Annotated in this window: 57 protein-coding genes (2 of these 57 cut by a window edge); 33 read left to right on the top strand and 24 right to left on the bottom strand. The window is 72.7% G+C overall.

Annotated features, from left to right (window positions below):
- Window positions 1-417: the 5' portion of an RNA polymerase sigma factor SigE gene (sigE, locus tag BN39_RS11660; protein ID WP_019202584.1), read on the bottom strand. 237 nt of this gene lie to the left of the window's left edge; 417 of the gene's 654 nt are visible here — the first part of the coding sequence; it begins with the start codon at window positions 415-417; its stop codon lies beyond the left edge, outside the window.
- A gap of 236 nt (window positions 418-653) precedes the next feature.
- On the opposite strand from sigE, the gene BN39_RS11655 reads away from it, so the two are divergent.
- Window positions 654-1,304, top strand: coding sequence for an O-methyltransferase (locus BN39_RS11655; RefSeq protein WP_237741647.1), 651 nt, complete (start codon window positions 654-656; stop codon window positions 1,302-1,304).
- Between the two features lie 12 nt (window positions 1,305-1,316).
- On the opposite strand, the gene BN39_RS11650 is transcribed toward BN39_RS11655, so the two are convergent.
- Genes BN39_RS11650 through rfbD form a run of 4 tightly spaced genes read right to left on the bottom strand, consistent with a single transcriptional unit; the run spans window position 1,317 to window position 5,069 of the window.
- On the bottom strand, window positions 1,317-2,111 hold the full coding sequence (locus BN39_RS11650) for an SGNH/GDSL hydrolase family protein (protein WP_019202582.1): 795 nt from the start codon (window positions 2,109-2,111) through the stop codon (window positions 1,317-1,319).
- A gap of 10 nt (window positions 2,112-2,121) precedes the next feature.
- Window positions 2,122-3,231: a sugar phosphate nucleotidyltransferase gene (locus tag BN39_RS11645; RefSeq protein WP_019202581.1), complete on the bottom strand. Its 1,110-nt coding sequence runs from the start codon at window positions 3,229-3,231 to the stop codon at window positions 2,122-2,124.
- Window positions 3,228-4,163, bottom strand: a complete 936-nt coding sequence (locus BN39_RS11640; RefSeq protein WP_019202580.1) for a glycosyltransferase family 2 protein — start codon at window positions 4,161-4,163, stop codon at window positions 3,228-3,230. Before BN39_RS11640 ends, BN39_RS11645 begins: the two co-directional genes overlap by 4 nt.
- 9 nt (window positions 4,164-4,172) lie before the next feature.
- Window positions 4,173-5,069: a dTDP-4-dehydrorhamnose reductase gene (gene rfbD / locus BN39_RS11635; protein WP_237741646.1), complete on the bottom strand. Its 897-nt coding sequence runs from the start codon at window positions 5,067-5,069 to the stop codon at window positions 4,173-4,175.
- Window positions 5,070-5,240: 171 nt separating this feature from the next.
- Between rfbD and BN39_RS11630 the strand changes: the two genes are divergently transcribed.
- Window positions 5,241-6,953 (top strand): LCP family protein, encoded by a 1,713-nt coding sequence (locus BN39_RS11630; RefSeq protein ID WP_051159008.1) that lies wholly within the window; start codon window positions 5,241-5,243, stop codon window positions 6,951-6,953.
- A complete protein-coding gene (locus BN39_RS11625; RefSeq protein ID WP_019202577.1) occupies window positions 6,941-7,648 on the top strand; it encodes a TIGR03089 family protein in 708 nt (235 codons plus the stop codon). The genes BN39_RS11630 and BN39_RS11625 overlap by 13 nt, the downstream gene beginning before the upstream one ends.
- Window positions 7,649-7,677: 29 nt before the next feature.
- Here BN39_RS11625 and BN39_RS23490 read toward each other — a convergent pair whose 3' ends face one another.
- On the bottom strand, window positions 7,678-8,058 hold the full coding sequence (locus tag BN39_RS23490) for a hypothetical protein (protein ID WP_019202576.1): 381 nt from the start codon (window positions 8,056-8,058) through the stop codon (window positions 7,678-7,680).
- Here BN39_RS23490 and BN39_RS23485 point away from each other — a divergent pair.
- Window positions 8,039-8,335 carry a hypothetical protein gene (locus tag BN39_RS23485; RefSeq protein WP_019202575.1) on the top strand — a complete coding sequence of 99 codons (297 nt, stop codon included), beginning with the start codon at window positions 8,039-8,041 and terminating at the stop codon, window positions 8,333-8,335. The genes BN39_RS23490 and BN39_RS23485 overlap by 20 nt on opposite strands.
- 45 nt (window positions 8,336-8,380) lie before the next feature.
- Here BN39_RS23485 and BN39_RS11610 read toward each other — a convergent pair whose 3' ends face one another.
- From BN39_RS11610 to BN39_RS11590, 5 genes are all read right to left on the bottom strand, one after another.
- Window positions 8,381-9,541, bottom strand: coding sequence for an acyl-CoA dehydrogenase (locus BN39_RS11610; protein WP_019202574.1), 1,161 nt, complete (start codon window positions 9,539-9,541; stop codon window positions 8,381-8,383).
- Between the two features lie 205 nt (window positions 9,542-9,746).
- Window positions 9,747-9,938: a hypothetical protein gene (locus BN39_RS23680; protein ID WP_192814847.1), complete on the bottom strand. Its 192-nt coding sequence runs from the start codon at window positions 9,936-9,938 to the stop codon at window positions 9,747-9,749.
- A 562-nt stretch (window positions 9,939-10,500) separates the two neighbouring features.
- Entirely contained in the window at window positions 10,501-11,154 is a 654-nt protein-coding gene (locus BN39_RS11600; protein ID WP_019202572.1) for a dihydrofolate reductase family protein, read from the bottom strand.
- A gap of 21 nt (window positions 11,155-11,175) precedes the next feature.
- Window positions 11,176-11,688 (bottom strand): 5-(carboxyamino)imidazole ribonucleotide mutase, encoded by a 513-nt coding sequence (gene purE / locus BN39_RS11595; protein WP_019202571.1) that lies wholly within the window; start codon window positions 11,686-11,688, stop codon window positions 11,176-11,178.
- Window positions 11,675-12,865 (bottom strand): 5-(carboxyamino)imidazole ribonucleotide synthase, encoded by a 1,191-nt coding sequence (locus BN39_RS11590; RefSeq protein WP_019202570.1) that lies wholly within the window; start codon window positions 12,863-12,865, stop codon window positions 11,675-11,677. Before BN39_RS11590 ends, purE begins: the two co-directional genes overlap by 14 nt.
- Before the next feature lie 172 nt (window positions 12,866-13,037).
- Between BN39_RS11590 and BN39_RS11585 the strand changes: the two genes are divergently transcribed.
- The 3 genes from BN39_RS11585 to BN39_RS11575 all read left to right on the top strand — a co-directional run bounded on the left by BN39_RS11585 (window position 13,038) and on the right by BN39_RS11575 (window position 15,491).
- Window positions 13,038-13,586: a GtrA family protein gene (locus BN39_RS11585; protein WP_040767612.1), complete on the top strand. Its 549-nt coding sequence runs from the start codon at window positions 13,038-13,040 to the stop codon at window positions 13,584-13,586.
- A gap of 45 nt (window positions 13,587-13,631) precedes the next feature.
- Entirely contained in the window at window positions 13,632-14,936 is a 1,305-nt protein-coding gene (locus BN39_RS11580) for a sensor histidine kinase KdpD (RefSeq protein WP_019202568.1), read from the top strand.
- A 162-nt stretch (window positions 14,937-15,098) separates the two neighbouring features.
- Complete coding sequence (locus BN39_RS11575) at window positions 15,099-15,491, top strand: nuclear transport factor 2 family protein (RefSeq protein WP_019202567.1); 393 nt, start codon at window positions 15,099-15,101, stop codon at window positions 15,489-15,491.
- 87 nt (window positions 15,492-15,578) lie between these two features.
- Here BN39_RS11575 and BN39_RS11570 read toward each other — a convergent pair whose 3' ends face one another.
- The 3 genes from BN39_RS11570 to BN39_RS11560 are packed head-to-tail and all read right to left on the bottom strand — an operon-like array spanning window position 15,579 to window position 17,620.
- Window positions 15,579-16,271, bottom strand: coding sequence for a response regulator transcription factor (locus BN39_RS11570; RefSeq protein WP_040767607.1), 693 nt, complete (start codon window positions 16,269-16,271; stop codon window positions 15,579-15,581).
- Between the two features lie 11 nt (window positions 16,272-16,282).
- Window positions 16,283-16,807 (bottom strand): PH domain-containing protein, encoded by a 525-nt coding sequence (locus BN39_RS11565; protein WP_019202565.1) that lies wholly within the window; start codon window positions 16,805-16,807, stop codon window positions 16,283-16,285.
- Between the two features lie 9 nt (window positions 16,808-16,816).
- Window positions 16,817-17,620: a biotin--[acetyl-CoA-carboxylase] ligase gene (locus BN39_RS11560; RefSeq protein ID WP_051159006.1), complete on the bottom strand. Its 804-nt coding sequence runs from the start codon at window positions 17,618-17,620 to the stop codon at window positions 16,817-16,819.
- A 94-nt stretch (window positions 17,621-17,714) separates the two neighbouring features.
- On the opposite strand from BN39_RS11560, the gene BN39_RS11555 reads away from it, so the two are divergent.
- The 15 genes from BN39_RS11555 (at window position 17,715) to BN39_RS22250 (ending at window position 33,263) form a co-directional block, all read left to right on the top strand.
- Window positions 17,715-19,370, top strand: coding sequence for an acyl-CoA carboxylase subunit beta (locus BN39_RS11555; protein ID WP_019202563.1), 1,656 nt, complete (start codon window positions 17,715-17,717; stop codon window positions 19,368-19,370).
- A complete protein-coding gene (locus BN39_RS11550; protein WP_019202562.1) occupies window positions 19,367-19,633 on the top strand; it encodes an acyl-CoA carboxylase subunit epsilon in 267 nt (88 codons plus the stop codon). The genes BN39_RS11555 and BN39_RS11550 overlap by 4 nt, the downstream gene beginning before the upstream one ends.
- A gap of 2 nt (window positions 19,634-19,635) precedes the next feature.
- Window positions 19,636-20,298 (top strand): nucleoside triphosphate pyrophosphatase, encoded by a 663-nt coding sequence (locus BN39_RS11545; protein WP_040766202.1) that lies wholly within the window; start codon window positions 19,636-19,638, stop codon window positions 20,296-20,298.
- Window positions 20,299-20,587: 289 nt separating this feature from the next.
- Window positions 20,588-21,850, top strand: a complete 1,263-nt coding sequence (locus tag BN39_RS11540) for a hypothetical protein (protein WP_019202560.1) — start codon at window positions 20,588-20,590, stop codon at window positions 21,848-21,850.
- Window positions 21,851-21,867: 17 nt separating this feature from the next.
- Window positions 21,868-23,157 carry an acyltransferase gene (locus BN39_RS11535; protein WP_019202559.1) on the top strand — a complete coding sequence of 430 codons (1,290 nt, stop codon included), beginning with the start codon at window positions 21,868-21,870 and terminating at the stop codon, window positions 23,155-23,157.
- Window positions 23,154-23,843, top strand: a complete 690-nt coding sequence (locus BN39_RS22255; protein WP_019202558.1) for a VC0807 family protein — start codon at window positions 23,154-23,156, stop codon at window positions 23,841-23,843. Before BN39_RS11535 ends, BN39_RS22255 begins: the two co-directional genes overlap by 4 nt.
- Window positions 23,840-25,237, top strand: coding sequence for a glycosyltransferase (locus BN39_RS11525; RefSeq protein WP_019202557.1), 1,398 nt, complete (start codon window positions 23,840-23,842; stop codon window positions 25,235-25,237). Before BN39_RS22255 ends, BN39_RS11525 begins: the two co-directional genes overlap by 4 nt.
- 1 nt (window position 25,238) lies before the next feature.
- Window positions 25,239-26,501 (top strand): acyltransferase, encoded by a 1,263-nt coding sequence (locus BN39_RS11520; protein WP_019202556.1) that lies wholly within the window; start codon window positions 25,239-25,241, stop codon window positions 26,499-26,501.
- On the top strand, window positions 26,498-27,820 hold the full coding sequence (locus BN39_RS11515; protein WP_019202555.1) for a hypothetical protein: 1,323 nt from the start codon (window positions 26,498-26,500) through the stop codon (window positions 27,818-27,820). Before BN39_RS11520 ends, BN39_RS11515 begins: the two co-directional genes overlap by 4 nt.
- 54 nt (window positions 27,821-27,874) lie before the next feature.
- Window positions 27,875-28,780: a sulfurtransferase gene (locus BN39_RS11510; protein ID WP_019202554.1), complete on the top strand. Its 906-nt coding sequence runs from the start codon at window positions 27,875-27,877 to the stop codon at window positions 28,778-28,780.
- On the top strand, window positions 28,777-29,193 hold the full coding sequence (locus tag BN39_RS11505) for a SufE family protein (RefSeq protein WP_019202553.1): 417 nt from the start codon (window positions 28,777-28,779) through the stop codon (window positions 29,191-29,193). Before BN39_RS11510 ends, BN39_RS11505 begins: the two co-directional genes overlap by 4 nt.
- A 13-nt stretch (window positions 29,194-29,206) precedes the next feature.
- Window positions 29,207-30,649, top strand: coding sequence for a condensation domain-containing protein (locus BN39_RS11500; RefSeq protein ID WP_019202552.1), 1,443 nt, complete (start codon window positions 29,207-29,209; stop codon window positions 30,647-30,649).
- Window positions 30,650-30,781: 132 nt separating this feature from the next.
- Complete coding sequence (locus BN39_RS11495; RefSeq protein ID WP_019202551.1) at window positions 30,782-32,590, top strand: acetyl/propionyl/methylcrotonyl-CoA carboxylase subunit alpha; 1,809 nt, start codon at window positions 30,782-30,784, stop codon at window positions 32,588-32,590.
- Complete coding sequence (locus tag BN39_RS11490; RefSeq protein ID WP_019202550.1) at window positions 32,591-32,818, top strand: hypothetical protein; 228 nt, start codon at window positions 32,591-32,593, stop codon at window positions 32,816-32,818. It begins immediately after the preceding gene.
- A gap of 43 nt (window positions 32,819-32,861) precedes the next feature.
- Window positions 32,862-33,263 (top strand): hypothetical protein, encoded by a 402-nt coding sequence (locus BN39_RS22250; protein ID WP_019202549.1) that lies wholly within the window; start codon window positions 32,862-32,864, stop codon window positions 33,261-33,263.
- Between the two features lie 4 nt (window positions 33,264-33,267).
- On the opposite strand, the gene BN39_RS11480 is transcribed toward BN39_RS22250, so the two are convergent.
- Entirely contained in the window at window positions 33,268-33,858 is a 591-nt protein-coding gene (locus BN39_RS11480; RefSeq protein ID WP_019202548.1) for a helix-turn-helix transcriptional regulator, read from the bottom strand.
- Between the two features lie 126 nt (window positions 33,859-33,984).
- On the opposite strand from BN39_RS11480, the gene BN39_RS11475 reads away from it, so the two are divergent.
- The 3 genes from BN39_RS11475 to BN39_RS11465 all read left to right on the top strand — a co-directional run bounded on the left by BN39_RS11475 (window position 33,985) and on the right by BN39_RS11465 (window position 36,950).
- Window positions 33,985-34,542, top strand: a complete 558-nt coding sequence (locus BN39_RS11475) for an NADPH-dependent FMN reductase (protein WP_019202547.1) — start codon at window positions 33,985-33,987, stop codon at window positions 34,540-34,542.
- A 124-nt stretch (window positions 34,543-34,666) separates the two neighbouring features.
- Window positions 34,667-35,317, top strand: coding sequence for a TetR/AcrR family transcriptional regulator (locus tag BN39_RS11470; RefSeq protein WP_019202546.1), 651 nt, complete (start codon window positions 34,667-34,669; stop codon window positions 35,315-35,317).
- Window positions 35,301-36,950 (top strand): acyl-CoA dehydrogenase family protein, encoded by a 1,650-nt coding sequence (locus BN39_RS11465; protein WP_019202545.1) that lies wholly within the window; start codon window positions 35,301-35,303, stop codon window positions 36,948-36,950. The genes BN39_RS11470 and BN39_RS11465 overlap by 17 nt, the downstream gene beginning before the upstream one ends.
- A 22-nt stretch (window positions 36,951-36,972) precedes the next feature.
- Here BN39_RS11465 and BN39_RS11460 read toward each other — a convergent pair whose 3' ends face one another.
- Complete coding sequence (locus BN39_RS11460) at window positions 36,973-37,338, bottom strand: VOC family protein (RefSeq protein WP_019202544.1); 366 nt, start codon at window positions 37,336-37,338, stop codon at window positions 36,973-36,975.
- A gap of 190 nt (window positions 37,339-37,528) precedes the next feature.
- Here BN39_RS11460 and BN39_RS11455 point away from each other — a divergent pair, with 190 nt between their 5' ends.
- Together BN39_RS11455 and BN39_RS11450 are read left to right on the top strand one after the other, a co-directional pair.
- Entirely contained in the window at window positions 37,529-38,416 is an 888-nt protein-coding gene (locus BN39_RS11455) for a DUF222 domain-containing protein (protein WP_040766200.1), read from the top strand.
- Window positions 38,364-39,362, top strand: coding sequence for an HNH endonuclease signature motif containing protein (locus BN39_RS11450; RefSeq protein WP_019202543.1), 999 nt, complete (start codon window positions 38,364-38,366; stop codon window positions 39,360-39,362). The genes BN39_RS11455 and BN39_RS11450 overlap by 53 nt, the downstream gene beginning before the upstream one ends.
- A gap of 20 nt (window positions 39,363-39,382) precedes the next feature.
- Here the strand turns inward: BN39_RS11450 and BN39_RS11445 are convergent, their stop codons facing one another.
- Window positions 39,383-40,000, bottom strand: coding sequence for an LGFP repeat-containing protein (locus BN39_RS11445; RefSeq protein WP_019202542.1), 618 nt, complete (start codon window positions 39,998-40,000; stop codon window positions 39,383-39,385).
- Between the two features lie 142 nt (window positions 40,001-40,142).
- Window positions 40,143-41,567 carry a carboxylesterase/lipase family protein gene (locus BN39_RS11440; protein WP_081586004.1) on the bottom strand — a complete coding sequence of 475 codons (1,425 nt, stop codon included), beginning with the start codon at window positions 41,565-41,567 and terminating at the stop codon, window positions 40,143-40,145.
- Window positions 41,568-41,753: 186 nt separating this feature from the next.
- Between BN39_RS11440 and BN39_RS11435 the strand changes: the two genes are divergently transcribed.
- The 4 genes from BN39_RS11435 to BN39_RS11420 are packed head-to-tail and all read left to right on the top strand — an operon-like array spanning window position 41,754 to window position 47,929.
- Window positions 41,754-46,274 (top strand): ATP-dependent helicase, encoded by a 4,521-nt coding sequence (locus tag BN39_RS11435; RefSeq protein WP_019202540.1) that lies wholly within the window; start codon window positions 41,754-41,756, stop codon window positions 46,272-46,274.
- Between the two features lie 22 nt (window positions 46,275-46,296).
- The gene (locus BN39_RS11430) at window positions 46,297-46,707 is read left to right on the top strand and encodes a hotdog fold thioesterase (protein WP_019202539.1); all 411 of its coding nucleotides are present in this window, start codon (window positions 46,297-46,299) and stop codon (window positions 46,705-46,707) included.
- Window positions 46,708-46,758: 51 nt separating this feature from the next.
- The gene (locus tag BN39_RS11425; protein WP_019202538.1) at window positions 46,759-46,974 is read left to right on the top strand and encodes a dodecin; all 216 of its coding nucleotides are present in this window, start codon (window positions 46,759-46,761) and stop codon (window positions 46,972-46,974) included.
- Entirely contained in the window at window positions 46,961-47,929 is a 969-nt protein-coding gene (locus BN39_RS11420) for a GlxA family transcriptional regulator (protein WP_040766198.1), read from the top strand. The genes BN39_RS11425 and BN39_RS11420 overlap by 14 nt, the downstream gene beginning before the upstream one ends.
- Before the next feature lies 1 nt (window position 47,930).
- On the opposite strand, the gene BN39_RS23480 is transcribed toward BN39_RS11420, so the two are convergent.
- Window positions 47,931-48,545, bottom strand: a complete 615-nt coding sequence (locus BN39_RS23480) for a hypothetical protein (protein ID WP_019202536.1) — start codon at window positions 48,543-48,545, stop codon at window positions 47,931-47,933.
- Window positions 48,546-48,624: 79 nt separating this feature from the next.
- Entirely contained in the window at window positions 48,625-49,068 is a 444-nt protein-coding gene (locus BN39_RS11410; protein WP_019202535.1) for an SRPBCC domain-containing protein, read from the bottom strand.
- Window positions 49,069-49,247: 179 nt separating this feature from the next.
- On the opposite strand from BN39_RS11410, the gene BN39_RS11405 reads away from it, so the two are divergent.
- Together BN39_RS11405 and BN39_RS11400 are read left to right on the top strand one after the other, a co-directional pair.
- Window positions 49,248-50,798, top strand: a complete 1,551-nt coding sequence (locus BN39_RS11405; protein ID WP_019202534.1) for a DHA2 family efflux MFS transporter permease subunit — start codon at window positions 49,248-49,250, stop codon at window positions 50,796-50,798.
- 53 nt (window positions 50,799-50,851) lie between these two features.
- A complete protein-coding gene (locus BN39_RS11400; RefSeq protein WP_081586003.1) occupies window positions 50,852-51,391 on the top strand; it encodes an META domain-containing protein in 540 nt (179 codons plus the stop codon).
- Here BN39_RS11400 and BN39_RS11395 read toward each other — a convergent pair.
- The 4 genes from BN39_RS11395 to BN39_RS11380 form a co-directional block, all read right to left on the bottom strand.
- Window positions 51,388-52,029, bottom strand: a complete 642-nt coding sequence (locus BN39_RS11395) for a response regulator transcription factor (protein ID WP_019202532.1) — start codon at window positions 52,027-52,029, stop codon at window positions 51,388-51,390. The two genes, BN39_RS11400 and BN39_RS11395, sit on opposite strands and share 4 nt — an antisense overlap.
- Complete coding sequence (locus BN39_RS22245; RefSeq protein WP_019202531.1) at window positions 52,026-53,165, bottom strand: sensor histidine kinase; 1,140 nt, start codon at window positions 53,163-53,165, stop codon at window positions 52,026-52,028. The genes BN39_RS11395 and BN39_RS22245 overlap by 4 nt, the downstream gene beginning before the upstream one ends.
- Window positions 53,156-54,160, bottom strand: coding sequence for a DUF418 domain-containing protein (locus BN39_RS11385; protein ID WP_019202530.1), 1,005 nt, complete (start codon window positions 54,158-54,160; stop codon window positions 53,156-53,158). Before BN39_RS11385 ends, BN39_RS22245 begins: the two co-directional genes overlap by 10 nt.
- A gap of 94 nt (window positions 54,161-54,254) precedes the next feature.
- Window positions 54,255-55,685, bottom strand: partial view of a glycerol-3-phosphate dehydrogenase/oxidase gene (locus BN39_RS11380; protein ID WP_051158887.1) — the 3' portion only. It continues 357 nt past the right edge of the window; the window shows 1,431 of its 1,788 coding nt (coding positions 358-1,788); the start codon falls outside the window, past its right edge — the gene reads right to left on this strand; its stop codon occupies window positions 54,255-54,257.

Here is a 55,685-nt window from a genome sequence, read left to right as displayed (position 1 = left end):
CTGGCCGGGGTCGGGGTCGCCCGACGGGACGCGCTCGTAGTCCTCCGGCAGGGCCTCCATGCGGATGCGGCTGCGGCGCCGGACCATGTCGAGGAACAGGTTGGTGGTGATGCGGTGCAGCCACCCCTCGAAGGTGCCGGGCTCGTAGCTCTGCAGGCTGCGGAAGACGCGGATGAAGGTGTCCTGCGTGAGGTCCTCCGCGTCCTGCGCGTTGCCGGACAGGCGGTAGGCGAGGCGGTACACGCGGTCGGCGTGCTCGCGGACGAGTTCGTCCCACGACGGCATGTCCGCCCGGTCACCGGTCGCATCGAATGCGGCGGTACCTGCGGGTTCGGCAGCGCGCTCATCGTCGAACGTCGCGTACGCAGCCTCGAGCTGCGCGTCCTGCCGGGGTCCGGCCTTGCGGGCCAGGGCCATGCGCTCCTCCTCGTGCCCGCGCCGGTCGGGCGGGCGGTCATCCTGGAGAACTCCCGGGGCGGCCGTTTTGTTCCCGATCGGGCCGCTTCGGACGGGTGTTCTTCACTAACCGACACCATTCCCGGTCGCGGTGTGGGGTCGCTGATTCCTCCCTGTGTGTTGCCTGTGCATCGGTCGGACGCGCTGACTTCCGGTCGCGACGGGGTATCGGCGAGGTGAACGGCTACGATTTCACCGTGTCTGAATCCGCCGCATCTGCCCTCGTGACGTACGCCGAGAACGCCATCGTCGAGGACGATGCGATGTCCGCCGCCCGGGAACGGGCCGCCGACCTGGGGGTCGACGCGATCGCCCCGTCCGTCGGCGCGCTGCTGTCCGTGCTGGCGGCGACGGGCGGCGCGAAGTCGGTCGTCGAGGTGGGCACGGGCGCCGGGATCAGCGGACTGTGGCTGCTGTCGGGCATGCGCCCGGACTCGGTGCTCACGACGATCGATTCGGAGCAGGAGTTCCAGGCCGCGGCCCGGATCGGGTTCCAGCACGCCGGCGTCGCCCCGAACCGCACGCGGCTGATCAACGGCCACGCCCTCGACGTGCTGCCCCGCCTCGCCGACGCGGCGTACGACCTGATCTTCGTCGACGGTGACCCCGTCGACCATCCGCGGTACGTGGCCGACGCGGTGCGCCTGCTCCGCCCGGGCGGGGTGCTGGTGGTGAACCTGGGCGACGCGGGGTACCGGGTCCCGGACGCGGACGCGCAGGACGAGGAGGCCGTCGCGGCCCGCGAGGCCACGCAGCTGGTCGCGCAGGACGAGGCCCTGCTCCCGGTGATCCTGCCGCTCGGCGGCGGCCTGGTCGCCGCCGCGAAGGCCTTCGTCCCGGAGGACTGAGGCGGGCCGCGGCTACGGCGACGTGGTCTCCGCCGGCTCGGCCCCGACGGGGCGCAGGAGCGTGGGGTACTTCGGCGGCAGGCCGTCGCCGGTGGAGATGCCGCGGAGCCGGCGGCCGATCCACGGGTAGGCGAACTCGCGGCGCCAGCGGCGCTTGATCTCGCGGTCCTCCGCCTCGCTGATCACGGGCTCGGGGCCGAGGTCGGGCACTTCGAGCTGGTGCGGCACGCCGAGCACGTCGAGCACCTCGATCGCCATCCGCAGGTGGCCCGGCTGGGACATGTGGATCCGGTCGAACTCCCACATCCGCAGGTCGCGGTACTCCTTGAGCCGCCAGTAGTCGAGGAGTACCAGCCCGCGGGCGTCGGCGATCTCCCGGACCAGTTCGTTGTAGATCGCGAAGCGGCCGCGGAGGGCGCCGAAGATGCCGCTGCCGTGGGTGTCGGCGGCGGTCCACACCACGACGGTGGCGCCGGATGCGGCGAGCCGCTCCAGCATGGCGTCGTAGGCGGCGACCACCTCGTCCACGTCGACCTGCGGGCGGATCAGGTCGTTGGCGCCGGCGTACACGGTGATCAGGTCGGGTTCCAGCGCGAGGCACTGATCCAGCTGCTCGTCGACGATCTGCCGCATCTTCTTGCCGCGGATCGCGAGGTTGGCGTAGCCGAAGTCGCCGGAGCGGGCCGCGAGCACCTCGGCGACGCGGTCGGACCAGCCGCGGTACTCGTGCGTGCCGGTGGGATCGGGGTCGCCGACGCCCTCGGTGAACGAATCCCCGATGGCCACGTACCGCAGGAACTCACTCACCGATGTCCTCCTAGACGTCCGTCGAGAACCGCACGCCGCCGTCCGGCAGCTGCACACCAGGCCATACTCGCGCGCCGTGCAGGAGTTCGCAGCGCGCGCCGACGGAGGCCCCGTCGCCGATCACGGCGTCGCGGACGCGGGCGCGGGGCCCGATGTGCGCGCCGAAGCCCACGATGGACCGTTCGACGATGGCGCCGGCCTCGACCCGCACCCCGTCGAAGACGACGGCACCGTCGAGCCGGGCTCCCGCGCCGATCTCGGCGCCGCGGCCCACGACGGTGCCGCCGATCACCAGCGCGCCGGGCGCGACGGACGCGCCGGGGTGGATGAGGGATTCGCCGCGGGCGCCGTCGAGGGCGGCCGACGGGGCGATGCCGCGCACCAGGTCGGAGCTGCCGGCCACGAAGTCCTCGGGGGTGCCCATATCGCGCCAGTAGCCGTAGTCGACGTGGCCGTAGAGGTTGCGGCCGCCGTTGAGCAGTGCCGGGAACACCTCGCGCTCCACCGATACGGGGCGGCCGGCGGGGATCTCCTCGATCACGGAGCGGGTGAACACGTAGCAGCCGGCGTTGATCTGGTCGGTCGGCGGATCCTGTGTCTTCTCCAGGAAGGCGGTGACCCGGCCGTCGGCGTCGGTGGGCACGCAGCCGAAGGCGCGCGGATCGGGGACGCGCACGAGGTGCATGGTGACGTCGGCGTTCTTCTCGCGGTGGGTCCGGACGACGGCGCGGATGTCGCTGCCGCCCAGCACGTCCCCGTTGAACACCAGCACGTTCTGGGCCTTGAGCGCGGGCAGCACGTTGCGGATGCCGCCGCCGGTGCCCAGCGGTTCCTCCTCGACCACGTAGCACAGGTCGAGGCCCAGTTCGGAGCCGTCGCCGAAGTACTCCTCGAAGACCTCGGCCTTGAACGAGGTGCCCAGCACCACGCGCCGGATGCCGGCGTCGCGGATGCGGGAGAGCAGGTGGGTGAGGAACGGCTTGCCGGCGGTGGGCAGCATCGGCTTGGGCGCCGACAGGGTCAGCGGGCGCAGGCGGGTGCCCTTGCCGCCGACCAGGATCACGGCCTCGACGTCGTCGAGGTCCTGCTGTTCTCCGGCGGAAATCGCATCGGTACTCACGCTCGTCCTCCCTCTCCTCCCTGGGCGCGCCGTGCGCGCAGTGCCGCCAGCACGGCGATCCGTGACCGGGCGGCCAGCCCCACCTTCATCGCCGCGCGCAGGGGCGCGGCCACCGGACCGGCGTGCCGGTCGGCGAAGAAACGGTAGGCGGACTCGTGGTGCGCGGGGAGCATCAGCTCGGGCACCCGGCCCGCGGCGTGCCCCTTGGCGTGCACGATCTCCGCCGAGGGGACGTACACGTTGCGCCATCCGGCCCGCGCGAGGCGGTCGCCGAAGTCGACGTCCTCCATGTACATGAAGTAGCGGTCGTCGAAGCCGTCGATCGCGTCGAAGGCGGCGGGGCGGACCAGCAGGCAGGAACCGGAGAGCCAGCCGGCGTCGCGTTCGGTGACGTCGGCCTCGGACTGCTTGTAGGCGGCGGTCCACGGGTTGGTCTTCCACACGGAACCGAGCAGCGCGTGCCCGACGCCGTACCGCATGCTGGGCACGTTGCGGGCCGACGGGTAGACGGTGCCGTCGGGGTCGTGGATCAGCGGGCCGAAGGCCCCGCCCCGCGGGTGCCGGCCGGCCGCGTCGACGAGTTCGTCGATGGAGCCGGGCGAGAACACCACGTCGGGGTTGCTGATGAGCAGGAAGTCGGGGTCGGGTTCGCCGGAGGCGCGGAGGGCGGCGACGGCGTAGTTGATGGCGCCGCCGTAGCCGAGGTTGGCGCCGGTGCGGAGCAGGCGGGCCTCGTCGTGCGCCTCGTCGGCGGCCTCGGGCGCCCCGTCGACGGAGCCGTTGTCGGCCATGACCACGTGTGGACGCGGGCCGGAGTAGGCGGCGTCGATGCTGGTCAGGAAGTTCTCGAGATGCTCGCCCGGCGAGTACGTGACGGTGACTACGGCGATCGTCTCGCGGCGCGCGGCGGTCGGGGTGTCGGTTCCGGGCACGCGGTCAGGTTACCGGTCGGTGTCCGACGGGGCGCCCAGTGCCCGGTCCAGCGCGTCCCGCCAGTCGGGCAGGGCCGCGAGGCCGAGGGCGGTCCACGACGCCGGGGAGAGGACGGAGTAGGCCGGACGGGGCGCGGGGCGCGGGAATTCGGCGGTGCTGCAGGGCGTCACCCGGGCGGGGTCGGCGCCGGCCCGGGCGTAGACGCCGCGGGCCACGTCGAACCAGGTGGCCGCTCCCCCGCCGGCGGCGTGCAGGACGGCGCCGGGGCGGCCGGGTTCGGCGCCGAGCAGCGCGGCGAGGTCGAGGAGGCCGGCAGCGAGGTCAAGCGCGTAGGTCGGCGAGCCCGTCTGGTCGTCGACGACCCTGGGGTCGATGCCGTTCTCGGCGAGCCGCCCCATGGTGCCCACGAAGTCCGGGGCCCACGCACCGCCGGCGGTGCGGCCGGTGTACACCCACGCGGTCCGCACGACGACGGTCCGCGGGTCGGCCGCGCGGGCGGCGCGCTCCCCGTCGAGCTTGGTGCGGCCGTACACGCTCGACGGTGCCGTCGGGTCGCCCGGTTCCCACGGCGCGGGCGGCGCGGGAGCCGGGCCGAAGACGTAGTCGGTGGAGACGGTGACGAGCCGGGCGCCGGTGGCGGCGCACCGTCGGGCGAGGAGGCCGGGGGCGACGGCGTTGAGGGCGGCGGCCGCGTCGGGTTCGGTCTCGGCGGCGTCGACGGCGGTGTGCGCCGCGCAGTTGACGAGCACGTCGCCGGGGCCGAGCGGGAGCCTGCCGACGTCCTGTGGCGAAGTCACGTCGAGGGCCGCGCGGGTGAGGGCGCGCGCCCGTACGCCGCGGGCCGCGGCGGCCGAGACCAGCGCCGATCCCAATTGTCCGGCAGCTCCTGCGATGACCAGGTTCACGCCCGGAACGGTACTCGACGGCCGCGTCGGCTCGGCCTCGCGACGATCGATCGGTACCGTTACGGGAATGTGACCCCACAGGCTCGCCACGGCTTCCCGCGGAAGCGGCCTGCGATACTGGGGAGTCGATCCGCATTCGCAGCGAATGCTTGTCACGAGTAAGGAGTGGTGGTGGCCGACAGCCCGAATCCCCGCGGGGCGCGTCATTCCCGCGGACGGGGCTCCCCGCACAAGAGCGTCCGTGCGGAGAACGAGGGCACCCCGGACGGCCGGTCGCTCCGGGCGACGCGGTCCTCGCAGGTCCCCCGCGCGGCGGACATCTCGGAGGACGCCCGCGAGCGCATGCAGCGCAGCGGCAAGGTCGCGATCGCGCTGCTGACCGCGATCGTGCTGGTCGCCAGCGGCGGCGGGTGGGTCTGGTACACGCAGTTCGGCAACGACATCGAGCGCGGCCCCCAGCTCCCGAAGAAGCCCGACGGCGCGACGGACATCCTGCTCGTGGGCACGGACTCGCGGACGGACGCCAAGGGCAACCCGCTGACCAAGCAGGAGCTGGCGCGACTGCACGCGGGCGTGGACGACGGCACGCTCAACACCGACACCATCATCCTGATCCGCATCCCGAACAACGGGAGCTCGGCGACGGCCATCTCGATCCCCCGCGACGCGTACGTCGCGATCCCGGACCAGGGCAAGAACAAGATCAACTCCGCGTTCGCGGGCGCCGCGAACGTGACCCGGGACAAGGCGCTCGCCGACGGACAGTCGGAGAAGGACGCCGTGAAGGCGGGCAACGAGGACGGCCGCAAGGCGCTCATCGAGACGGTGGCCGATCTGACGGGCGTCTCGGTGGACAACTACGCCGAGATCGGCCTGGTGGGCTTCTCCCGCCTGACGGACGCCGTGGGCGGCGTGGACGTGTGCCTCAAGCGGCCGGTGAACGACCCGTTCTCGGGCGCGAAGTTCAAAGCCGGCAAGCAGACCCTGAGCGGCGCGCAGGCCCTGAGCTTCGTGCGGCAGCGGCACAACCTGCCCCGCGGCGACCTGGACCGGATCACCCGGCAGCAGGTGTTCATGGCGTCGCTCGCCAGCAAGGTGCTCTCCACGGGCACGCTCACGAACCCCACCAAGATCAACCAGCTGCAGAGCGCGATCTCGACCTCGGTGACGCTGGACCAGGACTGGGACGTGATGAACTTCGCCAAGGAGCTGTCGAACCTCTCGGCGGGCAAGGTGCAGTTCAACACCATCCCCGTGGTCACCGACGACGGCTGGAGCGACGACGGCACGCAGTCGGTCGTCGTGGTGAACCCGAAGGCGGTGCAGGCGTACGTGGCGTCGCTGCTGGGCGACAAGCCCGCGTCGTCGAGCAAGCCGAAGCCGAAGAGCAGCGCCCCGGCGGTGCCGTCGGTGAACCGCAGCGCCGTCACGGTGGACGTGGTCAACGCGGGCTCCACGACGGGCCTCGCGGGCAACGTCTCGAGTTTCCTGTCGGAGAAGGGCTTCGCGCAGGGCCGCACCGGCAACGCGGAATCCTCGGAGTCGTCGGCCAGCTCGAAGAGCGCGGTGCTGGCGAGCTCGGAGAACGACCAGGGCGCCAAGGCCGTCGCGGCGCTGCTGGGCGGCCTGCCCGTGGTGGCGAGCGGCTCGGTGCAGCCGGGCCACGCCCGGGTGCTGCTCAAGGACGGCTACACGGGCCCCGGCGGCTCCGGCGGCTCGGGCGACACCGGCTCGGACGCCGCGGCCGCGAACACCACCACCGCCGAGATCCCCTCGGGCCTCACCGAGGAGCTGGATCCGAGCGAGGCGGCGCGGGTCAGCTCGCTGCTGAACCGCCCGGGTTTCACGGCCGACCAGAACGGGGGCGTGCAGTGCGTGGACTGACCGTCACCGACGCGCTCCTGGTGCCGGTGGTCGAGGCGGAGCCCTCGACGCCGCGGTTCACCTGGTACGACGACGCCTCGGGCGCCAGGATGGGGCTGTCGGCGATCACGCTGGGCAACTGGGCGGCCAAGTGCGGCAACCTGCTCCGCGATCAGTACGGGCTGGGCCCGGGCGATGCGGTGGGCGTTCTGCTGCCCGCGCACTGGCAGACCGCGGGAATCCTGTTCGGCGCCTGGTGGGCCGGCTGCGAGGTGCGGTTCGGCGAGGCCGCGCCCATCACGTTCGCCGCGCCGGACCGGTTGGAGGAGGCTCTGGACGGCGCCGACGAGGTGCTCGCCGTGGGCCTGGACGCGTTCGGCCTCGCGGTGCCGGATCTGCCTGCGACGGTGGACGATTACACCACCGAGGTGCGTGGGCACGGGGACGCCTTCACGCCGGGCGGCGCCGGGACGGCGCTGGCGGGCGACGACGTGGAGATCGTGGTGGCGCGGTCCACGGCGCTGTCCGCGTCGGCGGGGTACGCCCCCGGTGACCGGGTGCTGTCGACGCGCGAGTGGCGCACCGTCGACGACGTGTACGACGGCCTGCTCGCCCCGCTGGCCGCACCCGCGTCGGTGATCCACGTGTCGCATCCGGACGCGGACACCCTGATGGACAAGTTCGCCACGGAGAAGGCCACCGCCCGCGTCGCGTGAGGCGGTGCGGCGCCGTCACTTCCGCGCCGTCACTGCTGGACGTCGAGCACGATCCGGCCGGGGCCGCTGAGGGTGAAGTCCTTGTAGCCCAGGCCGTCCCCGGCGAGCCGCACCGCCACCTGCAGCTGCCCCTCGAAGGCGCAGGAGACCGCGGCGCGGGTGATCGCGCCGCCGGGCCCCGGGACGGTGCGCGGGCCGGTGTACGGCGATCGCCCGTCGTGGTCGAAGATCCCGACCGGCTCGGCCCGGATCACGAGGTACTGCCCCTCGCCGGCGACCCGGTTCCCGGAGGCGCAGTCGTCGATCGGGCCCGACTTCCGGGTCACGGTGTACGGCGGTGCCTGGCCGGTGAATTCGAGCACCAGCCGGTCGGATCCGTCGCGGGCGCCGGTGCGCAGGTCGGAGAGCATCGTCGAACCGGCCGGCGCCGCGCCGCTGCGGGGACTCGTGCTGCGGCGGGAACTGCTCGAACTGCTCGACGGTGTGACCGGCGCGGCGCTGCTGGTGCTGCTCGGCGACGGGATCGTGGTGGTCGCGGCGCTTTTCGGCGGCAGCCGGATGCCCGACGGTGCGGTGACCGGCCCGTCGTCGAAGCACGCGGTGAGCGCGAGGACGAGGGCGGCGACCGTCACCGTCGACCCGGCCGCCCTGCGATACACGTTCGCCCCCTGCATCCGTCCAGGCTAGGCCGGGAACGGACGAAGGGGGCGAAATCGTGATGGAACCGGAATGTCAGCGCAGCAGCTGGCGCGACATGACCAGGCGCTGCACCTGGTTGGTGCCCTCGTAGATCTGGGTGATCTTGGCGTCGCGCATCATCCGCTCGGCCGGGAAGTCCCGCGTGTAGCCGGCGCCGCCGAGCAGCTGCACCGCGTCGGTGGTGACGTCCATCGCCACATCGGAGGCGAAGCACTTCGACGCGGAGCTGATGAATCCGAGGTTCTTCTCGCCGCGCTCCGCGCGGGCGGCGGCGGTGTAGACCATGAGGCGGGCGGCCTCGAGGCGCATCGCCATGTCGGCGATCATGAACTGGACGCCCTGGAATTCGGAGATGCTCTTGCCGAACTGCTTGCGCTCCTTGACGTAGTCGATCGCCACGTCGAGCGCGCCCTGCGCGATGCCCACGGCCTGCGCGCCGATGGTGGGGCGGGTGTGGTCGAGGGTCTGCAGCGCGGTCTTGAAGCCGGTGCCCTCCTCGCCGATGATCCGGTCACCCGGGATGCGGCACTCCTCGAAGGCGAGCTCCGCCGTGGGGCTGCCCTTGATGCCCAGCTTGTGCTCGTAGCCGGTGACCGAGAAGCCCGGGTCGTCCTTGTGCACGATGAACGCGCTGATGCCGTTGGAGCCCTTCTCGGGGTCGGTCACGGCCATGACGGTGTACCAAGTGGACTTGCCGCCGTTGGTGATCCAGCACTTGGAGCCGTTGAGAACCCAGTCGTCGCCGTCCTTGCGGGCGCGGGTGCGCATCGACGCGGCGTCCGAACCGGCCTCACGCTCGGAGAGGGCGTACGAGGCCATGGCCTCACCCGAGGCGAGCGTCGGCAGCACCTGCTGCTTGAGCTCCTCAGAGCCGTTGAGGATCAGGCCCATTGTGCCGAGCTTGTTGACGGCGGGGATCAGCGACGAGCTGCCGCAGACGCGCGCCACCTCCTCGATCACGATGCAGGCGGCCACGGAGTCGGCGCCCTGGCCGCCGTACTCCTCCGGGACGTGGATGGCGTTGAAACCGCTGTTGACCAGCGCGTCGAGGGCCTCCTGCGGGAACCGCTCCTTCTCGTCCACGTCCTTGGCGTGCGGCGCGATGTCGCGCTCCGCCAGCGCCCGGATGGCGGCGCGCAGCTCCTCGTGTTCTTCGGGGAGCTGGAACAGATCGAAATCGGGGTTGCCTGCCATTGACGGCCTCCATCAGCAATTGCGGGTTGCGTTCGCGGATGAGTCTATCCAAGCCGAGGACAGGTCAGTTAGTCGCTGGTAACCAGACATCGGCCGCGACGTTGTTCCCGGGAACAATCCGGGCGGACCCGTGGCGTGCGCTCGGCGCCCGAGAGGCGCCGTGAGGTGCGCCGACTGCGCCCGACTTCTTGAGCGCGGGTCGCCGCTACTTCTTCTTGTCGCCCTTACCGGACGACGGGGCCGCGGACGACGTCGGCGACGAGAGGTCACCGGTGTCGACGAACAGCAGCTGCCCGTCGTCGGTGGTGACCGCCCAGCGACGCGCGGGATCGGCGATCCGGCCGTCGGCCGATTCGACCGCGGTCGGGGTGAACTCGCCGAAATCTTCGACGATCACGCCGGAAATCTCCCGCTCGCTCCCCGCGAATGCGATGACCGAGTCGCCCGTCGAGAAGTTCTTCGTCGGCTCTTTATCGGATTGACCCACTGTCGTACTCCCCTCGGTTTCCTGGCGGCTCGTGCACATCACAGGATGGTCACGGGCCCGTCCGGATTGAATTTAACACGCCCCAGATGGCGTTTGATGCACGTGCCGAAGTTTGCGAATTCACTGCTTTGCAATTCGGGAGAAACCGCAGTTCACTGCTGACTGAAATGCCGCACACACAGTTCGAATCACAGATGAACGCGGGACCACGAATATCCCGATACCGCCCTGACCTGGCCTTATGAATGTTTTGCAGTGCCACATCAAACGTCGTCCCGCGCGACATCCGGACCTCTCGCAACAAACACAGGACAAATACGCCACAGTCCTCTTCCGGCCCGCGATCCCCGCCCCCGCGATCCCCGCCGCGCGGTTCACGGATAGCGGTTCGCATTCGCGGGGAATCGCGCGCGAGGCGAATGCCCGCCGGGCGCGCGACGGGTCCGGACCGGCGATCACCCGGGCCGGCGGCTCACCGCCGGCGGCGGGTGAAGGTGCGGTGCACCACGCCGCTGGGGCTGGCCACCGATTCCACGTCGAACCGCGCCTGCAGGCCCTCGAGTCCGTCCCACAGCCGCTCGCCGCGGCCCAGCACGATCGGCACCTCCACGAGGTGCATGTGGTCCACGAGGTCCGCGGCGAGGAAGTCGCGCACCGTGGTCACGCCTCCGCCGATCCGGACGTCGGCGTCGCCCGCGATCTCCCGCGCCGCGGCGAGGGCCTCCGTGGGCGTCGCGTCGAGGAACCGGAACTCCACCCCGTCGCCGGTGGTGAACGCCGGCCGCGGGTGGTGGGTCAGCACGATGACCGGCGTGCTGAACGGGGTCTGTTCGCCCCACCAGCCGCGCCAGGACTCGTCCTCCCAGGGGCCGCGTGAGGGCGCGAACTTGTTGCGCCCCATGATCTCCACGCCGATTCCCGCGTCCCAGGCCTCGGTGAAGGCGTCGTCGACGCCGCGGGCCGCGCCCTCCATGCCGTGGATCGCGGCGCCGCGGCGGGTTCCGAAGAACCACTGCATGAGCGATGCGCCCGCGTGCCCGAACGGCGCGTCCGCGGACTGGTCCGCGCCGGTGCCGAACCCGTCGAGAGAGATCGCGAAGTTGTGGATCCGCACCTGCCCCGTCACAGGGTTCAGGCTAACGCGGGATCACTCCTCCAGGAGGCGCTTCCGCAGGGCCTCGTCCTTGGCCAGCACCATCGTCTCGAGGTCCTGCTGGAAGGCGGTCATCCGCTGCTGCAGCGCGGAATCGGCGGCGCCCAGGATCCGCACGGCGAGCAGCCCGGCGTTGCGGGCGCCGCCCACGGACACCGTCGCCACGGGGATCCCGGCGGGCATCTGCACGATCGACAGCAGGGAGTCCATACCGTCGAGGTGCTTGAGCGGCACCGGCACGCCGATCACGGGCAGCGGCGTCGCCGACGCGACCATGCCGGGCAGGTGGGCCGCGCCGCCGGCGCCGGCGATGATCACCTCGATGCCGCGCCCCGCGGCGGCCTCGGCGTAGTCGAGCATGCGCTGCGGGGTGCGGTGCGCGGAGACCACACCCACCTCGAAGCGCACGCCGAACTCGGCGAGCGCCTCGGCCGCGGCCTCCATCGTCGGCCAGTCCGAGTCGCTCCCCATGATGAGGCCGACCCGGGGCCCGTTACCGCTCGCCATGCTCACTCCATCCGTCGGTCCACTCGGCGGTCGCCATCCAGTGCGCCGCCCGCTCGGCGCGCTCGCGCAGCGCCCCCGCGTACTCCGGGTCGTCCCGGTCGCCGTCCCACGCCCCCACGAGGTTGACGTGCCCGATCTTGCGGTCGGGCCGCTCCCCCTTGCCGTACAGGTGCACGTGCGCGTCCGGCATCCGGGCCAGCAGGTGGTGCAGGCGCTCGTCCATGCTCATCGCGGGCGCCTCGGCGGCGCCGAGCACGTTGGCCATCACGGTGAGCGGGGCGCGGGCCGCGGTATCGCCCAGCGGGTAGTCGAGCACGGCCCGCAGGTGCTGCTCGAACTGGCTGGTGACGCACCCGTCCATCGACCAGTGGCCGGAGTTGTGCGGGCGCATGGCCAGCTCGTTGACGATCATCTCGCCCGACGGGGTCTGGAACAGCTCGACCGCCATCACGCCGACCACGCCGAGTTCTTCGGCGAGGCGCAGCGCGAGGGATTCGGCGAATCCGGCCTCCGCGTCCGCGAGGTTCGGCGCGGGTGCGAGCACCACGGCGCACTGCCCGTTCCGCTGCACCGTCTCCACCACGGGCCACGCGGCACCCTGGCCGAACGGCGATCGGGCGACCATCGCGGACAGCTCGCGGGCCAGTTCCACCCGCTGCTCCGCCATGAGCGGGGTGCCCGCCGCGAGCTGTTCGGCGGCCACCGCGACGGCCTCGTCGACCGTGTCCGGCAGCCACACGCCGCGCCCGTCGTAGCCGCCGCGCACCGCCTTGAGCACCACGGCACCGTCGAACCGCTCCCAGAAGGCGCGCACGTCCTCGACGGCCTCGATCTCCGCGAACCCCGGGACCGGTGCGCCCAGCTCGGCCAGCCGGCGGCGCATGGCCAGCTTGTCCTGCGCGTAGAGCAGCGCCTGCGGCGGCGGGTTCACGGTGACGCCCTCGGCCTGGAGCTCCAGCAGGTGCGCGGTGGGCACGCCCTCGTGGTCGAAGGTGAGCGCGTGCGCGCCGGTCGCGGCGCGGCGCAGGTCCTCGATCCGGTCGTGGTCGCCCAGCACCACGTCGGGGCAGATCTGCGGCGCGGGCTCGTCCGGGGACGCCGCGAGGACGCGCAGGCCCTGCCCGAGGGCGATGGCGGCCTGATGCGTCATCCGGGCCAGCTGGCCGCCGCCGACCATGGCGACAACGGGGCGCCCGTCCCGCTTCTCGGTAACAGTCACCGGTCCATGTTCTCAGGCCCCCGACCAGCGGTGTTCGCCGGGCGGCCCGCCGTGCCCGCGGCGGGTGACCCCTCACCGACCGCGTCACACTCCCCGAGGTACTATCGCCGATTCCGTTAGAGTGGCGCACGTGGCTTTCATCGAGGCGATTCTGGATCGCACCCCAGCGCCCCTCCGCGGGCTCGTCATGCAGCACCACGAGCTGATCAAGTTCGCCATCGTCGGCGCCACGACCTGCGTCTTCGACCTCGCCATCTTCTACGGCCTGGTGCTCACGGTCCTGGACGACAAGCCCACCGTCGCCAAGGTCTTCTCCGGCGTCTGCGCCGTGATCCTGTCGTACATCCTCAACAGCGAGTGGAGTTTCAAGCACCGCGGCGGCCGCGAGAAGCACCACGAGGCGCTGCTGTTCTTCGTCATCTCCGGCGTCGGCGTGCTCATCATGGCCGCGCCCATCTTCATCGCGAACAACGTGTTCAGCCTGCGCTCCACGGATTCGAAGACCACGCTGATCATCGTCGACTTCGTGCTCAACTACATCGTCGGCAACCTGCTGCAGATGGCGTTCCGGTTCTGGGCCCTGCGCCGCTGGGCGTTCCCCGAGGACATGAGCGACGCCCCCGAGCAGGAGTCGATCCCCGCCTCCGAGGCCGCCGACATCGACTCCGAGCTGCGCTGATCGGACCCGCTCGGGTCCCGGCGGTAGTCCGGTAGTCTCCGCCACGTGCGCCTTCGCATCCTGCGCTCCACCATCGCGGTGGTCGCCGTCACCGGCCTGTTCCTCGGCGTTCCGCTGATGGTCTACAGCTGGCTGTGGATCGACGACGCCGCCCGGACCGGCCTGCAGCACCGGGTGCAGCGCGCGGCGTCGGAGATCCTCGAGCAGGAGGAACGCACGGACTCCGTCGGCGAGCCGCCGACCGAGGCGCTCAAGCTGCTCGTCCCCGAGGGCGGGCGCCTCTATCTCAGCTACACCGACCACCTGGGCCACCCGCGCGAACTGCTCCTCGGCGGCGCGGTGGAAGCGCCGATGGTGGAGGGCGTCTCCCTCGGCGACGCCGGCGTGCTCCGGATGGAGCAGCCCATGGCGGGGATCCGCGCCAGCCAGTACCGGACGCTCGCGGTCGAGGCCGCCGTCGTGGCCCTGTCCATCACCGTCGGCATCGTGGTCGCCGCGGTCACCGCGAGCCGGGTGGCCGACCCCGTCCAGGACGTGGCGAACCGCGCGCAGCGCCTCGCCCGGGGCGATTTCCGGCCCGATCCGCACCGGCACGGCATCGAGGAGCTGGACCGCGTGCTCGACGTGCTCGACTCCGCCACCGAGGAGATCGCCGAGCGGCTGCAGCGGGAGCGGCAGATCGTCGGCGAGGTCTCGCACCAGTTGCGCAGCCGGCTCACGGCCGTGCACATCCGCCTCGACGAGCTCACCCTGCATCCCGATCCCGACGTGGTCGGCGAGGCACAGGCGGCCCTGGACCAGGTGGACCGCCTCACGGCGAGCGTCTCGGAGATGGTCGAGGCGGCGCGCACCGTCTCCCACCCGCGCACCGCGGTGGACGTGCGGGCGGCGCTGACCCCGCTCATCGCCGACCTCGAGCCGTCGTTCACCCGGGCGGGACGACGCCTCCTGGTGACGGGCGAGACCACCGGCCGGCTGTTCACCTGGGGCACGGCGGCGCGCCTGCGGGAGGCGACCGCGGTGCTGCTGGACAACGCCCTGCAGCACGGGCGCGGGACGGTCACCGTGGGGTTCGGGTCCGCCGGGGCGCACACGGTCCGGGTCACGGTGGCCGACGAGGGATCGGGCATCTCCGACGGCGACGCGCAGCGCATCTTCGCGCGCGGCTACTCGGTGGGCGCCGGGACGGGGGTCGGCCTCGCCCTCGCCCGCACCTTCATCGAGGGCGACCGGGGCAGGCTGCAGCTGCAGAGCCGCAAGCCCACCACGTTCGCGATCTTCCTCCCCGCCGCGGATCCGGACGCCGGGCCGGAGGACCCGCCCGCGCCGAGGGCGCAGGAGCCGCGCTGAGGTCCGTCGCAACGCGGCGATGGATCGTGGAGTTTTGTCGCAGCCTCCCGGTTTCGAACTGCAAATCACACCACGCGGGACTACGGTGACACCGACCCGACTTGGGTCACGGTGTGCACGAAACGTGCCCACTCTCATCAGATTTCAGAACAGGGGATCACAATGAGCGATGTTCAGGATATCCAGACCCGGTACCGCGAATACTGCGACGCGTGCCAGAGCGGTCGCCTCGACGACATCCACGACTTCTGGTCTCTGCCGGCGCAGTTCCAGGTGGACGAGGGGCAGGGCGCCGCGCAGCGCATCATCTCCACCAAGGAGGAGCTGCGCGCGCTCTACGCCACCGAGTTCGGCTCCTCCACCGGCGTCGACAAGACGATCATCGACGAGATCAGCACCACCATGTACGGCGACAACCTGGGCGTCACCGCGACCAAGCTGCGGCACATGAAGGGCTCCGAGGTGCACGACGTGCAGATCGCGAGCTACACCGCGCGCCGGGTCGACGGGCAGTGGTACTTCACGTCGCACCTCAGCACCCTCGCCAAGGACTGAAGCCGGTACGGCACAGCGCGGTTCGGCGGGCCCGGCAACGCACCGCCGGACCGCGCCCGTGTCACGGGGCCGCGGGCCCGGCGCGCGTCACTCCGCGTCGAACCGGAAGCCCACGCCGCGGACCGTCGCGATCCGGCGCGGCCGCTGCGGGCCCGCGTCGTCGCCGATCTTCCGGCGCAGCCAGGAGATGTGCATGTCCAGCGTCTTCGATCCCCGTAGATCCGAATCGCCCCACACCGCGGCCAGGATCTCCTCGCGGGGCAGCAGCCGGCCCGCGCTCTCCATGAGGAACTTGAGGAGCTCGAACTCCTTGTTGGCCAGGGCCACATCGGTCCCGTCCACGGTGACGCGGCGGGCCGCGGCGTCCAGGCGGATGCCGCCGGCGTCGAGCACCTCCACGGCGTCCGCCGCCGGCACGCTGCGGCGGAGCAGGGCACGGGTCCGCGCCATCAGCTCGAACATCCGGAACGGCTTGCCCACGTAGTCGTCCGCGCCCGCGTCGAGGCCCACCACGAAGTCCATCTCGTCGGTGCGGGCCGTGAGCATGAGCACGGCCACCTCGGGGCGCGCGGCCCGCACCTCGCGGCACACCTCCAGGCCGTCCAGTTCGGGGAGCCCGAGATCGAGGATCAGCAGCGCGAACTCGTCGTTCAGCGCCTGTTTGAGCGCGTCCGGCCCCGTCGCCGCGACGGTCACCTCGTAGCCCTCGCGCGTGAGCGCGCGGGCCAGCGGCGACGCGATCGCGTCGTCGTCCTCCGCCAACAGCACTCTGGTGCTCATGGCCGCCGACACTACTCCGCCCTGCTGGGATACCCGTCGGCCTCGGCGTCGTCGAGCGCGTCGACGAGCAGGGCGTGCACGGCCGCGACCTGCGGAACGTCGGGGAAGTCGAGCGGGTCGTCGCCCGCCGATTCCACGGTGAGCACGCCGCTGCGCAGCAGCCGGTCCGCGATCCGCTGGTGGTACTGCACCGAATTGATCCGGCGCAGCGGGATATCGATGCCGCGCCGGCGCAGCACCCCGGAACGGAACATGATCCGCAGGTCGGTGACCACCAGGTGGGTGGCGCGCAGCCGGACCCACGGGCGCAGCGTGAACCACGCCACGAGCTGCGCCCACACGAGGACGATCCCCAGCGCCCACCACCCGGACGCGGCACCGTCGAGCTTCGCCCGGGTCACCAGCCCGCCCGCGACGCCGGCGGCGGCGGACGCGGCGAACAGCACCAGCACGGGGCGGGTCATCCGCCGGGCGTGCGGGCGCGTGTGCAGCAGCACGTGTTCGTCGTCGACGAGCACCTTGTCCGGGAAGGGCATGCCCCGATGCTAGGCGGGCCGCAGGTGCGTGACGTCGCCCGCGGAGAGCACGTGCCGGGCACCGGCACCGTCGGCGACCACGATCCGGCCCTCGGCGTCCACGTCCACCGCGGTGCCGTGGAGCAGCCGGTCGGCGGGGAGCTGCACGGTCACCTCCTGCCCGACGGTGACGCACGCGCTCAGGTAGTCGGCGCGCGCCGCCGCAGGATCGGACGCCCAGGCCGCGAGCCCGGCGTCCAGGTGGCGCAGGTAGGCGATCGCCAGGGCGGTCCGGTCCGGGTCCCCCGCGCCGGCCAGCTGGAGCGACGTGGCCGTGTCCACCGGCACGTCGGCCGCGGCGAGGGTCGTGTTCAGCCCGGTGCCGATCACGGCGACGAGCGCCCCACCGGGTCCGGTCGCGAGCTCGGAGAGGATTCCGGCGGTCTTCCCGCCCCGCTTGCCCGGTTCGGCGGCGAGCAGCACGTCGTTCGGCCACTTCAGCCCGACCTCGAGGCCCGTGACCTCGCGGACCGCCCGGACCGCGGCGACGCCGGTCACCAGCGACAGCCAGCCCGCGCGGGGCGCGACCTCGGCGGGCACGGCGGCCGTGACGGAGATCGACAGCTGGGTGCCCGCGGGCGCGGACCAGGGCCGCAGGTGCCGGCCGCGGCCGGCGGTCTGCACGTCGGCGATGAGCACCCGGCCGGGCTCGTCCCCGGCCCGCACGCCATCGGCGAGGTCCGCGTTGGTGGAGCCGGTGGCCTCCACCACGGTGACGTCGTGCCAGCGCGTGCCGCGCACCGCCGCCGAGATGGCCGCTTGATCGGGGAGCACCCGTACCTCCTCCACCCGGACCGATCCGGGACCGCACCCGGTCCACGCCGGACCCTGCCGTTATCCCACGACTCTATTGGTTAGAGTCGTGGGCATGACGAGTGCCTCCACCACCGACGGCTCCTCGGGCGCCGGCAACGACGCCGCCGCCGAGCCCAGCATCCACACCACCGCTGGGAAGCTGGCCGATTTCCGCAAGCGCGACGCGCAGGCGATGACCCCCATGGGGCAGGGCGCGATCGACCGCGTGCACGAGAAGGGCCGGCTCACCGCCCGCGAGCGCGTCACCACGCTGCTCGACGAGGGCTCCTTCGTCGAGCTGGACAAGCTGGCGCAGCACCGGGCCACCAACTTCGGCATGGCCGCCAAGCGCCCCGTGGGCGACGGGGTCGTCGCCGGCTACGGCACCATCGACGGCCGCGAGGTGTGCGTCTTCAGCCAGGACTCCACCGTGTTCGGCGGTTCGCTCGGCGAGGTCTACGGCGAGAAGATCTGCAAGGTCATGGATCTGGCCACCAAGACCGGCCGCCCGCTGGTGGGCATCATCGACGGTGCCGGCGCGCGCATCCAGGAGGGCGTGGTCTCGCTCGCCCTGTACTCGCAGATCTTCTTCCGCAACACGCAGGCCTCGGGCGTCATCCCGCAGATCTCGGTGGTCATGGGCGCGGCCGCCGGCGGCCACGTCTACTCCCCCGCGCTCACCGACTTCGTGGTGATGGTGGACCACGAGAGCCAGATGTTCATCACCGGCCCGGACGTGATCAAGTCCGTGACCGGCGAGGAGGTCACCAAGGAGGAGCTGGGCGGCGCCCAGACCCACATGAGCAAGTCGGGCACCGCGCACTACGTGGCGTCGGGCGAGCAGGACGCGCTGGACTACGTGCGCGAGCTCATGACGTACCTGCCCTCGAACAACCGCGCCGAGGCGCCGCGTTTCGTGCCGACCGACCCGCTCACGGGCTCGATCGAGGAGTCGGTGAACGACGAGGACCGCGAGCTGGACTCGCTGATCCCGGACTCGCCGAACCAGCCGTACGACATGCACGAGGTGATCCGCCGCCTGCTGGACGACGACGAGTTCCTCGAGATCCAGCCGCAGCGCGCGATGAACATCATCGTGGGCTTCGGCCGCATCGACGGCCGCAGCGTGGGCCTGGTGGCCAACCAGCCCACCCAGCTCGCGGGCTGCCTGGACATCGACGCCTCGGAGAAGGCGGCACGGTTCGTGCGCTTCTGCGACGCCTTCAACATCCCGATCGTCACGCTGGTGGACGTGCCCGGCTTCCTGCCCGGCACCGGCCAGGAGTTCGACGGCATCATCCGCCGCGGCGCGAAGCTGCTCTACGCCTACGGCGAGGCCACGGTCCCGAAGATCACCGTGGTCACCCGCAAGGCCTACGGCGGCGCGTACTGCGTGATGGGCAGCAAGGACATGGGCGCGGACGTGAACCTCGCGTGGCCCACCGCCCAGTTCGCCGTGATGGGCGCGTCGGGCGCGGTCGGCTTCGTCTACCGCAAGGAGCTGGCCGAGGCCGCGGAGAAGGGCGAGGACGTCGAGGCCCTTCGCCTGAGCCTGCAGCAGGAGTACGAGGACACCCTCGTGAACCCGTACGTCGCCGCGGAGCGCGGCTACGTGGACGCGGTCATCCCGCCCTCGCACACCCGCGGGCAGATCGTCACCGCGCTCAACATGCTGGAGCGCAAGGTCGTCGCGACCCTGCCGAAGAAGCACGGGAACATCCCGCTGTGAGCGCCGAGAAGCCGGTCGAGGCTCCCGCCGCGGAGGCCGAGAAGCTCTGGGCCGCGATCCGGTTCGAGAAGGGCAACCCCTCCTCGGCCGACGTGGCGGCGATCGTGACGGTCCTGGCGGCCGCCGCGGGCTCCACGCCGCAGGCGGGCGTCGAGCTGAAGTCGCTGTGGGGTGACAACCGGGAACGCATGCGGCCGCAGTACTTCAACGGCCCGAACGCGTTCACCAGCCAGACCCCGCTGTTCTGGACCAAGGGTTCGTAGCCATCTCCCCCACTCCGGTCCGCCTCGTCCTCGCGTCGGCATCGCCGGCGCGGCTGAAGGTGCTGCGCGCCGCCGGCGCCGCGCCCCTCGTCTCGGTCTCCCAGGTCGACGAGGACGCGGTGCTCGAGGGCCTCGCGCCCGGCGTCCCGCACGAGGACGCCGTGGCGGCGCTGGCCCGCGCCAAGGCGGAGGACGTGGCCACGCGCATCCTCGCGGACGACCCGCTGCCCGGCAGGGCGGTGGTCATCGGCTGCGATTCGATGCTGTCCATCGGCGGCGAGCTGGTGGGCAAGCCGCTCACCCCCGAGGTGGCGGCGGAGCGCTGGCGCGCGATGCGCGGCGGCACCGGCACACTGCTGACCGGCCACTGCGCGATCCTCGTCGAGGACGGCCGGGAGGCCGGTAGCGCCGCCGGCACCCGAGCGACGGAGCTGCGCTTCGGCGCACCGTCGGACGCCGAGATCGACGCCTACGTCGGCACGGAGGAGCCCCTGCAGGTGGCCGGGGCGTTCACGCTGGACGGCGCGGGCGGCTGGTTCATCGAGGGCATCGACGGCGATCCGAGCTCCGTCATCGGGATCTCGCTGCCCCTCACCCGCTCCCTGCTCGCGGAGCTGGGCGTCGACGTGGTCGCCGTGTGGGCGGGCGCCTCCCGCACGTCCTGATTTCACCGTGGCGAACATCACGCCACAGTCACCCCATTCTCGTAAGCATTGCGTTAACGGCACACGGCCGGAGCGTTTCCGCAGCTCACCCCCGGACCCGGTGCCCGAGTAAGAGAACGGCGTTCACTCAGGGGAATTCCGCCCGAAACGCGGATCCCCGGCATCTCGCCCTCCCGGTCAAGCCTCGGGCACAGTGACGATCGACACCACTCGTTCGGCTCGCGAATGAAATGGACGTCCCTTTAGCGTTCTAAGCGTCCCCGATCGCCGCACAGGCAGGAGCCGCGCCGTGACCAGAACGCTTCGCCGCCTCGCACCGTCCGAGCGCGGGTTCGTCGGCGCCGCCCCCACGACGGTCGCGTTCGAGTTCACCGCACGCGGCGACCTGGACCTCGCGGCCCTGAGCGACGCGTTCGCCGCGGTGCGGGCCGGCCATCCCGCGCTGGACGCCACGGTGGTCGCCGACGGCGACGGCTTCGCGTTCGCCGCGCCGGCCGCCGGGGCGGGCGCCGCGCTCACCGTCGACCGGGTGGGCGTCCTTCCCGCGTCGTTCGCGCCTCCGCTCGTCGACCCGGCGGCGGCGCTCGGCCGGCTGCACGTCGTGACCGACGGCGCCCGGCACCGGGTGACCTTCGGCGCCAACCACGCCCTCGCCGACGGCACGCACCTGTTCGCCCTCGTCGCCGGGCTGTGGTCGCAGTACACGGCGCTGGTGCGCACCGGATCCGCCCTGCCCGTGGAGCCGAGCCCCTTCCCCGCCCCGGCGCAGGACGTGCTCGCCGGCGTCGCCACCGGCACGGACACCGGGCGCGACCGGCTCGGCGGGATCCGCTGGTACGGAGCGGCTCCCGCCGGGCCGGCGCCGGGCGCCGGGGCGCCCCCGGAGGTGGCGTCGCTGCAGTTCTGCGAGGAGGTGACGACGGGCTTCGCCGCCGTGGCGGCGGGCGTCGGGCTGAACGCCCTGCTGTCCGGCGTGCTGCTCTGCGCCGAGCGCGCCGGGTTCATCGGCGAGCCGGCGGACGCGCCGGTCCGGCTCGGCTCCATGACCCTCGTCGACCTGCGCCGCCGCATCGCCCCCACGCTCGGCGCGACGGACGTCACCAACTTCGTGGGCGCGAGCTTCGCCGCGGCCGACCTCACCGCGGCGTCCGATCCGATCGCCGTGGGCTCCGCCGTCGCGGCCGCGGTCCGCGAGGACGTGGCGGCGGGGCGCTGCCTGAACGTGCTCGCCGCCCCGGCCGACCCGGGGCCGGCGCAGCCGCCGGTGGTGCTCAGCAACCTGGGCCCGCTCGCCCTGGAGCTGCCCGGCGCGCTGGAGGGCGAGGCCCTGCGGCCGATCGTGTCCATGGATGCGGCGGCCCTGTACGGCCGCGCCGGGCGGCGGGCACCGTCGCCCTCCGCCACGATCTGCCAGGCCTCCACCTTCGCCGGCCGCCTCGGCATCGAACTGATCACGCTGGGGGGCACCGCCTCCCCCGCGTCCCGCGCCGCCGTCGCCGACAGGGTGACGGCCCTCGTCCACGCCGCCGCCCGACTGGCCCCCGCGGCCTGAGCAGAACCGGAGACGCCATGCACACCCATCGCCCCCTCACCTTCTCGGAGGCCTCGTTCGTGCGGCCTGCCTCGCGGGAGGTCATCGGCACCTCCTTCGAGCTCGACGGCGCCGTGGACGTCACCGCCCTGCGCGCCGCGTTCGGCGCGCTGCTCGCCGAGTACCCCGTGCTCGCCGCCCGGATCGTCACCGTCGGCGGCAGACCGCATTTCGCGCCCGGGGACCCCGCCGTCGCCGCCGCGATCGGGCTGCGCGACGAGGCCGCGCCGTGGGAGGGCTTCGCGCAGACCCCGCCGTGGTTCGTGGGCAGCGAGCAACTCGCGGCGCTCACGCTGACGGGGCTCGGCGAGCGGTACCGGCTCACGCTGTGGGCCAGCCACGCCGCCACCGACGGCTCCGGCATCGTGGCGATCACCGCGCGGCTGTTCGAGCTGTACACCGCGTTCGCGAGCGGCGCGACCCCGATCGTGCGCCCCGCCAGGGACTTCCCCGCGGCGCCGCACCTGGTGATGGCGGCGCGCGGGCACCACCCGGGCGAGCTCGACTACGAGGAGCGGCTCGCGGGCACCACGTGGCACGGGTCGGTTCCCGCCCCGGCCACGACCGCGCCCGCGGGGCCGGACACCGACGACGCCATCCGGATCCGGTTCGACGCCGGCCGCACCGCGGCGCTCGCGGACGCCGCCCGGGCGCACGGGGTGTCGGCGCACGCGCTCGTGAGCGCGCTCATCGCGCGCGCCGAGCTGGCCGAGTCCGAGGCGGGCTCGGCGCTCGCGCTGCTCACCCCCGTCGACTTCCGGGGCCGCATCGATCCGCCGATCCCGCTGCGGTCGGTGACCGCGCTGTGCGGCTTCTCCTACGTGGCCGTCACCGACGGCGCGGTCCCGGAACTGGCCCGCATCGTGGCCGACAGCATCCGCTCCGATGTGCGCGACGGCACCGTCCTGCGCACCGCGGTGAGCCCCATGCCGGACCCGGCCACCCGGCGGCACGGCCCGCCGGTGCTCATCAGCAACCTCGGCGAGTTCCCCACGCTCGCGACGCCTTCCGGGCTCGACGTGCTCGACTTCCATTCGCAGATCGTGCGCAGCGCGGCCGGGATCCACGAGTACGCCTCGGCCTGGCGGGGCGACGGTGCGCCGCCCGCCCCGATCGGCTCGTCGTACCTGATCTCGACGTTCCGCGGCCGGCTCTCCGTCGAGATGCGGGTCCTCCCCGGCACCCTGGGCGACGAGGCCCGCGCGCGCATCCTGGGCCGCGTGGAGGCCGGCGCGGGGGCGCTGGCGGAGATCGGGACCGCCGCATGACGGTACCTCTCGCCGACACCGAATCCCCTCCGGCGCCGCCCTTCTCGTTACTGGTCGACGTGGCGCTGCAGCTGAGCGTGTACTTCGCGCTGCGCTACCTGGTGGGCACCGGCCAGCTCCTGGCGCTGGTCGCGGGAACCACGCTGGTGGCCGCGCGCATCCTCACCCGCACCGCCGTGCGCCGCGCCGCCGACCCGCTGGAGCTGTTCACCCTCGCCCTGCTGGGCTGCTCGATCGTGGCGGCGGCGGTCTCGGGGAGTCCGCGCGTGATCCTGGTGGTGGAGACGAGCATCGGCGGGCTCATGTTCGTCGCGATCCTCGCCGGGCTTCTCCTGGGCCGCCCCGCAGCGGCCACGCTGATCATGCGGCTCACGGTGCGCGGCGACGCCGCCCGCGCGCGGGCCTGGAACCGGCGGGTCCGGGTGTCCCCCCGCACTATCCGAGCGGTGGGGGCGATCGACCCTCTCTGGCTCGTGGGCGTGGCCGCCAGCACCGCGGCCTCCATGACCGCCGCCCTGAGCCTGCCGATCGACTACGCGGTGGTCGCGTGCCAGGTGATCCCCCTGCTCGTCGTGATCCCGGTCCTGCCGATCACGCTGCTGCTCCTGCGCCCCGTGCGCGCCGCGCTCGCGAACGCCGGCCGGAACCCGTCACCGAAGACCGTCGAAAGGACGAACCGATCATGAAGGTGTGCATCCTCGCCATGGGCAGCCGAGGCGACGTCCAACCCACGATCGCGATCGGCCTGGCCCTGCGCGGCCGGGGCCACGACGTGACGATCGCGGCGATGGGCGATCCGCTGGTCACGCTGATCCGGTCCGCCGGCCTCGCCGCGCACCGGCTCAACGAGATCGTGCCCGACTACGACGAGGACTACCGCGAGGTGATCCACCGGCCGGTCGAGCGGATGCGGGCCTACGGCCGGTTCCTGGTGCGCAACATCGCCACCATCTCGCATGAGATCGAGGCCGTGTGCCGCGACGCCGACGTGGTCCTCACCCATTCGGACGCCGTGGATTTCGCGCTTCCCGTCACCCGCCGCACCGGCGCCACGATCATCAGTTACCGGTTCTTCCCGGGCACCACCAACAGCGTGTACCCGATGACCCAGTACACGCCCGCGGGTCTCACCAGCGACGTGCTGTCCCGCTCCCCGCGGGTGGTCAAGCGGGCGACGTGGGCGCTCGGCGACTCGTTCACCTGGACGCACGTGCGGGCCGCGGTGAACTTCCACCGCATGTCCGTCGGCGAGGCGCCGTACCGCTCGCGGCGCGCGAAGAACCGGGACGCCGACGAGATCGTGGACCTGCAGCTCTACGACCCCTCGCTCACCCCGGACCTGGTGCCGGAGTTCAGCCGCACCCGTCCGATGCTCGGCTTCCTCGAGGTGCCCGCCGACGCCTGGCTCCGCCGCGGCGAACAGAAGCGCACGGACGCGGACCTGATGCGCTGGCTCACGGACGGCGACGCGCCGATCTACTGGGGCTTCGGCAGCATGCGGATCGCGGATCCCGACGCCAAGGCCCGGCTGTTCGCGCGGGTCTGCCGCGAGCGCGGCCGGCGCGGCCTCATCGTCGCAGGATGGAGCGATCTGCAGGGTGCCGACCTCGGCGAGCACATCCGGGTGGTCGACGAGGTGGTGCACGCGGAGGTGCTGCCGCACTGCGCCGCCGCGGTGCACCACGGCGGCGCGGGCACCACCGCGGCATCGCTCCGGGCCGGCCTGCCGACGCTCATCAGCCCGGTCCTCGCGGACCAGCCGTTCTGGGGCGCCCGCGTCACCGACCTGGGCGTCGGCGCGTGCCTGCCGATGCGGAGCATGACCCCGGAGCGGCTGCACGCGGCGTTCGACGTGCTGCTCGATCCCGCCACCCGGCGGCGCGCGCAGCGGGTCTCCTCGCTGATCGACCTGGGCGACATCCCCGCCCGCCGCGCCGCCCTGATCATCGAGTCGATCGCGGAGGACGACGGGGTCGACATCACGAACCCGCTGCTCGACATCGAGGCCCCGTCGACCGTCGATTTCGCGGTGTCCTCCGCGACCGGGACGCTCCCGCCCCGCGAGACCATGGAGGTGTGAGATGCCCACGCGCGCACTGACCCCGCTGGAGATCCCGTACGTCGTCACGAACACGACGTCGAGCGGGAGCTTCGTGGTCCGCGGTCCCGTGGACGCTGACCGGCTCGCCGCCGCGTACGCGGCGCTGCGCCGCGAGCACCCGGTGCTCACCGGGCGGATCGTGCCCACCGCCTTCGGATTCGACGTGGCCGTCCCCGACGCGCCCGTCGCGGAGGACGTCGCGCCGGTCACCGTCGAGCGGCGGGCCTTCGCGCCGGGCGATGTGCGCCTCGGCCTCCGCCCCGAGGCGGGCACCGCTGCGCTGCAGCTCGTCTCGGACGGGCTGCTGCACCGCGTGACCCTCGGAGTGAACCACGCGATCGCCGACGGCGCGCACGCGCTGTACCTCAACCTGCGGCTGTGGCAGTTGTACACGGACCCCGCCGCGGAGGCGGCGCCCGCGCCGGGGCTCCCCCTCGCCCCGCTGGATCTCGCGGGGCGCGTGCGGGATTCCGGCGCCGCCGCACCGGCGCACCCGGCGGTGGCGGTGGAGTCCGCCGGCTCGGTGCCCACGGCGGTCGCCGTGGACGGCGGGGAGTTCGGGTTCGAGCGCATCCGGATCGACGCCCCGGCCACCGACGGCCTGCGGCTGCGGGCGAAGGCCGCGGGCCTGAGCATGCACGGGCTGCTGGCCGGGCTGATCGTGGCCGCCGAACGCGCGGAGCTGCCGGGCCCCGTGGACCGGGCCGCGAGCATGGCGGTGTTCAGCCCCGTCGACCTGCGGGGCCGCTGCGATCCGCCCGTCGCCCCCGCGGCCGTGACGAACTTCGCCGGCTCGTCGACGGCGCCGATCACGGTGCGCGGCGACGCCGCGCCCGAGGCGATCGGGCGGGCCGTGCTCGACCGGCTGCGGGCGGACCTCGCGGACGGCACCGTCGCGGCGGCGCTCACCGGCGCCGCCGGGGACCCGGTCACGGGCGGGGCGCCGGTGCGGCTGAGCGACATCGGGGCGATCCCGGCCCCGGCCACCCCCGACGGGGTCGTCGCGCTCGACTTCCACACCAGCTCCGAGGTCGACATCGAGCGGGTGCGCCCGCTGGTGCGCTCGGGCCCACCCGAGGCGCTGGCGCCGCTCGTCGGGCTGCACTACCACGCGCTCACCTTCGACGGCCGGCTGTCGATCGAGCTGCGGCACGCGCCCGGAACCCTGTCCGCCGAGGCCGTCCGGCGGATCCGCGGGCGGATCGAGCGCGCCCTCACCGCTCCCGTGGGGGCCGCCGCATGAGCCGCCGCGTCGGTCGCCGCCCGGCGGAGGACCTCCTCGCCTTCGTCGACCAGGGTGCCGCCGCGGGAACCCGTGCCACGGGCCGCAATTCACTCATCCAGGTGGTGTGGACCTACGACCGCGGCGCCGACCTCGCGGGCCTGGAGCGATTCCGCCGCGCCCTGACGCGGGGGCTGCTGGGCCGCCGGATCGTGGCCTCGCCGGTACCGTTCGGCCGGGACCGCTGGGTGGCCTGCACCGCGGCGCCGCAGACCGCGGTGGCGTCCCGGCCGCGGCCGCGGGCCGCGATCGACGCCTGGCTCGACGAGCGCGCCGCCGTGCCGATCGACCCGTGGTCCGGCCCCGGCTGGCACCTGGGCGTGCTGCCGCTCGACGACGGCGGATCCGCGGTGACCCTGGTGGTCTCGCACGTCCTCGCGGACGGGGTCGGCACGGCGACCGCGGTGGCCGAGGCCGCCCTGGACTCCTCCCGCGCCCTGCCCTATCCGCGGGAGGCGGCGCCGCCGTGGCGCTCGGCGCCGCGGGACGCCGCGCTCGCCCTGCGGGAGCTCCCCGCCGCGGCACGCGCCGCCGCCTCCGCCGCCCGGCTGGCGCGCGGCCGCCTCGCTCCGGCGGACTCGCCCGCCGCGCGCCCGCACCCCGTCGGGCCGGATCGGTGGACCGTCGCCCACATCGACCGGCGGGTCCTGGCCGACCGGGCGGAGGCTCTGGGCGGCACCGAGACCACGCTGCTGCTCGCCGTCACCGCGGCGATCGCGGATGCGATGGGCTGGGTGCGCCCCTCCGACGGCGCGGCCCTGCTCGGCCTGTCGGTGAACCGCCGCGCGGACGGCGACCTGCGGGGCAACGCGATCGTCGATGCCGAGGTCCCCGTCGATCCCGCGGCCGGCCCCGAGGGCGTGGCCGCGCTCCGGGGCCGGGTCCGCGAGACGCTCGCGGGGCTGGGCGACGGCGGCCGGTTCGACGCCTTCGGCCCGCTCATCACCCTGCTGCCCCGGCGCACGCTCGCAGCGCTCATCGACGCGCCGCCCGATCCGTCGGCCCCGGTGACCACGTGCGCGGGCGTCGGCGAGCTGCCCGCGCCCGTGCGCGCCCCGGACGGCTCGCCCGCGGACACGGCGTGGTTCCGGCTGGCCTGGTCCGCCCTTCCCGGGCGCGAGCTCGCGCCCCGGCCGCCGTACCTCTACGCGGGGTGGACCGGCACGGATCGCGAGACCGCCCTGTTCGTGGCCACGAACCTGGCCGCGGGAGGGGAGCTCGAGGCGGTGGCCGGCGCCGCGGTGGCCGCGATCACGGCGGCGCGGCCCACGTTCGCGTGAGCGTCGGGCGAGCGAGGCGGTACGGCGCACCGCCGCGACCGCTAGGCTGGCGATGTGGCTATCGAGACCGATCCCAGCGCGGAGCTGCAGGACTACGCGCACCCCGAACGACTCGTCACCGCGGACTGGCTGAGCGGACACCTCGGTGTCCCCGGCCTGAAGGTGATCGAATCGGATGAGGACGTGCTCCTCTACGACATCGGGCACATCCCGTCCGCGCAGAAGGTCGACTGGCATCTGCACCTCAACGACCCGGTGACGCGCGACTACATCACCGGGGAGCAGTTCGCGGAGCTCATGCGCGAGAAGGGGATCCACCGCGACGACACCGTGGTGATCTACGGCGACAAGTCGAACTGGTGGGCCGCCTACGCACTGTGGGTGTTCACCCTCTTCGGTCACCCGGACGTCCGCCTGCTCGACGGCGGGCGGGACCTGTGGATCAGCGACGGCCGGGACGTGTCGCTGGACCGCCCCGACTACCCGCGCAGCGACTACCCCGTCGTGGAGCGCGACGACACCGCGATCCGGGCGTTCGCCGACGAGGTGCGGGCCGGGATCGGCACGCGGGCCCTCGTCGACGTCCGGTCGCCGCAGGAGTACACCGGCGAGCGCACGCACATGCCGGACTACCCGGAGGAGGGCGCGCTGCGCGGCGGCCACATCCCCACCGCCGTGTCCATCCCGTGGGCGAGGGCGGCGCGCGCGGACGGCCGGTTCCTCCCGCACGACGAGCTGACGCAGGTGTACGCGGAGTTCGACGCGGCGGCGCCCGTCACGGCGTACTGCCGGATCGGCGAGCGCTCGAGCCACACCTGGTTCGTGCTCACCCACCTGCTGGGCTACGAGGACGTGAAGAACTACGACGGCTCCTGGACGGAGTGGGGCAACACCGTGCGGGCTCCGATCGCCCGCGGTGAGGCCCCGGGCTCCGCGCCCGGCGCCGACCAGAGCGCATGAGCGCGCTGCCGGAGCCGCTCGCGGAGATCGTCGACGATTTCGCCGGCGTCGGCGAACAGGACCGGCTGGAGCTGCTGCTCGAGTTCTCCCGCGAGCTGCCCGAGCTCCCCGGGCACCTGACGGCGGCGGCCATGGAGCCGGTGCCGGAGTGCCAGTCGCCGCTCTTCCTCGACGTCGACGCATCCGACCCCGGTGCGGTGCGCCTGTACTTCAGCGCGCCGCCCGAGGCGCCCACCACCCGCGGTTTCGCGTCGATCCTGGCGCAGGGCCTCGACGGGCAGAGCGCGGCCGCGATCGCCGCCGTCCCCGACGACTTCCACCACGCGCTGGGGCTCGACTCGGTGGTGAGCCCGCTGCGCCTGCGCGGCATGTCGGCGATGCTCACGCGCATCAAGCGCAGGCTCGCGGCGTAATCTCGCTCGCGCCATGCAGTTCACCGAGATCGACGCCTACCCCCTCCGCCCGGGGGAGCTCCGCAACTGGATTCCCAGGACGGGCCCCGCGGCGCGGTGGCGCGACGACCCGCGCGCGACGTCGCACGTGCACGAGGCGCACCTGCGCGGCGCGCTGTCGATCCAGCGTCGCCGGCACATCGACGGCGGCCGGGAGTCCTGGCTCGGGCTGGGCATCGAGTTCGACGAGCCGCTGTCGATCCCCGGCCTGCGCAGCGCCCTGCGGGCGTGGATCGACCGGCACGAGGTGCTCCGCACCCACGTCTTCATGGAGGAGGGTAAGCCGCGGCGCCGGAGCGCGCAGACGGACACAGTCGACCTCAAGGTCCAGACGGTCGGCACCTACCGCTCGGCCGGGCCCCTCGCGGAGCAGCTGCTGGGAGAGTTCGACCGGGCGACGGCGCCCCTCACCTGGCCCGCGTACCTGTTCTCGACGGTGTCCCGCGAGGACTCGTTCACCCTGTTCTTCGCCGCGGACCACTCGCTGATGGACGGGTACTCCCTGATCCTGAGCCCGCACGAGCTGCGGGAGCTGTACCGGCAGGCCGTGCACGGGGTGGAGGCGCGGCTGCTGCCCACGGGCAGCTACGTGGACTACTCGGACGACGACCGGCAGACGGCCGACCGGGCCACGGCGACGCATCCCGCGGCGCGGATGTGGCAGGAGTACCTCACGGAGACGTCGTTCCTGCCGTCCCCGTTCCCCATGCCGCTGCTGCCGCCGAGCGCCAAGAGCCTGGCCGGCGAGACCCTCGCCGCGCTGAGCAGGGATCCCGACGGGGTGCCGCGGCTGCCGCAGGCCGCCCTGAACTTCCACCTGCTGGACGACGAGCGGGCCAACAACTTCACCCGGGTGTGCTCGGAGTCCGGCGCCTCGCTCGTGACCGGCGTGCTCGCGTGCATGGCGAAGATCAACACCGACCTCGGCTTCGGGCCGGTGTTCCGCTGCGCGGTCACCCGGCACACGCGGGACGCGGAGCAGTGGATCGCGGCGCTGGGCTGGTTCGTGGGCATCGCCCCGTTCCGCCTGGACACGACGGGCAGCCGCGGCTTCGGTGACCTGGCGCAGCGCGCCCAGACGGAGTGGCGCCGCTCCAAGGCGGGCAGCACCCTGCCCTACCTGCGGATCGGCGAGGTGCTGGGCGGCGCCCCTCCCCCGCAGTTCGTGGTCTCCTTCATGGACACCCGGTCGGCGCCCGGGTCGGCCGTGAACGACGACGGCGGCGCCGGCGCGCTGCGATCGCGGGACTACTCCATCGAGGACGTGTACCTGTGGATGCTGCGGACGCCGTCCGGTCTGCACGTCGCGGCGAGGTTCCCGGGACTCGCCACCGCGAGCCGGAGTGTCACTCTGTACCTCGGCGCGCTACGTTCGATGTTGACCGAAATAGGCGATGCTGCGGTTACTCGCGGGTAACTCGACCCGTTGGGGGACTGTCGTCTGCACCACAGCCGCCGGGGCATAGACTCGTCGAGAGCTACGGCCCCCGGCGGGCCGATACAACGGCGCGCGCGGGATACCGCGCCGGCACGGAACCGAGGAGATTGAGTGGCAGCCCACGCCGATAAGAAGATCGAGAAGGTACTCATCGCCAACCGTGGCGAGATCGCGGTGCGTGTCATCCGCGCCGCTCGGGACGCCGGCCTGACCAGCGTCGCCGTGTACGCGGAGCCCGACGCCGGTGCCAAGTTCGTGCGCCTGGCCGACGAGGCGTTCGCCCTGGGCGGCCAGACCTCCGCCGAGTCGTACCTGGTGTTCGACAAGATCCTCGACGCCGCGAAGAAGTCCGGCGCCGACGCGATCCACCCGGGCTACGGTTTCCTGTCGGAGAACTCCGACTTCGCGCAGGCCGTGATCGACGCGGGGCTGACCTGGATCGGCCCCTCGCCCGCGTCCATCCGCGACCTGGGCGACAAGGTCACCGCCCGGCACATCGCCGAGCGCGCCAACGCGCCGATGGCCCCCGGCACCAAGGATCCGGTCAAGGACGCCGACGAGGTCGTCGCCTTCGCACAGGAGCACGGCGTGCCCGTCGCCATCAAGGCGGCTTTCGGCGGCGGCGGCCGCGGCATGAAGGTCGCGTACACGATCGAGGAGATCCCGGACCTGTTCGAGTCGGCCACCCGCGAGGCCGTCGCGGCCTTCGGGCGCGGCGAGTGCTTCGTGGAGCGCTACCTGGACAAGGCCCGCCACGTCGAGGCGCAGGTCATCGCCGATCAGCACGGCAACGTCGTCGTCGCCGGCACCCGCGACTGCTCGCTGCAGCGCCGCTTCCAGAAGCTGGTCGAGGAGGCGCCCGCGCCCTTCCTCACCGAGGAGCAGCGCGCCCGCATCCACCAGTCGGCGAAGGACATCTGCCGCGAGGCCGGCTACTACGGCGCCGGCACGGTCGAGTTCCTCGTCGCCGCCGACGGCCTGGTCAGCTTCCTGGAGGTGAACACCCGCCTGCAGGTGGAGCACCCCGTCACGGAGGAGACCGCCGGCATCGACCTGGTGCGCGAGCAGTTCCGCATCGCCGAGGGACAGAAGCTGGACATCTCCGAGGACCCCACCCCGCGCGGCCACTCGTTCGAGTTCCGCATCAACGGTGAGGACGCGGGCCGCGGCTTCCTGCCCGCCCCCGGCCCGATCAGCGTGTACCGCGAGCCCACCGGCCCCGGCGTGCGCGTCGACTCCGGCGTGGACCAGGGCGACGTCATCGGCGGCCAGTTCGACTCGATGCTCGCCAAGCTCATCGTGACCGGCGCGACCCGCCAGGAGGCGCTGGAGCGCTCGCGGCGCGCGCTGGCCGAGTTCGAGGTCGAGGGCCTCGCGACGGTCATCCCGTTCCACCGCCACATCGTCTCCAACCCGGCCTTCGTGGGCGACGAGAACGGCTTCGAGGTCTACACCAAGTGGATCGAGACCGATTGGGAGAACCCGATCGAGCCGTACACCGGCGGCCAGGCCATCGAGGACGACGACGCGCTGCCGCGGCAGAACGTGGTCGTGGTGGTCGACGGCCGCCGCGTCGAGGTGTCGCTGCCCGGCGAGCTGTCGCTCGGCGGCGGCGGTGCCGCGGGCGGTGCCGGCGTCATCCGCCGCAAGCCGAAGCCGCGCAGCCGCGACCGCAACGCGGGCGTCGCCGCGACGGGCGATTCCGTCACCGCGCCCATGCAGGGCACCGTCGTGAAGGTCTCCGTCGAGGAGGGCCAGCAGGTCAAGGCGGGCGATCTGGTCGTGGTCCTGGAGGCCATGAAGATGGAGAACCCCGTCGCCGCGCACAAGGACGGCATCGTGGCCGGCCTGGCCGTCGAGCCCGGCACCGCGGTCACCCAGGGCACCGTGCTGCTCGAGATCAAGTCGGACGAGGAGTAGTTGGACCCGATCGGGCTCAACGTCGGCGCGTTCTACCTGACCGCGCTGCGGGAGGACGACTGGCTCGCGGACTCCGCCTACGCGTGGGCGGTCCGCGAGGCCACGACGGGCGACTCCATCGGGGAGGTCGTGCTCACACCCGACGGTGCCGTGCGCACCGTCGGGGCCGAGAGCGAGGGCCTCACCACGGCCCGCGAGGCCGTGGAACGTTTCGGCGCGTCGCTGTAGCGAAATCCCTCCGTCCGGGGCCCCCAGGGGCCATGATCGAGGCATGGCCAAGAAGCGCGAGCCCGAGCCGCCCCCGCCGTCCATCTCCGGTTCTGTGAACGATCTGGTGGACTCGGTGCGGTCGGCGGCGGGCCGGGCCCTGGACAACACGGGCCGCACGGTGACCAGCGTGGGCAAGCTCAGCACCATCCCGCCGGACACGATCGAGCTGATCGCGGAACTGCCCAAGGTGATGCTCGCGATGGCCGACATGATCGAGCGCGCCAACGCGGTGATCGATCGCGCCGAGCGTCTCACGGCCATCGCCGATCCCGCGCTCAACACCCTCGACGCGGTGCTCCCGCCCCTGGTCGAGGTGACCGACAAGCTCAGCGACGTGCAGCGGGGCGTGAACAAGCTCCCCGGGGTGAGCCACCTCCGCAAGGCCGCCCGCCTCGACGAGTGAGCGGTTACTCCCCCGCCGCGTCCCCGGCGACGTGATGCGCGCGCTCGCCCTGCGGGCCGTAGATGCCGAGGTACTCGACGGGCCGCCCGTCGGCGCTGCCGAACCAGTGCGGCAGTCGGGTGTCGAACTCGATCACCTCGCCCGGCTTGATCACCAGGTCCTTCTCGCCGAGGATCAGCCGCAGGTTGCCGTCGAGCACGTACAGCCAGTGGTAGCCGGGGTGCGAGACCTGCGTGCGCGTCTCGGCGCCGGCACCCTTCCGCGGCCGGATGATCTCCTTGAACGTCCGCAGGCCGCCGGCCCGGCGGGTGAGCGGGACGATGGTGCGGTCGCCGCGGCGGATCGGCGTGAGCCGCACCCGGGGGTCCCCCGTCTCCGGCGCGTCCACCAGTTCGTCGAGCGGGAGCCCGTAGGTGCGGGCGAGTGGCAGCAGGAGTTCGAGAGTCGGTTTGCGCGAACCGCTTTCGAGGCGTGAGAGCGTGCTCACCGAGATCCCCGTCGCCTCGGACACCGCTGCGAGCGTGATATCGCGCTCCTGCCGGATCGCCCGCAGGCGGGGCCCGACGTGCTCGAGGACGGGATCGGTGTCGGTCATGTCGCCATTGTGCCGAACCCGCCCCGGTCCGTTCGTCGTCAGACCTATCGGACCGCGGTCCGTTACGGTACGGTGGAATCGACGCCCGGACCGGCCGGGCCGCAGACTTCTCGAGAGGACATCACTATGAAGATCGGCATCGTCCTGGGCTCCATCCGCGACGGCCGGAAGTCCGACGAGGTGGGCCGGTGGGTCGCCGAGGCCACCGCCGCACGCGAGGACGTCGAGGTCACCGTGCTCGACCTGCGGGAGTTCGACGTGCCGCTCCTGACCTCGGCCACCGTCCCCGGCGCGGCGAACCGCCAGTACGACGACGAGGCGGTGACCGCGTGGGGCCGCGCCGTCGACGAGCAGGACGGCTTCGTCTTCGTCACCCCGGAGTACAACCACTCCATCCCGGGCGCGTTCAAGAACGCCTTCGACTCGATCGGCCCGGAGTGGGCCGGCAAGACCGTCGGCTTCGTGGCCTACGGCGCCGACGGCGGCGTGCGCGCCGTGGAGCACTGGCGGCAGATCACCGCCAACTTCTCCATGGTGGACGCCCGCGCGCAGGTCAGCCTGGGCCTGTTCACCGATTTCGACGGCGAGGGACACTTCACGCCGCTCGACCGGCGCGCCGGCGAGCTGACCGGCCTCCTCGACGAGCTCACGGCCGCCACCGCGCGGCACCTGGCGTCCGTCTAGTCCGGGCCCGCACGAGACCCTCCCGCCCGGCCGGCGGGAGGGTCTCGTCGTCTCCGCCGGGCACCCTTGCGTGTGAGCCGCACCACGCGATACTCTGAATCCGAATTCGAAACTTGGAGCGGTGATGGTCTACAGGCAGACGGAGCGCGTCGCGACGCGACTCGCCCAGCGGCGCGCCGAGATCGTCGACGCCGCGTGCCACCTGGTCGCCGAGGGCGGCTTCGGCAACGCCAAGGTCGGCGCCATCGCGCAGGCGGCCGGCGTGAGCGTGGGCTCGGTGTACAGCCATTTCGACGGGATCGACGGCGTGCACGCCGAGGTGTTCGCCGTGTTCGCCGGCCGCGAATTACAGCGCACCGCAGCCGATCTCAGCGATCCCGCGAATCCGCGCGCGGCGATCGCGTCCCAGGTCCGCGGCTTCGGCACCCGCGCGCTCCGCGCCCCCGTGCTGGCGTGGGCGCTGCTGCTCGAGCCCGCGGGCACCGTCATCGAGGAGTTGCGTCGCAGCTACCGGGACGGCCACGCCGCGCTCGCCGCCGAGCGCATCGCCGCGGGCGTCGCCGCGGGTGCCTTCCCGCCGCAGGACGCCCGCGTGACGGGCGCCGCGATCGTCGGCGCCATCGCCGAGACCCTGGTCCGCCCGCTCTCGCCGGGGACCGCCGCCGAGCCGCCCGAGAACACCATCGACGAGGCGATCGCCTTCTGCCTCCGCGCCGTCGGCGCCGCCCCCGAAACCCCCGCACCAGGAGATGATCCGCATGCCCGCCACCCATGACGTGTTCAACCAGGCCACGCCGCTCACCGATTACGACGCCGCGCAGTACCCCGCGCTCGTCGACGCCGTGCGCGCGGCCGGGGCGACGGATTCGCTCGAGGAGATCCACGCCGTCGGCCGCCGCGCGGGCGGCGCAGAGGCGATCGAGTGGGGCGAGCTGGCGAACGCGCACCCGCCCGTGCTCACGACGCACGATCGGTTCGGCCACCGGGTCGACGAGGTGACCTACGATCCGTCGTACCACCGGCTCATGGCCGCCGCGATCGAGCAGGGCCTGCACGCGGCGCCGTGGGCCTCGAACAGCCCGCACGCGCACCTGACCCGCGCGGCGAAGTTCTCGGTGTGGACGGCCGTCGACGCCGGGCACACGTGCCCGATCTCCATGACCTACGCCGCCGTTCCCGCACTGCGGCACAGCCCGGACCTGGCGGCGGTGTACGAGCCGCTGCTCTCCTCCCCCGTCTACGATCCGGTGCTCGGCGCCCCCACGAGCAAGCCCGGCCTGACCGCGGGCATGTCGATGACGGAGAAGCAGGGCGGCTCCGATGTGCGCGCCGGCACCACCCGGGCCGTCCCGCAGCCCGACGGCTCGTACCTGCTGACCGGACACAAGTGGTTCACCTCCGCGCCGATGTCCGACGTCTTCCTCACCCTCGCGCAGGCGCCCGGCGGCCTCAGTTGCTTTCTGGTGCCGCGGATCCTGCCCGACGGTGCACGCAACCGGTTCCACCTCCAGCGCCTCAAGGACAAGCTGGGCAACCACAGCAACGCCAGCTCGGAGATCGAGTACGACGGCGCCGTCGGCAGCCTCGTGGGCGAGGAGGGCGCGGGCGTGCGCACCATCGTGGAGATGGTGAACATGACGCGGCTCGACTGCACGATCGGTTCCGCCGCGCTCATGCGGATCGGCACCCAGCAGGCGGCGCACCACGCAGCGCACCGGCACGCCTTCGGCGCCGCGCTCGCCGATCAGCCGCTGATGCGGAACGTGCTGGCGGACTTGGCCACCGAGGCGGAGGCCGCGACCACGGTGTCGATGTGGCTCGCCGAGCTCACCGACCTCGCGCAGGCGGGGGCGACGATGCCCGACGGTTCCGAGGCCGCGGACCTGCGCCGGATCGCACTGGCCGTCAGCAAGTTCCACGTGTGCAAGCGCGGTCCGATCCACGCCGCGGAGGCCATCGAGTGTTTCGGCGGCAACGGGTACGTGGAGGAGTCCGGCATGCCGCGGCTCTACCGCGAGGCTCCGCTGCTGTCGATCTGGGAGGGCTCGGGCAACGTGGCCGCGCTCGACGTGCTGCGCGCCGCGGCACGCCGGCCGGCCAGTGTGGCGGCACTGTTCGGCTTCCTCGACGGTGCCGCCGGCGCCGACGAGCGGCTCGACGCCGCCGTGGCGCACCTCAAGTCCGACCTCGGCGACCTCGACCAGCTGGAGTACCGCGCCCGTCGCGTGGTCGAGTCCGCGGCGCTCGCGATCCAGGGCGCGCTACTGGTGACCCGCGGCGAGCAGGCGGCGGCCGACGCCTTCTGCGCAACCCGACTCGGCTCCGACTGGGGCGGCGTCTTCGGCACCCTCCCGCGCGGCCTCGACGTGGGCACCCTCATCGACCGCGCCACCCCCAAGGTCGGCTGACGGCCGGCAGGGGACGCGCGGCTCAGTCCACCGGGGACACCCGGATGAGGTTGCCGTCGGGGTCCGCGATCACGAACGTGCGGCCGAAGACGGCGTCGTAGGGCTCTTCCACGACACGGACCCCCTTCGCGACCCAGTTCGTGAAGGTCTCGTCGATCGCGGCCGCGCCGCCCGGCACCATCAGGCCGAGTTCGCTCGTGCGAGGGGTGCTCGGGACCACGTGTTCGCCGCCTCCCGTCCACACCGCGAACAGGACGCCGGGGGCCACGTCGAAGGCCACGTAGTGGGGACTGACGAAGCTCGGTTCGATCTCGAACAGCCTGCTGTAGAACGCCGTAGCGGCCTCGGCGTCACGGACGTAGATCAGGAACAGGTTCGGTGCGGGCATGGAGCGCTCCTCGGTTCGGTGGATTCTCGGTACCGCTCCAGTCGACATCCTCCTCCGGTCAGGTTCTGTCACCTGTTCCGCAGACGTCGGCCTCCGTTCGGAAGGTGAGGTCGGAAGATTCTGTGCAGGAGAAGAATTCCGTTCGTGTTTGAGGTAGCAATATCTGCGCGAGCGGAGTAGTATCGAATGTATGAGCACAGCAGACGATGGATTCGAACACGGGAGGGCGGTCCGTCGGCCGCTGCCGCCCGAGTTCGGGGATGTCGCCGGCCTGGATGCGGCCGCCCTGCTGGCCGACCTGCGCTCGCTGCTGGTGGAGGCGAACCGGTTGGAGGCGCGGAAGAACGCGGTGCTCTCCCAACTGTTCGCGGTCCGTGACGATGCCCGACGGTGCCGGGTCGAGTCCGATCGCCGGTTCGTCGGGGACTGGGACGAACTGGTCGCCGAGGCGGGTGCGGTGCTGCAGGTCGGGCGGGGCGGCGCCTCCGCGGCCGTGCACCGCGGCCTCGACCTCCGCGAACGCCTCCCGCACGTTTTCGCGGTCTGCGCCACCGGGATCGTGACGAACCAGCAGCTGTACGCCGTGCTGCGCTATGCGTCGGCGATCATCGACGATCGCGTGCTCCACGAGTTCGACGTCCGCATGGCCGCCTGGCTCTCCGGCACTCTCGCCGACCCCGATGTCGCCGTCACCGCTGCTGCCGTAGAGGAGGCCGCGAAGCAGGTTCTGGTGCGGATCGACATCGATGCCGTGCCGCAGGTGCCGGAGAAGAAGCCCCGCTTCGGCATCGACATGCACGCGCGCGCGGACGGCACCGTCGATGTCGAAGCGATCATCCCGAAGGCGGACGGGATCCGGTTCGCCGCTCTGCTGGCAGAGATGCTGAAGACCACCTGCCGCAAAGACCCCCCGCACCCTCGGCGAACGACAGGTCGCCGCCCACGCCGCCCTGATCGAGGGCTACGAGACTCTCGGCTGCCAGTGTTCCGACGATGCCTGCCGGTTCAAGGAACGCCGCCCACGGGTGGCGGCGATCGCCCCGGAGATGAGGGCGCTGGCGTTGATCGTCCTCAATGAATCCGACCTCCGCACACCGGAACTCGCCGCGGCCGAACCCCAGCCCGCCGCCACTGCTGCTGCGGTCGATGACGTGATCACCCTGTTCGAACCGACCGCCGCCGAAGACACCACGACCGATGCGGACGACGTAGACGAAACCGGGGACATCGCCTCCGGCGACTCAGGTGCACAGCGCGCGTCGACGCCTCCGGACTCGTCGGGCGCGGCGTATATGGTGTGCGACGAACTCGGGATCTCCGGGCCGGTCACCGCGGAGCAGGCGAACGATCTGATCGCCGAGTGCGACACCACCATCCGGGCCCTCGGTAAACGAGACCCCGCCACTGGAGACATCCACCTCACCGGCGCCTCCGGCTACACACCCACCCAATACCAACTCCTGGTGATGCGGTTGACCTACCCGACGTGCGTGTTCCCCGGCTGCAGCGTGCCGTCCACCCGTTGCCAGGCCGACCACGTCGCCGAATACGACCACCGCAACCCCGCACGCGGCGGCCGGACAACAGTCGCCGGGAAACACGGCCCCGGAAACCTGGTACCGCTCTGCGGATTCCACCACCGCATCAAAACCGAAACCGGATGGCTGTCCGACATCCTCGACGACGGCACCGTCGAATGGCGTCATCCCGCCGGCGGTATCTGGCTCACCCCACCCGGCGCCGCCCAGGAGATCCTGCCCGGACTCGGGAGACTCATCTGGGACACCCCTGCCCGCACCCTGAACGAGGAACCCGAACAGCCGCAGACTTTCGACACCCACGCCGAACACCGCGCCCAACAACGCCGCGACGAACGCACCCGCAACCGCCGCATCCGCCTCGACAAGGCCACGAAGCGCGCCGAAGAACGCCTCCGGAAGGAACTCGAACGCCAGCGCGAACACGCCGAGGAACAGGGCGTCGAATTCGTCCCGAACACCGAACCCGAACCCCCACCCTTCTGATCAGGCTGGGCGGATCAGGTTCACGGCCAGGTGATCACACCGCGCTGGAACTGCTGCGAGAAGCCGGTCGAGGTCTTGATCTCCGGCCCCACCGGGTACCCGTACTTGCCGGACTCGCGCTTCTCGGCCGACCACTTGACGAGGATCTCGCCCCACACGGGCCACGCGCCGCCACGGGGCGACCAGTAGATCGCGCCGCCCTGGAAGGCGTTCATGGCGCCGTTGACCGCGTTGAACGGGCCGCGGGACTGCATCTCGTCGGAGATGGGGAAGCCGAGCGGGCCACGCTCCCAGTTGTTCTCGCCCCACTTCGCGCGGATCGCGCCGCCCACCTGGTGGGCGTTCCCGCCGTCGGCGCTCGGATGCCAGTAGAAGGAGGTCTGCTCTTTGAAGGTCTGGAACTTACCGCCGCGTGCGGCGTTCGACTCGGGGATGAGCGGCACACCCCAGCGCGCCCACCCGCCGGTCGCGAAGTACGACGTCTCGATCTGCCCCTTGACGAGGAAGCGGCCGACCTGCTGGTCGGCCTTGGCGATCGCGGTGACGGTGCCGCTGATGCCGACGGCGAGCGCGGCGGCGGCCACGGCACCTCGCATCCAGGCGCGACGGTGACTGATCGACAGGGCGTGCGTGGTCATACCTTCTCCTTAGATTCGACCTCAAAATCATCATGAATCACAGGAGTCACACAGGCAACAACTGGTGAGGGCGTGTCGGCGACGAATCCACCGACACGCCCTCTCGCCGGTCGGTCACGGGAGCGGTCTCAGTACGGCGTCCTCAGAAGGTCCAGGCCCCGAGGACCTCGGTGTTCCGCTCGGCGGCGGGCCCGAACACCCGCACGTCGGCCTCCGAACGGAACGGACGCCAGTCCTCCGACGGCGAACCGGTCTCGATGAACCGCATCCACAGGCCGTGCATCTCGTCGGCCAGCGCCTGCGGCGCACCGTCGCCGCCGTACAGGGTGAAACCCGGGTCCGCGAGGTTGTCGAAGGTGAAGCCCAGGTCGAGCGTGTGCATCGACCGCCGGGTGTGGATGCTCGACGGCCACGTGAAGGAGTACGCGTGGCAGTTCTCGCCCTGCCCGTGCTGCGCCGCGTACGACGGTCCGCAGAACACGGCGTCCGAGAGCACCTGGAGGAAGATCTCCCCCGGGTCGAGGACGCCGTCGTAGACCTGGACGTAGGCATCGAGCACGGCCGGCTTCGCACTCAGCTTCCGCACCAGCCCCGCGGCGTGTTCCAGTACACGGTCCTTCGGCACGAAATCGCCGAACACCCGCCAGAAGTCGGACTCGTTGCGGTTGTGGCCGATCAGCATCCGCACCGGAACCGGGCCGTCCGCCAGGCGGGCCGCCGGGCTCTCCACGAGGAGATCGCCGTCGATCACGGGGAAGAACACCGTGAGGATGTTGTGCGGGCTGAGTGTGCGCAGCAGCTTCGCCACCGCGGCCGCCGATTCCCTCGGGTCCCGGCCGCGCAGGGCCTTCGCCGTGAGGTCCACACCGAGGGCAGGGGCGAGGACGGCCGCCGCCTTCGCGGCCGTCGCGCGGTCCACCGCCATGCCGATCCCCGACTCGCAGATCACCTGCCGGAACAGCGTTCCCGCGTACGCCGTGGTGGCGAGCGTCGACGCGCACTGCGCGCCCGCCGATTCGCCGCCGATCGTGACCCGCTGCGAATCCCCTCCGAAGGCAGCGATGTTCGCCTGCACCCACCGCAGCGCCGCGATCTGATCGTGCAGGCCGCGGTTGTCCGGGGCGTCGGGGAGGTGCGTGAACCCCTCGAGCCCCACCCGGTAGTTCGCCGAGACGAACACCGCGCCGTCGCGCGCGAACGCGGTACCGTCGAACAACGACTGCGCGGTACTGCCCATCGCGGACGAGCCGCCGTAGAACCACACGTAGACGGGCAGCCCCGAATCCGGGCGCGCATCGACCGGCGCCCACACGTTGAGGGTCAGCCAGCGGTCGCCCTCGATCACGGGGTACGTGTACGGGGCGGGCAATTCCATGGAGGCGGGCGGGGTGGGCCCGAACCCCGTGGCCTGGAACGGCGCGGGCAACCGGTCGACGGGCTCGGGGAGCCGGAACCGGCGCGGCCCCACCGGTGGCTGCGCGAACGGGATCCCGAGGAACCGCGCGACCCCCTTCACCAGGGCTCCGTGGATCTGTCCTGCCGGACATTCGACAACGGGCTCGCCCATTCTCCACACCACCTTCAGTGGGGGCCGCCCGCCGCACCGGAGACGACCCGTTCGGACTCCTGTTTGCGATTGAAACAGCGCCGGTCCGTGCGCGTCGACGGCGCCGGCCCTTGCGGCTGAACCGGTGCAATCCGCGGACAAATGCGGATAACGTCACCTGTCGGACACCTGCGTCATGATGGAGGCATGCCGGACGCCCTCCGGGCGTTCACGCCCGCCACCGCCGAATGGTTCGCCGAATCCTTCGCCGCCCCCACCTCTGCGCAGGAGGGCGCGTGGCGCTCCATCGCGAAGGGCGAGAACACCCTCGTCGTCGCCCCCACCGGCTCGGGGAAAACCCTGTCGGCCTTCCTGTGGGCACTGGACCGCCTGGCGGACCGCGCACCGTCGCACCCGCCCGACAGTGCCGCCGGCTCCCCACCCGGCACCTCCGTCCTGTACATCTCACCGCTCAAGGCCCTCGCGGTCGACGTGGAACGCAACCTGCGGGCCCCGCTCGCCGGGATCGCCCGGGTCCGCGAGCGCCGCGGCGAGCCCGCGCCGGACGTCAGCGTGGGCGTGCGCTCCGGGGACACCCCCGCCCAGCAGCGGCGGCAGCTGATCCGCAAGCCGCCGGACATCCTCATCACCACGCCGGAGTCCCTGTTCCTCATGCTCACCTCGCAGGCCCGGGAGACGCTGACGGACGTGCGCACCGTGATCGTGGACGAGGTGCACGCCGTGGCCGGCACCAAGCGCGGCACCCACCTCGCGCTGTCCCTGGAGCGGCTCGACGCGCTGCTCGACCGGCCCGCGCAGCGGATCGGGCTGTCCGCCACCGTCGAACCCGCGCAGGAGGTGGCGGCGTTCCTCGGCGGGCCCCGGCCGGCGGCCGTGGTCCGGCCGCCGTCGCAGAAGAAGTTCGAGCTCACCGTCACCGTCCCCGTGCCGGACATGACGGAGCTCGACGTGGCGCCCGAGGACGCGCCCGGCACCACCGGCCCCGCCCCGGTGTTCGACGGCGAGCCCGCCCCGCAGCAGCAGGGATCACTATGGCCGCACGTGGAATCGGCGATCGTGGACCTCATCGAGCGGCACCGCTCCACCATCGTGTTCGCCAACTCCCGCCGCCTCGCGGAACGCCTCACCGCGCGGATCAACGAGCTCGCAGCGAACGTGCACGCCGGCCCGCCGAACCCGTCAACCCCGGGCGGCGCCCCGTCGGTGCTCATGGCGAGCGGACAGAGCCACGGCGCGGAACCCGTTCTGGCGCGGGCCCATCACGGCTCGGTGAGCAAGGAGCAGCGCGCGATCATCGAGGACGATCTGAAGTCCGGGAGGCTGCGCTGCGTGGTGGCCACGTCCAGCCTGGAACTCGGGATCGACATGGGCGCCGTGGATCTGGTGATCCAGGTGGAGGCTCCGCCGTCGGTGGCCGCCGGGCTACAGCGGGTGGGCCGCGCCGGCCACCAGGTGGGCGAGCCCAGCCGCGGCGTGTTCTTCCCCAAGCACCGGACGGACCTGCTGCACAGCACAGTCACCGTGCAGCGGATGCGCGAGGGCACCATCGAGAGGCTCGCGGTCCCGCGCAACCCGCTCGACGTACTGGCGCAGCAGACGATCGCCGCCGCGGCGATGGACGTGCTGGACGTGCACGAGTGGCTGGCCCTGGTGCGCCGCGCGCATCCCTATGCCGCGCTGCCGGATTCCGCCTACGAGGCCACGCTCGACCTGCTGTCCGGGCGGTACCCGTCGGAGGACTTCGGCGAGCTCCGGCCGCGGGTGGTGTGGGACCGGGACGCGGGCACCCTCACGGGCCGGCCCGGCGCCGGGCGTCTCGCCGTGACCTCGGGCGGCGCCATCCCGGACCGCGGCATGTTCGGGGTGTTCATGGTGGGCGAGAAGGCCTCCCGCGTGGGCGAGCTCGACGAGGAGATGGTCTACGAGTCCCGCGTGGGCGACGTGTTCGCGCTCGGCGCCACCAGCTGGCGGATCGAGGAGATCACGCACGACAGGGTGCTCGTCTCCCCCGCCTTCGGCCAGCCCGGGCGGCTGCCGTTCTGGATCGGCGACACCGTCGGCCGCCCCGCCGAGCTGGGCCGCGCGATCGGCCGGTTCACCCGCGATTTCCAGTCCCTCGACGACGCCGGCCGCAGGGCGCGCGCAGCCGAAGTGGGCCTGGGCGAATGGGCCACGGACAACCTCGTCGCCCTGCTCGACGAGCAGGAGAGCGCCACGGGCGTGCTGCCCACGGACCGGACCCTCGTGGTGGAGCGGTTCCGGGACGAGCTCGGCGACTGGCGGGTGGTGCTGCACTCCCCGCTCGGGATGCGGGTGCACGCGCCCTGGGCGCTCGCGGTCGGCGCCCGCCTCAACGCCGAGCTGGGTCTGTCGGGCGCCGTCACCGCCACGGACGACGGGATCGTGGCCCGCCTCCCCGACACCGACGACGCGCCGCCCGGCGCCGAGCTGTTCCGGTTCGACCCCGACGAGATCGACGCGCTGGTCACCGAGGCCGTCGGTTCGAGCGCCCTGTTCGCGTCGCGGTTCCGCGAGTGCGCCGCCCGCGCGCTGCTACTACCGCGGCGGGATCCGGGCAAGCGCTCCCCGCTCTGGCAGCAGCGGCAACGCGCGAGCCAGCTGCTCGAGGTCGCGCGCGCCTACCCGGAGTTCCCCATCGTGCTCGAGGCCGTGCGCGAATGCCTGCAGGACGTCTACGACGTGCCCGAGCTGGTCACGATCCACCGGGCGCTCGAATCCCGGTCACTGCGGATCGCCGAGGTCGAGACCGTCGCGCCGTCGCCGTTCGCGGCCTCGCTGCTGTTCAGCTACGTGGGCGCCTTCATGTACGAGGGGGACGCGCCCCTGGCCGAGCGCCGCGCCGCGGTGCTGAGCCTGGACCCCGCGGTGCTGGCGCAGCTGCTCGGGCGGGTGGAGCTCACCGAGCTGCTCGACGCCGACATCCTGGCCGAGGTCGCCGCGCAGCTGCAGCGCACCGCCCCGGGCTACCGGGCCCGCAGCATCGAGCAGGTGTCGGACCTGATCCGCGAGCTCGGACCGCTCACCCGCGCGGAGGTCGCCGAGCGCTCCGAGGAGGTCCCCGGCGCCGCGGACGAGCTCGTCGCCGCGGGCCGGGTGTTCGAGTACGGCGACGGGTGGCTCGCCGCCGTCGAAGACGCCGCACGGCTGCGGGACGGCCTCGGCGTGCCCCTGCAGCCCGGGATCGCGTCGGCGTTCACGGAGGCCGTGCCGGACCCGATCGCGGACCTGGTGTCCCGCTACGCCCGGCGGCACGGGCCGTTCACGGCGGGCGAGGTCGCCCGCCGCCACGGCCTCGGCGTCGCCGTGGTGCAGCGCGCGCTGACCGACCTCCTCGCCGCCCGGCGAGTGATCGAGGGCCGGTTCGTCCCGGCCGACGACGACCTGCCCCAGTTCTGCGACGCCGAGGTGCTGCGCCGCATCCGCCAGCGCAGCCTGGCCCGGCTCCGGCAGGACGTGGAGCCCGTGTCGGAACGCGCCTACGCCGAGTTCCTCGCCGGCTGGCACCACCTGCGCGCTCCGCTGCGCGGCGTCGACGGCGTGGCCACCGTGATCGATCAGCTCGCGGGCGTGCCGATCCCCGCGTCGGCGTGGGAGTCGCTGATCCTGCCGCAGCGCGTCACGGACTACTCCCCCGCGATGCTCGACGAGCTCACCGGCACCGGCGAGGTGGTGTGGACGGGGCACGGCGCGATCGGCGCGCAGGACGGCTGGATCGCCTTCCACCCCGCGGATCTCGCGCCGCTGACCATCCCGCCGCCCGGGGCGCTGGACCCCGCCGAGGCGCACGAGGCGATCGAGGACGCGGTCCGCGGCGGCGGCGCCTACTTCTACCGGCAGCTCGCGGGCGCCACCCCCGAGGCGCTGTGGGACCTGGTGTGGGCGGGCCGGCTCACGGGCGACACCTTCGCGCCGGTCCGGGCGCGCCTCGCCGGCGGCCGCCGGAGCACGGCCCACCGCTCCCCGCGGCGCCCGCCGCGGGCCCGGTTCCGCGTGGCGGTGGACCAGGCGCCACCCATGCTCGCGGGGCGCTGGGGCCTGCCTCCGGCCCCGGACGACTCCGGCGCCACGGCGCAGTCGCACGCCGTCGCGGAGCAGTTGCTGGAGCGGTACGGCGTGGTCACCCGGGGGTCGGTCATGGCGGAGCACGTCGAGGGCGGGTTCGCGCGGGTGTACCGCACGCTGTCGGCGTTCGAGGAGTCCGGGAAGGCGCGGCGGGGGTACTTCATCGAACGGCTCGGGGCCGCGCAGTTCGCGCGGAACGGCACCGTCGACGCGCTGCGGGACACCGCGGCCGCCCTGGACCGCGCGGACCAGCGGTCCGAGCCCGCCGCGCCCCTGGTGCTCGCCGCCACCGATCCCGCGAACCCGTTCGGTGCCGCCCTGCCGTGGCCCGAGCGCCCCCAGCAGGGCGACGCACCGGGCGCGCGGCCGGGCCGCAAGCCGGGCGCCCTCGTCGTCCTGGCCGACGGTGCGCTGGCCCTCTTCGTCGAGCGCGGTGGGCGCACCCTGCTCACGTTCACCGACGCCCCCGAGGCCGCGCTCACCGCGCTCGCCGAGGCCGCTCCCCGGCTCGGGGGCCTCGCGATCGAGAAGGTCGACGGTGCGCCCGCCCTCACCTCCCCGCTCGCGGGCGCCCTCGCGGCGGCCGGCTTCGCCAGGACCCCGAAGGGCCTGCGCGTGCGGTGAGCCCGTCGGGGAGAATGGGCGGGTGAGCACACCACCGGCGGACCGTTACGCGCAGCACCTCGGGATCGACGTCGTCGGGCACGGCGGCGGCCGGGCCGAGTCGACGGTGACCGTCACCGAGGACCACCTCAACCCGCACGACACCACGCACGGCGCGTTCGTCTTCGCGGTCGTCGGCACCGCCGTGGCTGCCGCGGCCAACGACGCCGAGCACACCGGCGTGGCCAGCTCGATCCACATCGACTACCTCCGGCCCACCCGCCTCGGCGACCGGCTGCACGCGGAAGCCTCGGTGGCCGAACGGCTTCCGAAGGAGGACATCTTCACCGTCCGGGTGACCGACGGCACCGGCCGGATCGTCGCCCGGGCCACCGCCCGGTTCAACCGCCGGGCGCGAGCGGCCGAGCACACGACGCCCGCCGCGGATCGCTGATCAGCGCCATTCCGCCTCCCCGCGCCGGGGAAAGGCGGAGGATGGGCGGGTATGAGCAACAACGTGTATCGAGTCATCGAAGTCGTCGGCACCTCCTCCGAGGGGGTCGACGCCGCCATCGACAACGCGATCGGCCGCGCCGCCCGGACGACGCGGAACCTGGAGTGGTTCGAGGTGGTCTCCACGCGCGGCCACATCGAGAACGGAGCCGTGGCGCACACCCAGGTCACCCTGAAGATCGGCTTCCGCATGGATGACCCCGACTGAGGCCGCCGGCCGCCACCGGGAGGTGGTGATCGCGGCGTGTGACGGCGTCACCCTCATCGACGTCGCCGGGCCCGTCCAGGCGCTGAGCGACGCGGGCGGCTACCGCATCCGGCTGGCCTCACGCGACGGCCGGACGCTGCGCACCGACGTCGGGATGACGCTCGCCGCGGACTGCGCGTGGCCGGGGCTCGGGAGTGCCGGGCCGATCGACACCCTGCTCGTCCCGGGCTACCCGGCGGGCGCGTTCGACGCGGCGGCCGGCGAGGACTTCGTCGCCGAGGTCGGGCGCCTCGCCGCCGCGGCGCGCCGCGTGGTCTCGGTGTGCACCGGCGCCTACGTGCTCGCGGCCGCGGGGCTGCTCGACGGGCGGCGCGCCACATCGCACTGGCAGGCGTGCGGCGCTCTGGCCCAACGGTTCCCGGCCGTCAACTGGCACCCCGACGCGATCTACGTGCGCGACGGGAACGTGATCACCTCGGCGGGCGCCACCGCGGGGATCGACCTGGCGCTCGCGCTGATCGGCGAGGACCACGGCGAGGAGCACGCCCGCGCCGTCGCGAAGTACCTCGTGGTGTTCCTCCAGCGGCCCGGCGGTCAGCAGCAGTACGGCCCGTCGTCCGCCGAGCCCGCCGGGCATCCCGTGGTGCGCGACGCGATCGCGCGGATGACCGCGGACCCCGCGGCCGACCACCGCCCGGCGGCGCTCGCCGCCGAGCTCGCGGTGAGCGAGCGGCACCTGAGCAGGCTGTTCCGCCGCGAGTTGGGGCACACCCCGTCACAGCACCTCGAGCACCTCCGGGTCCGCGCGGCGCAGCGCCTCCTCGAACAGCCCGAGGCGCAGGTGCCCGATGTGGCGCGAGCGGTGGGATTCCGCACCCCGGAGGCCCTGCGGCGCGCCTTCCACCGCGTACTGGGCATCTCGCCGTCGGCCTACCGTCACCGCTTCCGTCTGTAGGTCACGTCCACAGCGGCACCAGGACGAGCGACAGGCCCACGAGCACGTCGAGGACGGCGCACCACTGCGCCCACGAGCGCGCGACCACGCGGTCCCGGATCAGGTGCACGGCGTCCCAGACCCCGTGCCCGAACCAGCCCGCCGCGACCACGTACCGGGCGGCCTCCGGTGCGAGCAGCAGGCCCGCCACCGAGAGGGCGCCGAACAGGGCCAGCCCCACCAGCTGCAGCCGGGCGTAGCCGTCCGCGAACCGGCCGCGCCGGTGGCTCCAGAGCGCGGCGGCGAGGGCCACGGCGAGGATCACCACGACGGGCGGCACCCGGTCCTGCGCCTCCAGCGCGACGAACCCCGCGAGCAGGACGCCGAGTACCGGCCAGGTGAGGCGCCGCCGGTCCAGCGCCACCATGATCACGTACATCGTGGGCAGCAGCGCCATCGCCGAGGCGAGGTTGCGGACCAGGCCGTCGGTCACGGCGGAGAAGAACCCGTCCGCCGCCAGCGCGACGGCGACGAACGTCGGCCACCGGGACGCCGCGAACGCGGCGATTCCGCGCGCCCGCCCGGGCGGCGCGGGCACCGTCGGCCCCGGTTCGACGGTGGCGGCGCTCTCGGTCATGCCCCGATCGTGCGGCGCCGCGGCGACGCGCGAAAGGGCCGCGCGGCGAACCGGTCCGCGGCGGTGGGATTCCGGTCCGTCAGCGGGCGAGGTGCTCCGCGCGCCCCACGAGGCCGTCCACGTTGCCGTCGAAACCGCGGCGCAGGAACGTGCCGAGGGTCAGCCCCACGACCGGCGACAGCGGACCGTCGAGCTGGAAGTGCGAAGTGTACCGGGACCGGCCGTCCCCGAGGTCCTCGATCCGCTGGTCGCGGATGCTGCGCAGAAGCCCTCCCGGCGCGGGCTTCATGGAGTAGGAGAAGCCGCGGCCCTCGTCCACCGCGACGACGACCTCCTCCTGCGTCATCACCCGGCCGGGCAGGAGCGCCACGCGCATCGTTATCGCGCCGCCGGGCCGCAGGTCGCAGCGGGCGGACACGGCGAAGGGGTTCCACTCGCCGTACGCGTCGAAGTCGGTCAGCGTCTGCCAGACGAGGGCGGCGGGTGCGGCGATCTCGCGGGTGTGGTCGATGGTGAAGGCCATGCCCCCAAGGTAGAACATGTTCCATCGGTGCGAGCCGCATCACACCGCATTTCGTTTGAGGAATAACTTCGCGAGCGTTACAGTTGCACCCTGCAAGTTATTGCTTAGAGATTTGAAGGAAGGGTGAGATGTCGGAGACAACGGCGCACGCCGAACCGCAGTCGTCATCAACCGCGCCCATGACCCATCGGGAGATCCTCGAGGTCATGGCCGGCCTGCTCGCGGCGCTGTTCACGGCATTGCTGAGCACCACCATCGTGTCCACGGCACTGCCGCGGATCATCGCCGACCTGGGCGCCTCGCAGACCGCGTTCTCCTGGGTCATCACCACCGCGCTCCTGGCGAACGCCGCGTCCACCCCGATCTGGGGCAAGCTGGCCGACCTGTTCAACAAGAAGGTCCTGGTCCAGTCCGCCATCGTCGTGTTCGTAGCCGGATCCGTGATCGCCGGGGCCTCGCCCAACGTCGAGGTGCTGCTGTTCGCCCGCGTCATCCAGGGCATCGGCATGGGCGGCCTCACGGCCCTGGTCGTGGCCATCATCGGCAGCATCATCCCGCCCCGCGAGCGCGGCCGGTACTCGGGCTACATGGGCGCCGTCATGGCCGTCTCGATGTCCGGCGGCCCCATCCTGGGCGGCGTCATCACCGACCACATCGGCTGGCGCTGGTGCTTCTACGTCAGCGTCCCGCTGGCCGTCGGCGCGCTCATCCTGATCCAGCGCACCCTGCACCTGCCGACGCAGCGCAAGGGCGACGTCTCCATCGACTGGCTCGGCGCGACCCTGCTCACCGCGGGCGTCTCCGTGCTGCTCATCTGGGTCTCGTTCGCCGGGAAGGACTACGACTGGATCTCCAGCACCTCCGCGGTGTACCTGGCCGCCGGCCTGGGCCTGCTGGCGCTCACCGTGTACGTCGAGTCCCGCGCCAAGGACCCGATCATCCCGCTGAAGATCGTCACCGAGCGCACCACCGCGCTCGCGATCATCGCGTCGATCGCCGTGGGCGTCGGCATGTTCGGCGCCACGTCGTTCCTGGGCCTGTACTTCCAGACCTCGCGCGGCTACAGCCCGACGATGGCCGGCATCCTCACGATCCCCATGGTCCTGGGCATGCTCATCTCGTCGGTCGCGTCCGGCCAGCTGATCACCCGCACCGGCATCTGGAAGCCGTTCGTCGTGGGCGGCGCCGTGGTCATGGTCCTCGGGTTCAGCCTGCTCGGCACGATCGACCACGAGACCCCGCTCGGCATGGTGATGCTCTACATCACGGTCGTCGGCCTCGGCGTCGGCTCGCTGATGCAGAACCTGGTTCTCGCGGTGCAGAACACGGTGAGCGTGCAGAACATCGGCTCCGCGTCCAGCTCGGTCGCGTTCTTCCGCACCTTCGGCGGCGCGATCGGCGTGTCCGCCATGGGCGCCGTACTCGCATCGCGGGTCTCCGACCTCACGCAGTCCGGCCTCGCCAAGCTCGGCATCCACGCCCCCGCGGGCGGCTCGAGCAGCGGCGCGCAGCTCGACCTCTCGGCGCTGCCCGGGCCCGTGCAGGAGATCATCCGGGCGTCCTACGGCGACGCCACCGGCCGCATCTTCCTGCTGGCCGCCGCCTGCGCCGTGGTCACCTTCGTCGCGGTCACGCTGCTGCCGAACAAGCCGCTGCGCACCACCATCGACGTGGAGCCGGCCGCGGCCGGCGGGGGCGAGCCGCGGCGCGAGCCGGTCGCCGTGGATTAACGGCGGTTGTGGGAAACTTTCATCCCAGCAAAGGAGGCGGCATACTGCATCGCATGATGCGTATGACCGCCTCCTTCGCCGTTCCGCTCGTCGCGGGCGCCGCCCTGCTCACCGCCGGATGCGCCGCTTCCGCCGGGGCCGATCCCAGCGCCCCCGCCCCCTCGTCGTCGACGAGCGCGAAGCCCACCGTCCCGGCCAAGCCCGGCTCGATCGTGGGCGCCCAGTGGCGCCTGAAGTCGGACCCGGTCGCCTGGTTCCGCGTGCAGGGCTCCAACATCTCGGGCAACGACGGCTGCAACTCCCTCACCGGCACCGCGACCGCGCCGCTCAACTCGACGGACCGGGTCGACTTCGGCGCCGGCGTCGCGTCGACGCTCATGTACTGCCCGGACCCGAAGGGCACCCAGACCGCGATCCAGGAGGCCCTCAAGGGCGAGCGGAAGTGGAGCCGGGCCGGCGCCGACCTGGTGCTCACCGACACCGAGAACAACCGCACCTGGACCTTCGTGCTGACCTCCGCGGGCGCACCGTCGAGCGCGGCACCGTCGACCAGCGCGGCACCGTCGAGCAGCGCGGCACCCGCCCCGCGTTAATCCATCTCCCCCGAGGCCCACACCGCGGCGGCGATCTCCACGCGGTTGCGCGCGCCCAGGCGCCGCGTGATCGCCCCGAGGTGGGTCTTGACGGTGCCGAGGCTGATCACCAGTTCGTCGGCGATCTCGGCGTTGGTCCTCCCCCGCGCGACGCAGCGCGCCACCTCGCGCTCGCGCGCCGTCAGTTCGCCGATCGCCTCGGCGGCGGCCGCATCGCCGCGCCCCTGCCGCCGGTTCCGCGCCAGCAGGTCGACGGTGAGCGCCGGGCTGATCAACGCGTCGCCCGTCGCGGCGGCGCGCACCGCGGCGAGCAGCAGGTCGGGTCCCGCGTCCTTGAGCAGGAACCCCGACGCGCCCGCGGCGAGCGCGGCGTCCACGTAATCGGGTTCGCCGAACGTCGTCACCATGACGGCGCGGGTGCCTCCCTCGGTGATCCGCCGGCACACCTCGATGCCGTCGATGCGCGGCATCCGGATGTCCAGGAGCGCCACGTCGGGGCGGGTCTCGGCGATCACGGAGACGGCCTCGACGCCGTCCGAGGCCTGCGCCACCACGTCGATGTCCGGGGCCGCGCCGAGGATCATCGCGAAGCCGATCCGCACCATCTCCTGGTCGTCCGCCAGGACCACGGTGGTCACCGCGGATCCCCCAGGGGCAGCGCCTGGAGGGGCAGCGTCGCGGTGAGGCGCCAGCCGTCCCCCTCGGGGCCGTAGCTGACCGAGCCGCCGGCGGTCGCGGCGCGCTCCACCAGGCCCACCAGCCCCACACCGTTGCCCGGGCCGGGGCCGGGCGGGGCGCCGGGGGCGGCACCGTCGTCGACGACGGCCACCTCCAGCCGGCCGTCGTCGCGCGCGACCCGGACGCGGACCCGCCCGCCGGGCGCGTGCCGCCGGGCGTTGGTCAGGCCCTCGGTCACCACGCGGTGCGCCACCAGCCGGACCAGGTCCGGGACGTCGTCCGCGTCGGCGTCGGGGTCGATGGAGACGTCCAGCCCGTCCCGCTCCACGTCGGTGAGGGCGGCGCGCAGCCCGAACGAGCCCGAGGCCGAGGGCGCCAGCATCGACGGTGCGTCGCCGGGAGTGCGGAGGGTGCCCACCATCGCGCGGATGTCAGCGAGGGCGCGGGCGCCGCTGCGCTCGATGCGGGCGAGCGTGCCGTCGGTGTCGGCACCGGCGGCGATGCCGGCCTGGGCCAGCACCACGATGCCGGTCACCTCGTGCGCGATCACGTCGTGCAGGTCCCGCGCCATGGCGGTGCGTTCCGTCATCTGAACCTCCGTCCGGGTCGCCTCGAGCCGCCGCTCCGCCGTCCTGTGCCGGTGCCCGAACATGATCGCCACGTTGACCGCGCCCGCGGCCAGGAACGCCACGATCCAGAGACCGGGTTCGCTCAGCGCGAGGGGGACCACCGGGAGCACCGCGATTCCACCGGCGACGGCCTCCAGGGCGCCGTCCAGGGCGGTGTCGGCGTACGACGCCGTGAACCCGGCGACGAGGACGAACACCCAGCACACCCCCGCGGGCCAGATCGCCCACTCCGGCACCACGGCGCCGATCAGCAGCGCGATCACCGTTCCCCCGGTCCCCGCCCACGCCCACGCGGGATCCGCGCGGACGACGCCCGTCATCGCGACGGCCGCGCCCACCGTGCCCGCGGCGTTGACCGACAACGACATCGGGGAGGAGTCCGCGGTCAGCGAGAGCATCGTGCCGATCACCCAACCGCCGAGCAGGAGGATGCCGAGCGCGATCCGGTCGCCGCGCGTCACGACCATGCCGGAGCCCGGCTCCCACTGGTGTCGCGGCCTTCCCCGGCGACGGGCCGCTCTCGTCGCAGCTCCGGCACCGTGCGCCAGGTGATCGTTCTCAGCAGCCATTCCACTGGACCGTAGCGCAGTCCGGACAGCCAGGCCCGGCTCCACACCGATTGCACGACGACGATCAGCGCGCAGACGGCCAGCAGCGGCGCCACCGCATCGCTCCCCCGCAGCCCCGCGACCGCGATGATCACGGTGGCCGCGACGGACGCGGTCACGTAGTTGGTCAGCGACATCCGGCCCAACGGCTCGAACACGGCGCGCAGCGCGGCGCGGGCGGGCCGCCACCGCCAGGCCAGGGCGAGCGCGCCGATGTAGGCGACCGCCATCGCCAGGCCCGCGCGCGTGCCCTCGACCGAGAACCGCGGATCACCGCCGCCCGCACCGAGGTACGCGACGACCGCCGGCACCGCGGCCACGGCGCCCACGCCGAGCAGCCCGAGGCCCGCGCGGGGCGAGCCCTCCAGGCGGGCATGGACGCCGCAGCCGGCGGCTCCCGCGCCGATGAGCATCAGGCCGGGCAGGGCGTCCACCCCACCCGCGCCGAGCCCGAACGCCGCCGCCGTCAGGGCCGCCCCGGCGGCCAGGTTGCCCCACGCGGGGACCCAGACCACCAGGGGCGTCACCAACAAGCCGGCGACGGCGTATTCGCGCAGGATCTCCCCCGGGTACACGAGCGCGTGCAGCACGCCGATCACCCCGAGACCCGCCATCCGCCACACGAGCGGCGGCCACGCGGCGGTCCCCCGCCGCCGCGCACCGTCGGCGATGAGGAACAGCGACACCCCGAACAGGAGCGTGAAGATCGGTACGAACCGGGACTGCACGGCCAGGTCGAGCGCTTCCCGCCCGCCGGCACCCGGGGCGACGGCGGCGAGGTCGAGGACGTTCACCGGGAGGATGCCCACGAGGGCGAATCCGCGCAGCGTGTCGAGGAAGCGGTAGCGGGTCATGACACATCACTGTGCCGCCCGCGGGCGCAGCCGGAATCGGACGAAGGGCCGGTCTTCGGCCCGGCGGATCGTCCGAACGGCTGAGTGACGGCCGTTACTCGGCGATCGCCCGCCGCGACTGCCCCGGCACGGGGACGGGCTCGAGGATCTCGGCGCGGGCCTCCGGGGCGGCGGCGCGCAGCGCGTCGGCGCCGGCGTCGTCGGGCTCCTCCTGCGAGCGCACCTCGGCGGCCACCCGGGACCGGTAGGTGTCGAGCTCGCGCGCCACGTCGGCGTCCGACCAGCCGAGGACCGGCGCCACGAGTGCGGCGACCTCCTCGGCGGACGCCAGCCCGCGATCCGGGTACTCGATGGAGATGCGGGTGCGGCGGGCGAGGATGTCCTCGAGGTGCAGCGCCCCCTCCGCGGCCGCCGCGTACACGGCCTCGACGCGCAGGTACTGCGGCGCGTGCTGGATCGGCTCGAGCAGCCCGGGATCGTCCGCCGCGAAGGCGAGCACGTCGCCGATGAGCGAGCCGTACCGGTTGAGCAGGTGGCTCACCCGGTGCGGGTGCACGTCGTGGGCCGCGGCGATGGACGTGGTCTGGTTGGTCAGGGCGTAGTAGCCGTCGGCGCCCAGCAGCGGCACCTTCTCGGTGCACGACGGTGCCACCTTGTGCGGCAGGTAGGCCTCGGCGGCGTCCACCGCGTCGGCCGCCATGACGCGGTACGTCGTGTACTTGCCGCCGGCGATGGTCACCAGGCCCGGGGCGATCGCGGCGACGGCGTGCTCACGGGAGAGCTTGGAGGTCTCGTCGGACTCGCCGGCGAGCAGGGGGCGCAGACCCGCGTAGACGCCGGTGATGTCGTCCCGGGTGATCTCGCTGACGAGCACCTTGTTGACGTGGTCGAGGATGTAGTCGATGTCCGTGGCGGTCGCGGCGGGGTGTGCGAGGTCGAGATTCCAGTCGGTGTCGGTGGTCCCGATGATCCAGTGCGTGCCCCACGGGATGACGAACAGGACGCTCTTCTCGGTGCGCAGGATGAGCGCCGCGTCGCTGACGATGCGGTCCCGCGGCACCAGGATGTGCACGCCCTTGGAGGCGCGGACGCGGAAGCGGCCCTTCTGCTTCGAGAGCGCCTGCAGCTCGTCGGTCCACACGCCGGTCGCGTTGATCACGACGGTGGAACGCACTTCGGTGGTCTCGCCGGACTCGCTGTCCCGGACGATCACGCCCGAGACCCGGTCGGCCTCGCGCAGGAAGTCGACCACCTGCGTGGACGTGCGGACCACGGCGCCGTAGTGGGCCGCGGTACGGGCCACGGTCATGGTGTGCCGGGCGTCGTCGACGACGGTGTCGTAGTAGCGGATGCCGCCCACGAGGGCGCCCCGCTTGAGGCCCGGCGACAGCCGGAGCGCGCCGGCGCGGGTCAGGTGCTTCTGCGCGGGCACCGTCTTGGCGCCGCCCATGGTGTCGTAGAGGAACATTCCGGCGGCCATGTACGGCCGCTCGATGACCCGCTTGGTGAGCGGGAAGAGGAAGGG

Origin of the sequence: Tsukamurella sp. 1534 (assembly GCF_000312385.1) — a bacterium.
GTDB lineage: Bacteria > Actinomycetota > Actinomycetes > Mycobacteriales > Mycobacteriaceae > Tsukamurella.
Note: the sequence above shows the minus strand (reverse complement) of the source record. Positions and strands in the feature narration are given on the sequence as shown.

What these genes read in the sequence shown, in the direction of transcription:
- BN39_RS23490 (WP_019202576.1), bottom strand. Translation starts at nt 8,058, where the DNA reads ATGCTCTCCGACCTGCGCACCGGCGCCCGCGACGGATCCGACCGGCTG.
- BN39_RS11610 (WP_019202574.1), bottom strand. Translation starts at nt 9,541, where the DNA reads ATGGCAGGCAACCCCGATTTCGATCTGTTCCAGCTCCCCGAAGAACAC.
- purE (WP_019202571.1), bottom strand. Translation starts at nt 11,688, where the DNA reads ATGGCGAGCGGTAACGGGCCCCGGGTCGGCCTCATCATGGGGAGCGAC.
- BN39_RS11590 (WP_019202570.1), bottom strand. Translation starts at nt 12,865, where the DNA reads ATGGTCGGCGGCGGCCAGCTGGCCCGGATGACGCATCAGGCCGCCATC.
- BN39_RS11575 (WP_019202567.1), top strand. Translation starts at nt 15,099, where the DNA reads ATGAGCGATGTTCAGGATATCCAGACCCGGTACCGCGAATACTGCGAC.
- BN39_RS11570 (WP_040767607.1), bottom strand. Translation starts at nt 16,271, where the DNA reads ATGAGCACCAGAGTGCTGTTGGCGGAGGACGACGACGCGATCGCGTCG.
- BN39_RS11565 (WP_019202565.1), bottom strand. Translation starts at nt 16,807, where the DNA reads ATGCCCTTCCCGGACAAGGTGCTCGTCGACGACGAACACGTGCTGCTG.
- BN39_RS11555 (WP_019202563.1), top strand. Translation starts at nt 17,715, where the DNA reads ATGACGAGTGCCTCCACCACCGACGGCTCCTCGGGCGCCGGCAACGAC.
- BN39_RS11535 (WP_019202559.1), top strand. Translation starts at nt 21,868, where the DNA reads ATGCACACCCATCGCCCCCTCACCTTCTCGGAGGCCTCGTTCGTGCGG.
- BN39_RS22255 (WP_019202558.1), top strand. Translation starts at nt 23,154, where the DNA reads ATGACGGTACCTCTCGCCGACACCGAATCCCCTCCGGCGCCGCCCTTC.
- BN39_RS11525 (WP_019202557.1), top strand. Translation starts at nt 23,840, where the DNA reads ATGAAGGTGTGCATCCTCGCCATGGGCAGCCGAGGCGACGTCCAACCC.
- BN39_RS11520 (WP_019202556.1), top strand. Translation starts at nt 25,239, where the DNA reads ATGCCCACGCGCGCACTGACCCCGCTGGAGATCCCGTACGTCGTCACG.
- BN39_RS11515 (WP_019202555.1), top strand. Translation starts at nt 26,498, where the DNA reads ATGAGCCGCCGCGTCGGTCGCCGCCCGGCGGAGGACCTCCTCGCCTTC.
- BN39_RS11505 (WP_019202553.1), top strand. Translation starts at nt 28,777, where the DNA reads ATGAGCGCGCTGCCGGAGCCGCTCGCGGAGATCGTCGACGATTTCGCC.
- BN39_RS11500 (WP_019202552.1), top strand. Translation starts at nt 29,207, where the DNA reads ATGCAGTTCACCGAGATCGACGCCTACCCCCTCCGCCCGGGGGAGCTC.
- BN39_RS22250 (WP_019202549.1), top strand. Translation starts at nt 32,862, where the DNA reads ATGGCCAAGAAGCGCGAGCCCGAGCCGCCCCCGCCGTCCATCTCCGGT.
- BN39_RS11480 (WP_019202548.1), bottom strand. Translation starts at nt 33,858, where the DNA reads ATGACCGACACCGATCCCGTCCTCGAGCACGTCGGGCCCCGCCTGCGG.
- BN39_RS11475 (WP_019202547.1), top strand. Translation starts at nt 33,985, where the DNA reads ATGAAGATCGGCATCGTCCTGGGCTCCATCCGCGACGGCCGGAAGTCC.
- BN39_RS11470 (WP_019202546.1), top strand. Translation starts at nt 34,667, where the DNA reads ATGGTCTACAGGCAGACGGAGCGCGTCGCGACGCGACTCGCCCAGCGG.
- BN39_RS11465 (WP_019202545.1), top strand. Translation starts at nt 35,301, where the DNA reads ATGCCCGCCACCCATGACGTGTTCAACCAGGCCACGCCGCTCACCGAT.
- BN39_RS11460 (WP_019202544.1), bottom strand. Translation starts at nt 37,338, where the DNA reads ATGCCCGCACCGAACCTGTTCCTGATCTACGTCCGTGACGCCGAGGCC.
- BN39_RS11455 (WP_040766200.1), top strand. Translation starts at nt 37,529, where the DNA reads ATGAGCACAGCAGACGATGGATTCGAACACGGGAGGGCGGTCCGTCGG.
- BN39_RS11445 (WP_019202542.1), bottom strand. Translation starts at nt 40,000, where the DNA reads ATGACCACGCACGCCCTGTCGATCAGTCACCGTCGCGCCTGGATGCGA.
- BN39_RS11440 (WP_081586004.1), bottom strand. Translation starts at nt 41,567, where the DNA reads ATGGGCGAGCCCGTTGTCGAATGTCCGGCAGGACAGATCCACGGAGCC.
- BN39_RS11435 (WP_019202540.1), top strand. Translation starts at nt 41,754, where the DNA reads ATGCCGGACGCCCTCCGGGCGTTCACGCCCGCCACCGCCGAATGGTTC.
- BN39_RS11425 (WP_019202538.1), top strand. Translation starts at nt 46,759, where the DNA reads ATGAGCAACAACGTGTATCGAGTCATCGAAGTCGTCGGCACCTCCTCC.
- BN39_RS11420 (WP_040766198.1), top strand. Translation starts at nt 46,961, where the DNA reads ATGACCCCGACTGAGGCCGCCGGCCGCCACCGGGAGGTGGTGATCGCG.
- BN39_RS23480 (WP_019202536.1), bottom strand. Translation starts at nt 48,545, where the DNA reads ATGACCGAGAGCGCCGCCACCGTCGAACCGGGGCCGACGGTGCCCGCG.
- BN39_RS11410 (WP_019202535.1), bottom strand. Translation starts at nt 49,068, where the DNA reads ATGGCCTTCACCATCGACCACACCCGCGAGATCGCCGCACCCGCCGCC.
- BN39_RS11405 (WP_019202534.1), top strand. Translation starts at nt 49,248, where the DNA reads ATGACCCATCGGGAGATCCTCGAGGTCATGGCCGGCCTGCTCGCGGCG.
- BN39_RS11400 (WP_081586003.1), top strand. Translation starts at nt 50,852, where the DNA reads ATGATGCGTATGACCGCCTCCTTCGCCGTTCCGCTCGTCGCGGGCGCC.
- BN39_RS22245 (WP_019202531.1), bottom strand. Translation starts at nt 53,165, where the DNA reads ATGGTCGTGACGCGCGGCGACCGGATCGCGCTCGGCATCCTCCTGCTC.
- BN39_RS11385 (WP_019202530.1), bottom strand. Translation starts at nt 54,160, where the DNA reads ATGACCCGCTACCGCTTCCTCGACACGCTGCGCGGATTCGCCCTCGTG.